Genomic DNA, 57671 nt, shown 5'->3' with positions numbered 1-57671 from the left:
AGAGATAGAGTCAAGTGCATCACTTTGCCGGGCGAGCATTAACTGATTACCTAACAGGCCCATCCGGTCCCGCAGGGCCCTTTCGGCCGATACCCTGGCCAGCTCGGGTAAATTATTGCTCTCTGAGAGATGTGCCAGAATGACATACGTTGCGTGTCCGTCATAGATTTTCTCAAGAAAATCCGCAGCCGCATCATTCGAAAGATGCCCCACCCGCGACAGAACCCGCTGCTTCACACTCCAGGGATACGGCCCATCGCGCAGCATCTCGAGATCATGGTTGGATTCGAGCATCAACACGTCGCAATGCCGTAAGTGCATCTGAACATTGGGCGGAATGTACCCCAGGTCCGTCGCAACCGCTACCCGGATCCCCTCTGCGACAAAGACGAACCCGCAAGGATCGGCAGCATCATGAGGGATCGTGAAGGGGGTAACCGCAATATCCCCAATGCAGAAATCCGCCCCCGCAGTGAAGTACTCCACCCCGGGCAAGGCACACGGATCCGGCGCATCGACAATCTCTTCTTCTGCCGCATTCGCCGCCAGTTCCAGCGGCTCTGGTTCCCCGGAGGCCTCCGTCTTCTCTGCTGCCTCGTCCTTCGCCGCGGCATCGGCTTTGCGCTGTGCCAGCCAGTCCGCGTAGGTCACCCGCTTCTGGGGCGTCATCCAGCGCATCCAGGCGCGATGCGTCGCTTCGGTGAAATATACCGGAATCCCCAGCTTCCGTGCCGTAACAGAGACTCCCTGAACGTGGTCCTGGTGCTCGTGGGTGATGAGAATGGCGTCAAGTTGGCGGGGATCCTCACCCGCGGACTGCATACGCTTGAAGAGTTCTCGGCAGCTCAATCCGGCATCCACCAGAATGCGCGTGCGGCTGGAGGAGACAATTGTGCTGTTGCCTTTGGAACCGCTGGCCAGCACTGTCATCCTCACCATATCGATCAGGATACAGCGAATCGCTGTGCAAGAGAGGACACCGTTCGCTGACCGGGACCAATTCCGTTACTAGTCGATTAACAGAGAACAGGTCCTAAGCGCGCGAGCCCCTGGTACGCAAGCCCTAGTAGAGAAAGAAGCCCCGTCCCGACTTGCGGCCCAGCCATCCCGCGTCCACCATGCGCACCAGCAGCGGGCAGGGCCGGTACTTGGAGTCGCCAAAGCCACTGTGCAGCACGCGCATAATGTCCAGGCAAACGTCGAGCCCGATGAAGTCCGCCAGGGTCAGAGGCCCCATTGGATGCGCCATGCCCAGTTTGAAGACTTCATCGATGGCTTCCGGCGTAGCCACGCCCTCCATGACGGCGAACATGGCCTCATTCAGCAGCGGCATCAGCACGCGGTTGGATACGAAGCCCGGTGCATCCTTCACCTCAATGGGCGTCTTGCCCAGTCGCGTAGCCAGGCTCTTGACCACTTCAAATGTGGCCGGAGTGGTAGCCAATCCGCGGATGATCTCGACCAGCTTCATCACAGGGACCGGGTTGAAGAAGTGCATCCCCACCACCTGCCCCGGCCGCTTGGTCTGCGCAGCCAGCCGCGTAATGGAGATGGAGGAGGTATTGGACGCCAGGACCACCTTCTCAGGCAGCATTTCATCCAGTTGCTGGAAGATCTCTGCCTTCGACTCAAAACGCTCCGTAGCCGCCTCGATCACAAAATCGCAGTCGGCAAGCGCTCTTCGATCCAGAGTGCCCTCGATGCGCTTGAGCGCCGCGATCACGTCCGGCTCCGTCACCTTGCCCTTGATCGCCTCCCGCTCCATGTTGCGCTTGATGGTTTCCAGGCCACGCTCCAGGAAGCGCTGCTCCAATTCGCAGATCCGGACCTCATAGCCGCGCTGGGCAAATACGTGAGCGATACCATTGCCCATCGTTCCGGCGCCCACAACTCCGACCAGCAGGATTTCGCTCATCGCACATCCTTCTCCTCAGGATTCGAAGCGCACAAGTGTCGCTGCGACCACGCTATTCTGCGCCTCGCCCAGTGACCCGCACCAGCAGACAGGTGATATTGTCGTGACCACCGTGACGGTTGGCTGATTGAATCAGCCGTTTACATGCCGCCTCCAGATTGCACTCCTTCAGCAAAATTGTCTGTAATTCTTCTGAGCCCAACTCGCGTGTAAGGCCGTCGCTGCATAGCAAAAACAGGTCCCCGGCCACCAGGGATAGCTCCGCGATATCTGAAGAGATGGTTTTCTGGGAGCCGACTGCCCGGGTAATCACATTGCGAAGCGGAGAATGCGCCGCCTCGTCTGCCGTGATCGCCCCGACGCGCACCTGCTCCTCAACCCAGGAGTGATCGAGCGTCATCTGTTCCAGAGCGCCGCCGCGCAATCTGTAGCAGCGGCTGTCACCAACATTTGCCACCCATGCCGAGTTGCCTGAGAGGACCAGGGCAACCAGCGTCGTCCCCATTCCATAAAGACGCGGATCCTTCGCTCCCTTGCAGAAAATCGTGCGATTCGCGGCGGCGATAGCGTCCCGTAAGATCGCCGCGGGGGAGAGCCACGCTTCCTTGTCCCCCCTCCAGCCCTCAAAACTCTTGAGAATCTCGGCGACGGTCATGCTGCTGGCGACTTCTCCGGCTGCCGCTCCACCCATGCCGTCGCAGACCAGGAAGACACCGTCTTCCCGGCTGAGTCCAAATGCATCTTCATTGCCGCGGCGAACCATCCCGGGATGTGTTGCCGCAGCGACCTCGTACAACGGCTGAGCCAATGGGTTCCTTTCCTTTCGAGGACTCAATACCTCGGCCAACCCCACGAAGAAGATACACTCCCCGGCTACCGAAATGCACCCGCAATTGTGGTCCCCGGAAGCCTATGGCCTGGGTATTTCCTGATCCAGCGGAAGCGGCTTGCCGAACTCCGGCGTTCCATCCGGATTCCACGTAAACGGCTGTGCACGCGGTGCGCGATTTCCTCCGCATCCCTGATTGATCCTGGCGTTGGCGTGATACAGAATCCAGTCAGTCTTGCCATCGGCGGACCGGAAGAAGGAGTTGTGTCCGGTGCCAAAGGCTCCAGCCTGCGGATCCTGTCGAAACACCGGCCGGGAAGACTTTTTCCATGACGCTGGATCCATGAGATTACTGCTCGCGCGGGCGGTAAGCATCCCCAGTTCGTAATAGTTGGCCCAGCAGCCGCTGGCGGAGTACACCAGAAAGATCGAGCCGCCATGCTGCAGGACTTCAGGACCTTCGTTCACATCTACGTGCGGCAGATCAATGACCCGATTCTGCGGATCGAGATCGCCAACCTTCTCCCAAGGGTATTCCGGGGTCGAGATGCGGACCCGCCTTCCTTCAATCGTCCAGGGATTCTTCATCTGCGCCAGGTAGATGCTCTGCACTCCATTGGTATCGCCCTCCCATCCCGACCAGACCATGTAGAGCCTGCCTCCATTCTCAAAAACGGAAGCGTCAATGGCCCACTTGTCCGAGGGATCGGCGACCTTGCCTTTGAACTCCCAGGTGCCCTGCAACGGATCGGCGGAGGCATTTTCAATCGCCCAGATGCGATGCGTGTCGTTGCTCCCACCATCAGCAGCGAAGTAGATGTACCACTTCCCTTGAATGCGGTGCAGCTCGGGAGCCCATATCTCCTTCGAATAAGCCCCGCTTGCAGGCGGAGTCCACACCACCTTCTTCTCTGCCGTCGCAAGGTCGGCGACGTTGCGCGTCTTCCAGATCGTCAGATTGTCGCCGGTAGTGTTCATGTAGTAGTAGAAGCCATCTGCATAGGTGACCCAGGGATCCGCACCCGACGGCAGCAAGGGATTATGAAATGTGGTCGAGGTCGCGCCGGCAGCCTGCGCCCGCGCGGATTCACCCAGCGCTGTTTTATTAGGTACCGCTACCCCCGCCAGCATCACCAACGCAAAAAACGTCAGAAGATTCTTCACAAATTTCCTTTCTGCCATCGACCTCGGCCCATCGCCCTGCCAGTTACTTTGGAAGGAAGCTCGCACCAAGAAAAAGGACTCGCCATCAGGCCAGCCCTTTTTCCATCTCCTGTTGTATCTCTTCCTTGTTCGGGGAGTCCTGTATATTTCCCCTCGGAAGAGGCCCTATCACTTATGTGCGGCGCTCGCCAGGCGTGCCTGCGCCTTGTCGATGACGTCGTTCGCATGTTCATACTTCCCGGGATCGTCGCCCGCTTCAGCCCAAAGCTTATAGCCCTCGTCGAGCTTCTGCTGGGCGCGAACGGTATCGATCTCTTCCGGCTTCAAGGCGCTGTCGGCCAGAATCGTGACCCGTTCCGGAAGCACCTCAACGAATCCCCAGGCCACGTTGAAGCGCAGCTCGCCGGCGACTCCGCCATGGAGTGTCACGTCTCCCGCGCCCAGTTCCGCCAGCAACGGAGCATGACCGTAGAGTACTTCCAGATAGCCCGATCTCGCGGGAAGTTCGACCGCATCCGCCATTAAGTCGGCGAGGATGCGTTCCGGCGTTACCAGCCGGACCCTCAGTTGATTGTCTGTATCTGCCATCGCCGCCTCAGGCCGTCGTCTTCATCTTCTCAGCCGCTTCGAGAACCTCTTCGATTGGGCCCTTCATGTAAAAAGCCTGCTCGGGAATGCTGTCGTGCTTGCCTTCGATAATCTCCTTGAAGCTGCGGACCGTGTCATCCACCTTGACGTATCTGCCGGGAGCGCCGGTGAAGACCTCCGCCACATGGAAGGGCTGCGACAGAAACTTCTGCACCTTGCGGGCACGCGATACCGTCACCTTGTCTTCCTCGGAGAGCTCATCGATACCGAGAATCGCAATGATGTCCTGCAGGTCCTTGTAGCGCTGCAGAATACGCTTCACGCCCTGGGCCACTTCGTAATGCTCCTCACCCACGATGCGGGGCGACAGGATTCGTGAAGTGGAGGCCAGCGGATCGACCGCCGGGTAAATTCCCAGCTCCGAGAGCGGGCGGGAGAGCACTGTGGTTGCATCCAGGTGGGCAAACGTCGTGGCAGGAGCCGGATCGGTCAAATCGTCGGCTGGCACATACACCGCCTGCACCGAGGTGACAGAGCCCTTGTTGGTCGACGTAATGCGCTCCTGCAATTCACCCATCTCAGAGGCCAGATTCGGCTGGTATCCGACGGCGGAAGGCATACGGCCGAGCAGCGCCGATACCTCCGAGCCTGCCTGAGTGAAGCGGAAGATGTTGTCGATAAAGAGCAGCGTATCCGCACCTTCCTCATCGCGGAAGTATTCCGCGACCGTCAGGCCGGTGAGCGCCACGCGCAGACGCGCTCCTGGCGGCTCCGTCATCTGGCCATAGATCAGTGCGGCTTTTGACTTCTGCAGATCCTTGAGGTTGATGACGCCAGCTTCCTGGAACTCACGCCAGAGATCGTTGCCTTCGCGGGTGCGCTCGCCGACGCCGGCAAATACCGAGAAACCGCCATGCTTGGTAGCGACGTTGTTGATGAGCTCTTGAATAACAACCGTCTTGCCCACGCCCGCGCCGCCGAAGAGCCCGATCTTGCCGCCCTTCAAAAATGGCTGGATGAGATCGATGACCTTGATGCCGGTCTCGAACATCTCCTCGCGAGTCGACTGCTCTTCGAAGGTCGGCGCCTGGCGATGAATGGGCCGCGTCTCCTTGTTGTCGATGGGACCGAGCTCGTCTACGGGCTCGCCGATCACATTCATGACCCGGCCAAGCGTTGGCTTTCCCACGGGAACGGAAATAGGGCCGCCAAGATCGATGGCCTGCATGCCGCGCACCATGCCGTCGGTTGCTTCCATGGCGACGCAGCGCACGCGCCCTTCGCCCAGATGCTGCTCGACCTCCAGAACCACGTTCACCGGCGTCGGCACCACGAATCCGTCGCTGACCACTCTCAAGGCCTGGTAGATCGGCGGCATCGTCGCCTCAGCGAACTGGACGTCGACCGCTGGACCGGAGACCTGAATCACTTTGCCAATGTTCTGTGCCATAGACTCTTCTTTCTCTTTACAGTGCGGCGGCGCCGCTCACAATTTCGATAATTTCGTTCGTAATCTTTGCCTGGCGCACGCGGTTCATCAGGAGCGTGTAGGAATCGATCATGTCGGATGCGTTATTCGTCGCCGAATCCATCGCCGTCATGCGGGCCGCATGTTCCCCGGCTACCGACTCAAGCATCGCGTGGAACAGCAGCGTCGTGACGTAGCGTGGCAGCAGGCGGCGAAACAACTCCTCTGGTGGCTGCTCATAGATGTAATCCACTGCCGAAGTGCCGAACTTCCTGGCCTCTTCATCCAGCTCCACCGTATCTGGTTGCAGCGTGCTCACGCCTGCGGTGACGGCGGCCTCTCCCACGCGCTCCAGCTCCTCTATCCCCGGCTCCACTGCCGAGGTAACCTGGGACTTGCCGATCTCGATGATCGGCAGAATCTTTTCAATCACCACCCGCTGCGAGAGAACCGACTTGAACTCGTTATAGACCACATACGCAGCATCGATTTCTTCGTGGACATAACGCTCCGCGATACTGCTCCCCAGCTCATCGATATGTTCGAAGACGAGGTTCTGCAATATTCCCGGATGATCTCCAGTAACTTCGACCGGCGCGGTGCGGCTGCGCTTCGGCTTGTCGATGGAGCTTTCGAACTCGTTTTCGTCCAATTCGAGATAGGTAGCAGCGGGAAACCGCTTCCGAACCAGATCCCTACCCTTACGTCCAATCGCCTCAATGTCGATGCCGACGTCCTTGTGATCGTCGAGAAACTGGAAGGCCGCCTTCACGATATTTGCGTTGAACGCTCCAGCGAAACCCTTGTCCCCCGTCACCACCACCAGCAGGACATTCTTCTCGGGGCGCGTCATCAGCAAGGGGTGCCTGCACTCGCCCGAAGTGGGATCGTAGACCTCCGCACGATTCCGCAGCGATTCCAGAACGCTCGCCAGCATCCTCGCATAGGGGCGTCCCGCAATGGCGCGCTCCTGCGCACGGCGCAGCTTTGCCGCGGAGACCATCTTCATGGCCTTGGTGATCTGGCGCGTGCTCTTAACGCTGCGAATGCGCCGCCGTAAATCCAGGACGTTTGCCATGTGTCGTTCGCCTAGCTTCCTTTAGGCCTTCGCTGCCGTTGTCTTCGCGTCCGCGACTTCCGCCAGGAACTGCTCCTTAAATTCCTTCAACGCAGCGTGGATCCGGGTCTTCAGATCGTCGTCCAGAGTCTTCTTGGTGATGATGTCCTGCAGCAAAGCTGTCTGGGCTCCATCCAGGTACCTGTACAGCCCATTCTCAAAATCGCGAATCTGCCCGACCTGAAGATCGTCCAGATAGCCGTTGGTGCCGGCGAAGATCAGGACAATCTGTTTCTCGGTGGGCAATGGCGAAAATTGGGGCTGCTTCAACAGCTCCGTCAGGCGCTGGCCGCGATTCAGCTGATTCTGCGTAACCTTGTCCAGATCGCTGCCGAATTGCGAGAAGGCTGCAAGCTCACGGTATTGCGCCAGGTCCAGCTTCAACGTACCGGCAACCTGCCGCATCGCCTTGATCTGCGCGCTGCCACCGACTCGGCTTACCGACAGGCCCACGTTCACCGCCGGGCGAACCCCGGAATTGAATAGATCCGTCTCCAGATAAATCTGGCCATCGGTAATCGAAATGACGTTGGTCGGAATATAAGCCGAGACGTCACCCGCCTGTGTCTCGATGATGGGAAGCGCCGTCAGCGATCCGCCGCCATGCTCGTCACTCATCTTCGCGGAGCGCTCCAGCAGACGGGAGTGGAGATAGAATACGTCGCCAGGATAGGCTTCGCGGCCTGGCGGGCGGCGCAGCAGCAGCGAAATTTCGCGGTAGGCGACCGCATGCTTGGAAAGATCGTCATAGATGACCAGCGCATGCCGCTTGCTGTCGCGGAAGTATTCACCCATGGCCGTGGCCGCGTAAGGCGCCAGGTACAACATCGGCGAGGGCTCGGAGGCGGACGCCGCAACCACGATGGTGTACTTCAGCGCGTCGTACTCCGCCAGCGTCTGCACAAACTGCGCAATCGAGGAACGCTTCTGGCCAATAGCGCAGTAGACGCAGATCAGGTCGTTCTTGGCGTTGTTGATGATCGTGTCGAGCGCAACCGCAGTCTTGCCGGTCTGGCGGTCGCCGATGATCAGCTCGCGCTGTCCACGGCCAATCGGGATCATGCTGTCGATGGCCTTCAGTCCGGTGGTCATGGGCTCGCGCACTGGCTGACGCGCAATGACGCCGGGAGCGATCCGCTCGACCGGCAACGTCTCCGTGGTTGCGATGGGGCCCTTGTCGTCAATCGGCACGCCAAGCGCATTCACCACGCGGCCAATCATGGCTTCGCCGACCGGCACGCTTAGAATTTTGCCCGTCCGCTTGACCGTGTCGCCTTCGCTGATCTCGGTATAGTCGCCCAATAGCACGGCGCCGACCTCATCCTCTTCGAGGCTCATCGCCAGCCCGGCAATGCCATGCGGAAACTCAATCAACTCGCCCGCCATGACCTTATCCAGACCATGGATACGGGCGATGCCGTCGCCGAGAGAGATTACCGTGCCGACTTCATCGACCTGGATGCGCGAATCGTAGTTTGTAATCTGCTCCCGCAGGAGCTGCGTGATTTCGTCTGCCTTGATCTGAGCCATGCTTCACTTTCCCAACAGAATCTCAATGATTTGAAAATACGTTTTTCAGCCAGCGATGAGCTGCTCTCTTAGCTTCCGCAAGTTGCCGAGCACGGAGCCGTCGTAAACTGTGCTGCCGATCCGCACGACCGCCCCGCCCAGAATCGTCTTGTCTTCTTCAAACTGCGCTTCCACCCGCGCTCCTGCCAGCCGGGCAACATGCTCTTCCAACTCCCGTCGCTCGTCGTCGTCCAGTTTGCGCGCGGTGGTCACATGCGCCTCGGCGATCCCAAGCCGTCGATGCATCTCCCGGCGGAAATCCGCAAAGATCTCGTTGAAGCCACCCAGGCGGTTATGGTTGATGAGCACCGCGAGAAAGTTGCGCACCAGCGGAGAACATCCCATCCGGGTGTTGATCTTGTCCAGAACCGCAACCCTCTCCTTGCTGGCCACGGCCGGATTGTTCAGAACCTCGCGCAGCTCGGTGCTGCCATTCCAGGTCGCAGCAAAATCGTTGAGCTGACGGTCAACATCCTCAGGATCGAGCTTGGCAGCCTCCACCGCTTCAGCAAAGGCACGGGCATAGCGGGAAGCATAGAGTGACATTAGTTTCGGCCTCCCTGATTCTCTTTCCCCAGACTGCGGGCAAAATTCTGCACCAGCATGCGATCCGTCTCGGGGGTAAGGGAGAGCTCGCTGGTCGCCCTCTGCACGGCCAACTCAGCGGCAAAGCGCTTCAGCTCGCGCTGCGCCGCGGAAGCAGCGGCATCAATCTCGTGTCCGGCCGCCTCGACAATTCTCTTCCGCTCCTCTTCGACGGTCGCTTTGATGCGAGCCTCGTCCTTAAGAGACTCCTGCTCCACTTCCTTCCGAATCGCGGCGATCTCTTCATCCAGACGCGAGAGCCGCGCTTCGACTCCCTTCAGCCTTTCGCTGGCCACCTCGGTGGCGCTGCGCGCGTCCACCAACTGCTTCTGGATGGCGGCGTTGCGATTGCGGAAGGCCTTGGGAACGTACTTGAAGATCACGTACAGGACGGAAAAAGCGAGGATTCCGAAGTTGAGAAATTCAAACAACCGCGCTGCCGTCTCGATAGGGAGATGGAAGGCGTTGGCAAGCTTCTGCACTACGGGCGAATGGCGGAAAGCTTCGGTCTCGCTCTCCGAATCGCTGGCCTTCTTCGCTTCAGCCCCAGCCTCCGGGGCGGCGGCCGAATCTTTCGCAGATGCGGGCTGCGCTGCGGGCTCGCTGATTCCAGACTGTGCCGGCGAAGCCGCTGTCGCAGCCTGAGCAAGGGCAACATTACCGGAAAAAATAGAAAGCGAAAAAATCAGCAGAAAACTACAGGTACCGATTCCAGAACTGCGCTTCAACGGGTACTCTCCGCGGGGGCCACATCCGCCACTAAAACGGCCTTCAAAATCTGCCCCGCAAGTTGTTCCACGGAGCCCTCGATTGTCTTACGAGCCGCAGCAACCTCGGTCTCCAGTTGCGCCCTGGCTGCCTGGGTGCGGGTGTGCGCCTGCAGCCGGATATCTTCGAGCGCCTTGTCGCGTTCGTTATTCCACTGCTGAATCCGCTGCTCGCGTGCCCGCAGGATCTCCCCGCGCGCCGCCCGCAGGCTGGACTCATACTCGAGCGTCTTCGCATCCGCCTCGTTGATGGCGTCCTGAGCCCTCTCGATCGCACCTGTCGTCCGGCTGCGGCGCTCTTCCAGCATCCGCATCAAGGGCTTGTGAATCAGATACTCATACGCCACCACAAGAACAAAAAAAAGCAGAATCGTCGGGACAGAGCCGACTATAAGTTCGCCGAGTTGCTGCAGTATTTCATCCATACGGTCACCGTACTGCGGTGGAGAAGTGCTGAGAAATGTTTGCGGAACATCTAGATGTAACAGAGGAAATTTCTCATGTCAAACATGGCCGAAATAGTCGGCGAAGGCCGGCAAAGGCCAACATTCCATTTGACTTGCAGGCGATTTGCGGGTTCATTTTTTTCTGGGGAAATGCTTACTTTCCCGAGAAAAAATAGAAAAAATAAATTCAGCGCCCAGGTTGACGACGGCCTTGATCGCCATCGCCTTTCCACGAATTCCCTGTTCGCAATCAACTGCTGTTTTTCTTGAGCGGGCCGGGAATTTGCATTGACTTGAAGATTACCCAGCGTAAACTATCAGGTATTACCTAGACCCGGTTCAGGGTCGGACGGGCCGTGATCCTGGGACGTTGCTCCGCTCCCAACATCACGGCCCGTACCTGTGTCTGCGGCCACCCGGAAGCGGCGATATCTGGAGAGCAGTGAAGCCGGCCCAGCCAGCGATAAATGCACGTTGTTGCCTTCAAAACGGCGCTGGTGAAGCACGGTTCCACCTTCCAGTGCGGCCAGCACAGCACCCTCGTCCTGAGGAACGACGAACTCCTGACGGACAATGGGATCGGTCACCAGACTCGCGTCGATGCGGCGCAGCAGGTCCTCGATTCCCTCGCCCTTCCGCGCCGAGAGCAGCAGCCGCCCTTGCGCGCGTAGATTCTCCTGCTGTTCCGGCGGCAGCAGATCCATCTTGTTCAGCACTTCGATCCGCGGCTTGCTGAGAGCATCCAGCTCATCCAGAACCTTCTCGACCTCGGCCTTCTGCTCCTCAAACACCGGGCTGGATACATCGCAGACGTGCAGCAGAACCTCGGCCTTTTGCACCTCCTCCAGCGTCGCGCGAAATGAGGTTACCAGCGTGTGCGGCAGATTCCTCAAAAAGCCAACCGTATCGGAGAGCAGGATCTTCCGCCGCGACGGCAACTGGATCGCCCGCAGCTTGGGATCGAGCGTGGCGAACATCCGCGACGACTCCAGCACCCCGGCATCCGTCAGCGCGTTGAAGAGCGTGCTTTTGCCGGCATTGGTGTAGCCCACCAGCGCCACTGTGGGAACAGGCACGGACTCCCGGCGCTCCCGCTGCAGGCTGCGCACCCGCCGCACGGACTCAAGATCGCGCCGTAACTGGACCAGACGCCGCTGAATCTTGCGGCGATCGGTCTCCAACTGGGTTTCACCGGGGCCGCGGGTGCCAATGCCGCCGCCGGTCTGAGACATGAAGAGGCCGCGACCCGTGAGCCGGGGCAGCATGTACTCCAGTTGCGCCAGCTCCACTTGTAACTGGCCCTCCCGGGTTCGCGCGTGGCGCGCAAAGATGTCGAGAATGAGCTGCGTCCGGTCCACAACCCGGCACGGCAGCGCCTCCTCCAGGTTGCGCTGCTGGGTGGGCGTCAGGTCATGGTCGAAGAGGATCAGGGTAGCGCCGCACGAAGCCGCGACGGCAGCGAGCTCCTCCACCTTGCCGCTACCGATCAGCGTGGCAGGGTCGGCTTTCTGCCGGCGCTGGGCTACCTCCGCCACGACCTCTGCGCCGGCGCTGGTCACCAGCTCGCGAAACTCGTCCAGTGCCGCCTCGGAACCCATCTCCGGCGCAGGCATCTGCATGCCTTCGCCGGGAGAGGCTGCGTTCGCCGCCTCCCGTGCCAAAGCTGCGCTCCGGGGTACACTCTTCCGGTTCTGTCCCAGATCCACGGCAACCAGCAACGCGCGGTCGGGAGAGAGACTCGTATTCTTCAGTCGATGGTCATCCACGCCAACGCCGCCTGGCAGCCATATACCCGGCTGATTAGGAACGAGGGCTTCCGGCAGCGCTCTCGGAAGGAACGCCGGACGGAGTCAACGGGCTTGCCGGGGCTACAGGCCCCGTGCTCGCGACTGGCCTGTGCTCACTATGCAGGACGGCGCGATTGCTGACGACGGTGGATATCGCGTGTTTGAAGATCAGTTGCTCCTGGCTGTTGTTCTCCAACAGAACTGAGTACTTATCAAACGAGCGGATCTTCCCTGTGAGCTTCACGCCACTCACCAGGTAGATCGTGATTGGGGTCTTATCCTTGCGGACGGTATTCAGAAACGTATCCTGAATGTTCTGTGCCGGCTTGCTTTCCATGTGCCGATCTCCTGCTGTTTCGGTTTTTAATTCGTGTGCTCACGCTTCAATGCAATAAAGCTTGTGCCAGCGCCCCTTGCTTCGGGCAGACACTCAAATGTGTTCTAACACCATAACGTTCACCGCAGTCATTATCAACTGCCCCAACCTGGTTTTCCTTCCTGTGCCACAAACGTTGTAGCCAGAAGCAGATAAAACCGCTCAACGTCAGCCTTAGTAAGATGCAGAAAGCCCCCTGTAAGATGCCGCGGGCATTTCGTCACCCTCGGGAGAATCTGGACGGTGCTAGCATCGAAAATGTGCTGCCACCCAAAGAATCCTCCGGCCACTCCTCCACCCCTGTGACTCCTTCCTCAGCCAACCCGGTTCCCGTGCTCGATTTTTCCCGGCAGTATGCCGAGATCGGGCCAGAGATGCTGGCGGCGGTGGAGAGAGTCTTTGCCACCCAGCACTACATCCTGGGCGAGCAGGTCGCCGAATTTGAGAGGCAAGCCGCCGCGACCTGCAATGCTGCGTTCGGAATCGGGTGCGCCTCGGGAACCGATGCGTTATGGCTCGCCATGGCTGCTGCGGGAATCGGCGAAGGGGATGCCGTCATCACCACGCCCTTCACCTTCTTTGCCACCGTGAGCTCGATCCTGCGCGCGGGGGCTGAGCCGGTGCTCGCCGACATCGATCCGGTAAGCTTCAACCTCAATCCTGGCCATGTGGAGACGATTCTGATCGCAGCTCGCCACCCCCGGCTGCGCGCCGTGATGCCGGTTCACCTCTATGGGCAGACGGCGGAGTGGGACCGCTTCGAAGATCTGCGCCGGCGCTTTGGCTTATTGCTGATTGAGGACGCGGCGCAGGCCTTTGGTGCGGCATGGGACGGGCGCCCAGCGGGTTCGCTGGGAGACCTGGCAGCCTTCAGTTTCTATCCCACCAAGAACCTGAGTGCCTGTGGCGACGCCGGCATGGTAACCACCTCTGACGAAAATTTTGCCCAGCGGGCGAAAATGCTGCGGGCACACGGCATGCGCCGCCGGTACTATCACGACGAAATCGGCTGGAACAGCCGTCTGGATACCATTCAGGCCGCCATCCTGCTGGTAAAGCTGGCATATGTAGAGCGATGGAACGAACGCCGCCGGCAACTCGCTGCCAACTACGATCGGCTCTTCCACGCGGCAGGAGTGGTGGACACGGGCAGGGTCTATCCCGAGCATGGCGTTGTTCTGCCCGCCTGCCATCCCCGTGCAACCCACGTCTATCACCAGTACGTCCTGCGCGTTCGCGAGCGGGACACGCTGCGGAAGTTCCTCAGCGACAAGAAAATTGGCTCCGAGATCTACTACCCGGTGCCGCTGCATCAACAGGAATGCCTGAAGTTTCTCGGGTATAAGGCGGGAGACCTGCCGGAGAGCGAGCGCGCCGCCGCCGAGGTTCTGGCCCTGCCTATGTATCCCGAGCTGCGGGAAGAGGAGCAGCAGACGGTCGTCAGCGCCATCGCCGCCTTTCTCGGGTAGAGGGTACGCCGCTACCGTGCGGCTTTGTGACTTTTCCTATGCCCCGATGGATGCCCTGGCGCATGTGCGGCGGATTTCGCCTTCTCCGCTTGCCGGGTCACCACCGGCTGCCCCGGCGGACCCACCCGCTTCACCATCACGCCATCCATCCGGAAGGTCAGCGTCTCGGTCTGGCCTGGCTTCGCGATCCCGGTTGCAGGATCCACCGCAATCTGGTCGCCCGTCGCCTGCCGGAAGCTGAAGTATGGGACGGGGCCTTGATTATCGAAGGCCTTCTTGCCGACCTCTATTGGAAGAAACCCTTGCAGGCTCCGCTGGCGATAGGCCGTCTCATAACGATGCTTCTTCGTGTTCCAGGTAAAGACCCGGACCTGATCGAAGTCGTAGGGCAGGCCGTCCTTGTAGGCGTTCAGAACGGTGACGTACTCCGGCACCATTTTGTCCGGGGTCGAGGCTTCCAGGTCCTGCACCGTGGCCAGCACATAGGAGCCTACGATCTTCTGGCCCTCGGCATATCCGGCGATCGCCTCCGGCACATCGACGTCCACGCGGCGCGCCAGCAGCCACCCGACTTTCCCCTGGCTGCTGCGAACCAGCCACCAGTCTTCCAAGGGGGGAGGAGGAGCCTCGGTAGCCGCTGTCGCTGCCTGTCCTGTCGCTGCCTGTCCTGTCGCTGACTGCCCTGGAGATGCTTGTCCTGGAGATGCTTGTCCTGCGGCCGCCGGATTTGGCGTCTTTTTCACGCCGGCCTTGGCCTCCGGACCAGCGGCTTTGCCACCCTTGTGGGGTAGCGGAGTCGCGACCGGCTTGGGAAGAGCGATCAAAGGCGACTGCGGCTTGGGCACCGAGGCGCGCACCAGCAACTGAAGCTTCTCCCCCTCCGGCAGCAGAAAGAAACGCGCCGTGTCCCGCCCCGGCGTCAAATGGGCATAAAGCTCATCGCGCAGCACTCCGGTCGCAATCACGGGATCCTTCTCATGCGAAGTCCGCAGATCCTGGAATCCCTCATAGACCGTGTCATCGATCACGGCGCGCTCTTCAATCCAGCCGATCTCGTTCTTTTCGGTCTTTACTTTGAGGAAGCGGCGTCCCCGCTCCACGATCTCCAGCCGCTGTCCATTGACCACAGGAGCAACCCGATTGGAGAGCGCTGCCACGCGGTCGCGCAGATAGGTCTGCTTCACCATGACGTAGACAATGTCGTTTTTTGGATGGCGACGGAACTTGCCACACCCTGCCAAACCGGGCAGCAGCAACAGCAGCACCAGGAGGAGGTTCGTGCTTCGAGAGCCTGCTTTGGAAAGCCTTATCTGCACTTCAGAGCCGGGGGAAGAAGAATGCAAATTCAAATCACCGCGTATTCCTTTTGAGCATAGCACCGCGCGGTCTGGAGCCTCATGAAAAGACTCTAATGACTGGCAACGATGGCGAGAGGCGTCGTAGGATCCGTGCCCGTAGTCGCGTGGGCGACCGCATTCAGTTTGCCTGCTGTCGTCTGGTCGAAATTGAATAACTGCAGGTCCGGCGATCCACCGGAGCAGACCACCGCAAGGTACCCTTTCGTGCTGTCGATCGCCATATCGACCGGGGTGCTTCCTGTGGCATACGGAGAGCCTGCAAGTGCCGTCAAGGCGCCCGAGGCCGCGACAGCAAATCCGCTGATCGTGTTGTCGCTGCGGTTCGTTACGTAGACGTTCGCCCCGGCGCTATCGACCACCACCGCGGAGGGCCCCAGGCCAGTCTGGAAGGGCGAACCAGATATCTCGGTCAAGGCTCCATCGGTCGCGATCTTCAACACTCGCAGGCCGCTGCCCACTGTTTCGCCCACGTAGAGATAGGTACCCGCCGGATTCACCGCGAGCGCCGTATCTGCGCCGCGCGAATCCTTGGGCTTCAGCAATCCACTTACAGCCGCCGCACCTGAGTTGGAGTTGAAGCTGAGGATATCCACCCCCCCGGTGCCGAGAGAGACGTAAACAATCTGATTGTTGGGGGTGATGGCAATATGGTTTGGCGAACCGGTGTCCAGCGTGACTGGAGAACTGCTGGCCGCCGTAAGCGCCCCGGTGCTGGAGTTGATCTGGAAAATAGCCAGCGACGAGATCCCCGAGAACGAATTGACAGCCGCCAGCAGCCAATTGCCGGTGGCATCTACCTTCATTGCTACCGGTGCGACGGCTGTAGCCACAGGAGCCCCGCTATTCCCCGTCAGCGATCCATCGCTGTTGACTGTGTAGACAAAGATCGGCCCATCGCTGCAACCCACGTACAGGAACTTGTTGCCCGGCGTAATCGCCAGTGCGCTGGGCAGACAGCCGACAGCATAGGGACTCTGCGGCAGCACAGCCAGCGTGCTGCCCGGAGTGGAAAAACCGGCAATCGCCGGATTCGTGTTCTGGCCGCCGGTGGCAGCGTTGGCGACATAGAGGAATGCCGTGGTGCTGGTCGTCCCGCCTCCGCCTCCGCTCCCTCCTGTGCCTCCTGGAGTGTTGATCTCCGGCACGAAGAACTTTCCGCAGCCGGAGAGCAGCAGCGCTGCTGCAAGAGCCAGCCCGGCAAGGCCCCGCATCGCACGGCCCGCAACCATCCCGTTAGGAAGCATATATTTCCTGTCCACCTCTAGAATCTATACTGCAACGGAATGCACCGACATCTCTCTTTCGCGCTGTTGTTCGTCCTACTGCCCTTGAGCGGTCTGCCGCAGCATCCCGGTCCAGATCAGCACTCAGGTCTCGATGCAAGTCTCGCAGCCCCACGGCCTGTCCTCTGCGATGCCTGCATCCAGGCCGATATGAACTTCCTGGCCTCCGACGAGCTTCACGGCAGGGGCAGCGGTACTCGCGATGAACACATCGCCGCACTCTTCGCCGCTTCGCTCTTCCAAAGCTTCGGGCTGGAGCCAGGCGGAGATGGAGGCAGCTACCTCGAGAAGGCGGCACTACCCTCCCCTTTGCCCGGGGAGGTACAGAAGACTCTGCGCTCCTATGAAAACGTTCCGCGCACAGAAACATGGAACGTCGTCGGAATCCTGCGCGGTTCTGCTGATAAGACGGAGGAGCAGGCCATTCTGCTCACGGCTCACCTCGACCACCTCGGCGTCGGTCCGGCGGTGCGGGGAGATGCCATCTACAACGGAGCGGACGATGACGCTTCCGGCACCACCGCAGTGCTGGAGCTGGCGCGATCCCTTGCCCGGCAACCGCGTCCGCGGAGAACCATCCTGTTTGTCCTCTTCGGCTCCGAGGAGCTTGGCGGCTTTGGCAACCGCTACTTCCTGGCCCATCCGCCGGTCGCTCTCGATCGCATCGTCGCCAACCTTGAGTTTGAGATGATTGGCCGGCCCGACCCGGCGATACCCCATGACAGCGTCTGGCTGACCGGCTACGACCGCAGCAACCTGGGACGTGAGTTAGCCAGGCACGGAGCCCATATTGTGAAGGATCCCCATACCAGGGAAAACTTCTTCCGCCGCTCCGATAACTATGCACTGGCCAGGAGCGGAGTGATCGCGCATACCATTTCCAGCTTCGGGCTGCATCCCGATTACCACCAGCCGAGCGACGACCTGAGCCACATCGACTTCGCGCACATGTCGGGCGTGATCTCCTCGCTGATAAAGCCGATCCAATGGCTCGCGAACACCAACTGGAAGCCCACCTGGAACATCGGCGGCAAACCATAGACTCCAGCCATTGTCATCCCACAACCACTGTCATCCCCCAGCCACTGTCATCCTGAACGAAGTGAAGGACCTGTTTCCCCCCAACCAACATTGTCATCCTGAACGAAGTGAAGGACCTGCTTTCCCCCAACCAACATTGTCATCCTGAACGAAGTGAAGGACCTGCTTTCCCACCGTTGCGTTCTGGATAATAGATGCTTCGCTTCGCTCAGGATGACAACCGTTGGATTCTGGATGACATCTCCCGCAAAACAGAAAGGCCCCGTTCGCCGGGGCCTTTGCGAAAGAGACGCCCCCTACACCGGGGACTTGTCGGTCACACGCTCGGCATCGAGCACGGCTCCGATGGCGTGCACCACGGACGCGACGCGTACCACTGCCATCACGGTCTCCTCAGTTACGCCCTTCTCGCGCACAACCTTCTCGTGGGAATCGATGCACTTGCCGCAGCCATTGATGGCGGAGACAGCCAGGCACCACAACTCGAAATCCTGGCTCTCCACTCCGTGCGTACGGATGCCGTTCATGCGCAAGCGGGCTGGCATCGTGCTGTACTTCTCATTCGAAGCGAGGTGCTGAAAGCGGTAGAAGATGTTGTTCATGCCCATGAGCGCGGCTGCGGTCTGGGCAGCGGTCAGCGCCTGCTCCGAAAGCTGCGCACGGGCCGCTTCTGTCGCCGCCTTGGTGAGCGCATCGCTGCGCGTCGCCATGGCACAGGACAGAACGGTTCCCCATAGTTGCTGCGGAGTCAGTTCCGAGTTCTGGCGTACCAGACTCGAGTAGTTCAGCTTCAGATCCTTCGCGTAATCCGGAAGGCTGTCGATCAATGGATCCAACGACTGAGAATCTAACGACATGGCATCACCTGTCTCTCTATGGAGGGAAAAGGAAAACGGGAGCGCCGTCGCCGGACAGCTCCCGTTTGCCGGATGGTTGCGGATTTAAACGTGGATCGTCTCTTCACCCTTGTGCCAGTTGCAGGGGCACAGTTCATCGGTCTGCAACGCATCGAGGACGCGCAGAACTTCGGAGGGGTTGCGGCCGACAGAACCTTCGGTGACATAGACAAAACGGATAATACCGTCGGGATCGACCAGGAAGGTGGCACGCTGCGCCACGCCGGACTTGGGGTCAAGAATGCCGAGCTGTTCGGTGATCTCGCGCTTCAGATCGGACAGCATGGGGAAGGGCAGTTCCTTCAGGTCTTCGTGGTTATTACGCCACGCCAGGTGAACATACTCGGAGTCGATGCTGCCGCCCAGAATCTGCGCGTCGCGCGCCGCGAACTCGCTGTTCAACTTGCCGAAACCGGCGATCTCCGTAGGGCACACGAACGTGAAATCCTTGGGCCAGAAAAAGTAGAGCTTCCACTTTCCCGGGTACGACTCGCTGGTGATCGTCTCGAACTCCTTACCCTTGGTGCGGCTGACGGTTGCGGTTACTTCAAAGTTAGGAAACTTCTCGCCAATTCCAAGCATGTGTAACTCCTCTTCTTCTTAAATTGAATATGGCAGTGCTGCTTTGCTTCTGCCCCGGCAGGCACTGCGCATGTTGTGACTCGGGAATCAGGACTTCTCCTGACACGCCGGGCAGCGGCCCAGCACATCGACCGCATAGCGTTCTACTAGGAAACCACTGGAGAGCAACTTCGGTTTTTGCGGCAGCCCCAGCTCCTCTTCGTCAATATCGGAGATGGACCTGCAGCCGGTACAGACCAGGTGATGATGAGGACGGCTGTTGACCTCCACCCGCAAAGAGCCGTGGTGGGGGCTGACCTCGCGAAACATACCACTCTCAATGAAGAGATGAATGTTCTTATAAACGGTTGCAAGAGAAACAGACGGGATGCGCCGCTTTACCTTCGCATAGACCTGCTCCGGGCTTGGGTGCCCGGTCATACCCTGTAAAACTTCGAACAAAATCTGCCGCTGATGCGTCGCCGTCAGGCCATGTTCGGCACATAATTCCCGGAAACGGATTGCAGCGGCACTGTTCACAAGATCTATTAAACGATAATTATTATCGTTCGTCAAGATGGCAAGGTCTGCGAAGGGAGCTGCCGCTCTCTTCCCTCACCGGGCTATTTTTTAGTTGGGTTTGGTGCGCTGAAAACGTTCGTCGATGAGCTTTCTGCCGCGGAATCCATCGCTCACGGTATGCCAATGCGTGATGCGCTGCTCCCCTTGTTTCCAGCAGAGCAGCACTACTTCATTCTCCAGCTTGCAGGGGAAATCCAGCAGCCCGTGTTCGAGATCCTTGACCTCCACTCCAATCGAATCGATCTCGGAGACGATCTCCCTGGCGCGTTGCGTTTGCTCCTCATGCGCCAGGCGCTGGCGGTTCACGGCGCGAACATCGATGTGCATGCCACCGGCGAGAAAGATCCGCTGGCTCAATTGCTGCAGTTCCCCTTCAATTTCCAGGGCGGCGCGGTGAGCCTCCATGGCGCGCTCCAGCAGCGACTCCACCACCGGCAACACCGCCTGCGCCTCTTCCAGCGTAAAAATCTTCACTGCTTAGCTCCGAATCTCCAGCATCCTGTCGAGCGCCACGCGAGCCCAGTTCTTTACATCTTCGCGCACTTTGATCTGGTTGACGACGCGCCCCTCGACCAGATTCTCCAGCGCCCATGCCAGGTGCTGCGGTGAGATGCGATACATCGTCGTGCACAGGCACCCGGTGTCGTCCAGCGTGATCACGCGTTTGTTCTGCGCGGCAAAGCGTTGCGCCATGCGGTTGACGAGATGGATCTCGGTACCCACGGCAAACATGGTTCCCTCGGGCGCATCGTTCACCAGCTTGATCAGCCGCTCGGTGGAGCCGAGCGCGTCGGCCTTCTGGCAGACCTCCCAGCGGCACTCGGGATGCACGATCACCTGAATCCCCGGATAGCGGGCACGCACCGCGTCCACATGATCCGGCAGAAAGCGCTGATGCACCGAGCAGTGGCCCTTCCACAGGATCACCTTTGCTGCTCGCAGACGCTCCGGGGTCACTCCGCCGTGAAGCTGGTAGGGATCCCATACGACCATCTCGTCCAGGGGAATCCCCATGGCCCATGCGGTATTGCGGCCAAGGTGCTGGTCGGGCAGAAAGAGAATCTTCTCTCCCCGTGCCAGGGCCCAGCGAAAGGCTCCCTGGGCATTGGAAGAGGTACACACCAGCCCGCCACGCTCGCCACAGAAGGCCTTAATGGAGGCCGCCGAGTTCATGTACGTGAGCGGCACCATCGTCGCAGTCAGCCCAAGGCGCTCGAGCGACTCCCAGCAATCCTCCACCTGGCTGATGTCGGCCATGTCGGCCATGGAGCATCCCGCATTCAGGTCAGGCAGGATAACCTGCTGCCCCTCGCGGCCCAGCACATCGGCGCTCTCCGCCATAAAATGCACGCCGCAGAAGACGATATAGCGCGCATCGGTTTCGGCTGCAATCTTCGAAAGCTTATAGGAGTCGCCGGTAAAGTCCGCGAAACGAATGACCTCATCGCGTTGATAGTGGTGGCCGAGCAGCACAGTGGTCGTGCCAAGGCGTGCCCGTGCGGCCGCGATGCGGTCGTCCATGGAGTGGTCGGGGAGCGTGAGATAGTGTTCGAGCGAGCATTGTTCACCCGCCGTATTCTCGCGCGCTGGTGCGGTTAAAACTTCCGTCAATACGCTCAAAATACCCGCCTTCAGTCCCGCTCAAATCTGCCGCAGGACGGGGATGTTGAAAGCAAATGCAAGGCTGCAGTGGATTCGCTGCGCTGAAACGGAGAGCGCCCAGCCCACGGGGATGTTGCAACCCTGTAACATTAGATGTGCGCCTCATAACGGAGTCGCAGAAATTCCGGCGAATCTGTAAGGAGCAGATCTTTTCCTATTTTAATACAGACGTAACAGGCCCAGAAACGCTATCTCCCCAGCCGCACGGTGTTGCGGTAATTCTGGTCGGGCGAGAGGGTGGGTTCACCCAGTTTGTGGGCATTTACGAATCGCAGGTATCATGGTGACCAATGCATTTCATGGACTCCATTTTTATATTTGGACTGATGCTGGTCCTCTTCGGCCCTAAAAAGCTGCCGGAAATCGCGCGCCAGGCTGGCAAGCTGATGATGGAGTTTCGCCGCGCCAGCAACGAATTCAAGATGCAGATGGAGGACGAGTTACGGGCCGCCGAACAGGCGGATCGGCAGAAGAAGATCGATGCCGAGATCCAGGCCGCCCACGCCGCTTCCGCTGGCTCTCTTACCGACGGAACTACGGCCGCCACCGCAACCCCTGAGCCGGCATCTGCCGCCGGGCAGGCGACAACTGAACCGGCGACAACCGAACCGGATACAGCGCCATCCATTCTGCCGCCCTCGGTGGGAGAAACGGTGAGCAGCGAGCCTCCCAACCGCTACCGGACGGATGCCGCAGCGAACCCCGGAATCGCGAACCCTGAAGTTACGAATCCCGAAGTTGCTCCGGTAGGGCCTTCGGACACAGAAAGCGCCTCCGCAGCAGGCAATTCAGCGGAAGACTTTTACGCGCAACGCGAGGCGGAACTCCGCGCTACTGCGGAGACTACCTCTGTCTCCGTGGCAGAGTCCGTGACGCAACCCGCGGCGCAGGCCGCATCGGCAAATGGATCTGCTGTGACCGAGAAATTGCCGGGCACGGAAATGTATCCCGATACCGCCCCTATGGCAGAGAGCGAACAGGCCCCTATCCATCATGGCTGACATGATCGACCGCGCCCGCACGGCAGTGAATGAACGCGCGGAACTCCCCGGCATGAGCCTCATGGAACATCTTGAGGAGCTTCGCCGCCGCATTATCCGCTCGGCGATTTTCATCGTCCTCGCCTTCTTTATCGCCTACGCTTTTCACCAGAAGATCTTCGAATTCATGCAGAAGCCGATCGTGACCGCGTTGACCGCGCATCACCTCGATCCGCAACTGGTGTACCACAATCCGATCGATCCCTTTAACCTCTACCTCAAGATCAGCTTTGTGGGTGGGGCGATTCTCGCTGCGCCGTTTGTGCTCTACCAGGTGTGGATGTTTATCTCGCCCGGCCTCTACCAGAATGAGAAGCGCTACGTCGTGCCGTTCATGTCCGCCACGGTCGGGCTCTTTCTGGCAGGCGCCTACTTCGGCTATCGATTCGTGTATCCACATGCGCTGGAATTTCTGATTGGATACGCCGGAGACTTCAAGCCGCTCATCGAGATCAACGAATACACCGATCTGTTCATGACCGTAATCCTTGGCCTCGGCCTCACTTTCGAGCTGCCGATCCTGGTCATGTTCCTGGCCCTGTTCGGAATTGTGAGCGCGGGCTTTCTATGGAAGAACGTCCGTTACGCGATCCTCGCAATCTTTATCATCGCGGCCATCATCACACCCACGCCCGACGTGTTGACGATGTGCGTCTTCGCCGCGCCAATGGTGATTCTCTACTTCATCAGCATGGGCGTGGCGTACCTGGTTCATCCCGATCACAGAAAGAAGAAGGCAGAGCAGGCATGATCTCCATGCGCCTGATATCCCTTGCAGGCCTCCTCACATTCTCGGCGGCAACCCTCGGACTCGCGCCATCGGCAAGCGCCGCTTCTGCGCCTGCGGCACATTTCAACGGCGCTCGCGCCCTGGAGACGACGCGCCAGTTTGTCGCCATCGGTCCTCGCTGGCCCGGCAGCGAAGGCCATCGCAAGGCGGAGGCCTTTCTGAAGAAGCAGTTCGCCAAGGATGCGCTCGAGGATGACGCCTTCACCGCGAATACGCCCGTCGGCCCGATGCAGATGCACAACTTTATCGTCCGCTTCCCCGGCAAGAAGGATGGGGTGATCGTGCTGGCGACCCACTACGAAACCAACTACTGGCTGCGGGATACCGGCTTTGTTGGAGCCAACGATGGCGGCGCCACGACCGGCCTGCTGCTTGAGCTGGCCAACTACCTGCGTGGACGAAAGCTGGAAGGCTACAGTGTCTGGCTGGTTTTCTTCGATGGGGAAGAGGCAATCCGCGAGTGGTCCCGGTCGGACTCGACCTATGGCAGCCGGCATCTGGCCGCGCGTTGGCAGAACGACGGCACGCTGAAGCGGATCAAGGGCCTGTTGCTGGCGGACATGATCGGCGATCGCGACCTCAACATCTGGCGAGAATCCAACTCGACGGGGTGGCTGCTCGACCTGGTGAAGCAGGCAGCAACGAAATATCACTACCAGGGCTCTTTCTACGCGAAAGAGGGCGCGGTGGAAGACGATCATCTGCCCTTTATGCAGCGGGGCGTACCTTGCGCGGACGTGATCGATCTGGACTACGGGCCAAACAACTCCTGGCATCACACCACACAGGACACCATGGATAAGCTGAGCGCCAGAAGCCTGACCATCGTGGGCGATACGTTTCTCGAATCCATTCGGCTGCTCGACCAGCGCTAGGTTTGCGGATCGCCGGGCGGCATTCGCCTGTCCAGCTTGGAAGGAGATAGCAACTCTCGATGATCGAAGGCACGCCTGTCTCCTCCTGGATCGGCTTTCATATCGTGGTTCTTCTGCTCCTGCTGGCAGATATGTTCCTGCTTCAGGGCAAGAGCCATAAACTTCCTGCCCGCCTGGCCTGGGGATGGACGATATTTCTGGCGGTTTTCGCCGGAGCTTTTGCGTTTTGGATCCTGCGCACCCAAGGCCACCAACCCGCGCTGGAATTCGTCTCCGGTTACCTGATTGAGACTTCGCTCAGCGTCGATAATCTGTTCGTCTTCCTGCTGCTCTTTCGCAGCTTCTCCCTGCGGCCCGAGGATCAGCACCGCGCCCTGCTGTGGGGCATTGGCGGCGCCATCCTTATGCGGGCGCTCTTTATCGCCGGGGGCGTCTCCCTGCTGCAGCGATTCGACTGGATCCAGTATGTCTTCGGCGGGGTGCTGCTGTTTGCCGCCCTTCGTTTGCTGCGCCACCCGGCAGAGGCCGCCGATCCCTCCAGCCCGGAGGCGCGACCCGCCTGGATCCGCTGGATCGAGTCACGCAGCGCGTCTCAGGGAAGCCGCCCTGGCCTGCGCACCTTTCTGCTGATTGTTCTCGCCGTCGAGATCTCCGACCTGATCTTCGCGCTCGATTCCATTCCAGCCGTGCTTGCGGTGACACGGCGGCCATTCATCGCCTACACCTCGAATATCTTTGCGATCCTGGGCCTGCGCTCGCTCTTCTTCGCGGTCTCCGGCTTCCTCGATCGATTCCGGTTGCTACATTACGGATTGGCGGCGATTCTCGCCTTTGTCGCTCTTAAGATGCTGGCGGCGCATTGGATTTCGATTCCGGTGACCGTCTCGCTCGGCGTGATTCTCGCGATTCTTGCGGTCGCCGCCACACTGTCCCTCGTCATCCCGGCAAAGCGCAAAGCCGTCTCCCGCTGATAGCCTGCGGAAGCCTGCCTCTACACAAATTTCACTGGATCCTTGCCGCGAAGAACCGAGTGCTTTTGGAACCGGGCATCGTCCCGCTGCGGAAAGTCGTTGCGGAAGTGTGCGCCCCGGCTCTCTTCCCGCGCCAGCGCCGAGCGAACAATCAGCGAGCCCACGGTTTGCAGATTGCGCAATTCAATCATGGCCCGGGTATCCACGGACTGGTTGCGCTGCGTATCGAATTGCGGGATTGCGCGCGCGACCTCGCGTAGATTTTCCGCGGCACTCTCCAGTCCCTTGGCATCGCGCAGCAACCCAGCCTTTTCCCACATGGTGTGCTGAATGGTTGTCACCAGATCCGCAGCCGAAGAGGAAGAAGATAGAGCAGACGGCCGCCCAGACGAGGCTGCGGAAGCAGGCTCCGGCAGCGTCGTGATGCTTCCCGAGAGAGAGGTCTCCTCGCGCATCTGCGCCGCAGCGCGAGCGCCAAAGACCAGCCCTTCAAGCAAGGAGTTACTCGCCAGCCGGTTCGCTCCGTGTACTCCTGTGCAGGCCACCTCTCCGGCAGCATAGAGCCGCTTCAGCGAAGTCCTGCCATGCACATCCGTTTTCACGCCGCCCATCAGGTAATGAGCCGCGGGGCGCACAGGGATCAGGTCGCGTCCCAGGTCCAGTCCCTGCTCGCGCAGAAATGCAGTGATCCCAGGAAAGCGTTGCTGCAGATTCAGGCCCGTGACGTGGCGCATATCCAGGTAGACGGGCAGGGTTTCGCCCGGATGCGCTCCCATTCCCTCGCGCGTAATCGCTCGCGCCACAACATCTCGCGGAGCCAGCTCGAGCAGCGGATGATAGCGCTCCATGAAGCGCTCCATTTTGGAGTTGCGCAGCCACGCACCCTCGCCGCGCAGCGCTTCACTCAGCAGGAAGCGCGGTACTCCGGGCAGGCTCAACGCTGTGGGGTGGAATTGGTAGAACTCCATGTCGGCAATCTCGGCGCCGGCACGCCAGGCCATGGCAATTCCATCGCCCGTCGCTACCGGAGGATTCGTCGTATCGCTGTAGACCTGACCGGCGCCGCCGCTGGCCAGCAGCACCGCGCGCGCACGCACCGCCTGGCGTTCCCCCTCACGCGTCACCAGCACCAGACCCACGACAGTATCGCCGTCAACGATCAGATCTTCGCAGGCTCTCCACTCGGCCAAGGTAATGTTGGGAATGGTGCGAGCGTGCTGCAACAGGGAGCGGCCAATCTCCGCGCCGGTCGCATCTCCATTGGCGTGAAGAATTCTCGAGCGGCTGTGCGCGCCTTCGCGAGTCAGCATGAGCTTGCCGCCTTCGCGGTCAAAGCGTGTTCCCCACTGCAGCAGCTCTTCTACCCGCAGAGGACCTTCCTCCACCAGCACGGACGCAGCTTCCTGGTTCACCAGGCCATCCCCGGCCCGGGTCGTGTCGTCCAGATGCAGGTGGATATCCTCTTCCCCACCCAGAGCGACTGCGATTCCACCTTGCGCATAGTTGGTGTTCGACTCTCCCAACTGCTCCTTGGTGACGACCAGCACGCGGCCAACTCCAGCAAGTTCAATAGCCGCGCGCAGCCCTGCGATTCCAGCTCCTACAATAAGAAAATCTGTCTCCAACGTACTGTCCATCCTTCGAGGCTATCAGAATCGCATGGGCCCTCAGCCCGCTTGCGATCAATGAATCAGCAGAACCGACGCGGCGCAAATCACACCTGCCAGTCCACAGATCCAGCCGAAATACATGAAGAGCTGCTTGCGCGTCAGCAAGGTAATGGAAGTAATCACCAGCGCAATCTCCAGCAGCGCCTCGCCCAGGTCGTAGCGGCTGGCGCGTCTCTCGATCAGCCCTACCTCATCCTGAAGTTCCGTGGCTTTCTTCTGCTCTTCGGCCAGATCTTCGTTCCACTTTTCCTGGTGCGCCTTGTAGCTCTCCGCCAGCTTTTTTGCGGCGGCTTCATCGCGCAGCGCCATGGCGGAGAGCAGATCCGTGGCAAGTGCAGTGTCCGTCTGGCGAATCTTCTTCGCCTGGTAAAGGTTCCACTCGTCGGTCGACCGGTTCTGCACCAGCACCGCCTCGGTGTGAGTGCGATGGCCAAGGACCGTGGTCAGCGCAACCAGAATCGCGAGAAAACTCATCGTGAAGGTAGCGGGACGCAGGGAGGCATCGTGGCCCGCATGCTCGCCGTGTTCTTTAAGCTCCATCGCTTCGTTCGCTTCCATGGTGTCGGACCTCCTTTCGAGAAATGCCTGCCGATTGCAGAAAACAGCGCTGCCCCGGCAGATGTTTTACTGGCCGCTGGCTTGCGGATTCTCGCGCCAGCTACTTTCGCTTCCAGCGAACTCCGTCCTTTGAGTCTTCGAGTACGATTCCCTTCTCGCTCAGCTCCTTGCGAATCGCGTCGCCCCGTGCAAAATTGCGGGTGCGCCGCGCCTCGTTCCGCTCTGCGATCAGCGCTTCAATCTCGGAGTCGCTGAGCGATGCCTGCACCAGCACAGACTCTGCAACCTGCTCCATGCGGCCTTCACGCTCTGCCCACTGCAGAGCCCCGCGGGTAAGATTGGCGTCCCGATCCTGCAGTACGGCAAACACCGCGTCAAACTTGTGAAGCGCATCGAGCATCTGCCTGGCATTCTCCGCCAGCAGCGAGCCGGAATCGGCAGCAACGTTGCCAATCCGCACCAGATCGAAGATCGCCGCCAGCGCCTCGGCGGTGTTCAGGTCATTTTCCAGTGCGGCCATAAAGGCGTCGCTCGCCTTGCCCGTCTGCGCCGCCAGTTCGGCGTTCTGTCCCTCGGGGAATTTGCCCGTCGACACACGCTGGTAAAACGTGCGCAGCCGCTCGACGGAGCTGGTCGCATCCTGCAGCCCGTCGAAGGTGAAATTGAGCTGGTGCCGGTAGGGATTGGAGATCAGCAGCAGGCGGATCGCCGACGACTTGTAGCCCTTCAACAACAGGTCGCGCAGGGTATAGAAATTGCCCTCCGACTTCGACATCTTCTTGCCTTCCACCAGCAGGAAGCGAACATGCATCCAGTGGCGGGAAAATGTCTTGTGGGTGGCGCCCTCCGACTGCGCGATCTCGTTCTCGTGGTGGGGAAACATCAGGTCCTCGCCACCCGCATGCAGGTCAAAGCTCTCGCCGAGATACTTCATCGCCATGGCGGAGCACTCAATATGCCAGCCCGGCCTTCCCGGCCCGAGTTCGGTGTTCCAGTGAAATTCTCCTGGCTTGGGCGCCTTCCACAGGGCAAAGTCGCGGGCGGAATCCTTGTCGTACTCGTCCAGATCGACGCGCGCACCGTCGCTGATGCCGCCAAAGTCCTTCTTCGACAGCTTGCCGTATTCCGGATCGCCGGCGATTCGGAAGTACCACGATCCGTCCTCCGCCTTATACGCGAGATCCTGTGCCGCCAGCCGCTGGATAAGGGCGACCATCTCGGGTATGCACTCGGTGGCGTGCGACATCACTTCAGGCCGCTCTACGGCCAGTGCATCGAGATCTTCAAAGAATGCCTTCTCGAAGCGGGGCGTATATTCCGCGATGGACAGATTCGCCGCAGCGGCATTGCGGATAATCTTGTCGTCCACGTCGGTGATGTTCATAACGTGGCGAACCGCAACCCCCTGCAACTTGAGAAAGCGTCGCAGGACGTCAACCTGCACAAAGGTGCGAAAGTTCCCGATATGGCCATAGTCATAGACCGTGGGGCCGCAGGCGTACATGCGGAGCGTCTTGCCATCGCCGGGATACAGCTCTTCGATCTGGCTGGACAGCGTGTTAAAAAGGCGAATCGTCATTGCGGGCAGCGTTCTTTTTAGGAGCGGCTAAGTAGCCACGCCATTGGATTTAAGCCAAACGCGATTTTATCAGCCCAGCGGGGATTGACCGGGAACGACGCCTCTTTCCCCCGCCTTACCGCCCCAGTGCAAGCGACGGATCTGCCGAAAGATTGGCCGGGGCGAGATCGCCCGCGAGCAACTTGGGCCACGCCGCCGCTGCAATCATGGCAGCGTTGTCGGTGGAGAGCGCCAGCGAGGGAAAGGCAATCGGCAAGCCGCGTTTCGCGGCCTCGGCTGTAAACCGGGTGCGCAGCTCACGGTTCGCCGCCACTCCACCCGAGACCAGAATGGAGTGCGCGCCGAGCTCTTCGGCTGCGCGGAACGTCTTCCGCTTCAGATCCCCCACCACGGCCCTCTGGAAAGAAGCGATCAGGTCCAGCGTTGGGGCATCACAGAGGGCAAGAACATCGCTCAGCTTGGGATGCTCGATTGCCGCGAGAGCACGATGCCGCACATCGATCGAAGGCTGCATGCCATGGACCTGAACATAGTGCAGGACGGCGGTTTTGATCCCGCTGAAAGAGAAGAGGAAGCGGGGCAGCGCGGCACGCTGTCCGGGGCGGTGAGCCTTCGCCTTCACCTGCGAGAAAGAGAACGGAACCGCGCTGGAGTTGCCATGCGGCGCCAGACCGTCGATCCACGGACCGCCGGGATAGCCCAGCCCCAGCAGCTTGGCCACCTTGTCAAACGCCTCCCCGGCTGCGTCGTCTACGGTACGGCCAACATTGTGGTAGGTCCAGCCTCCGTCGCGGGAGGAGCCCTGCTGGCGGGTGAGGTAAAGATGCGTGTGCCCACCGGAAACGACCAGCGCCAGCGCCGGCAGCGGCATCGGCTCCTGCGTCGCAGAGAGCTGACGCTGCTCCAGCAATACCGCGTGGATGTGCCCCTCGATATGGTTGACGGCAACCAGCGGCTTGCCCGTGGCATAGGCCAGGGCCTTGGCATAGCTGATGCCCACCAGCAGCGCGCCCGCCAGCCCCGGGCCGGAGGTCACGGCGATGGCATCCAGATCGCTGAACCTGCAGCCTGCTTTTTCCAGGGCCGCGCGAACCACCGGCACAACGTTGCGCAGGTGCTCGCGGGAGGCCAGCTCCGGCACCACTCCGCCATAGGGCGAGTGGATGGGAATCTGCGATGCCACCACGCTCGAGAGCGTGCGCGAGCCGCGTTCCACCACGGCAGCCGCGGTTTCATCGCAGGAGCTTTCTACGGCGAGGATCAAGCCGCCATGGGTAGACCTGTCCTGTGTCGATGGGTCTTCGGCCAAAGCTGACCCGGCATGTGAAGAATGCGTCACACTTCTATAGTAGTGGAGAGGGATCGATGGCAGGCAACGGAGCGGGCAACGGGGCAGGCAAGCGCGCGGAGCAGGCAGCCTACGAGGTTGTGGCCAAGCTGCGCTCCGCGGGCTATCAGGCCTACTATGCCGGCGGGTGTGTCCGGGACCTGCTGCTTGGCCAGGAGCCGGCAGACTTCGACGTTGCCACCGATGCGCAGCCAGAGATTGTGCTGGACATGTTTCCCCGAACCTTCGCCGTGGGAGCGCACTTCGGCGTGGTGCTGGTTGCGGCAGAAGAGAGCGGGCGCGAAATCGTAACCGAAGTAGCTACATTTCGCAGCGACGGCGCCTACTCCGACGGCCGGCGCCCGGATCAAGTAAGTTTTTCCGCCAGCGCGGAGGCCGATGTCCAGCGGCGCGACTTCACCATCAACGGCATGCTGCTGGATCCGCTGCGGCTGGCCCACCCGCTGGATACGGTAAAGCCGGGTGAGATGGCCAGTGCCGTGCTCGACTTCGTTGGCGGCCGAGAGGACCTGGCCCTCCGCCTGGTGCGCGCCATCGGCAATCCGCACACGCGCTTTACCGAGGACAAGCTGCGCATGCTGCGTGCCGTGCGCTTTGCCGCGCGCTTCGGTTTTGACATCGAAGCCGGCACCATGGCAGCCATCCGCGAACAGGCTGCCGAAATTGTGCAGGTCAGCCGGGAGAGAATCCGCGACGAGTTGACGCGCATGCTGACCGAGGGCCATGCTCGCCGGGCCTTTGAACTGCTCAACAGTACCGCCCTGCTGCAGTGGGTTCTGCCGGAGATCGTCCGCATGCATGGAGTGGAGCAGCCACCGCAATTCCACCCCGAGGGCGACGTCTGGATCCATACTCTACTGCTGCTGGAGAAGCTGGAGGCCGGATGCACGCCAACCCTGGCCTGGGGAGCGCTGCTGCACGACGTGGGTAAGCCGGCCACCTTCCGGCGCGCTCCGGATCGCATCCGCTTCGATGGTCATGTCGAGGTGGGAGTGAAGATCGCCGAGGACATCTGCCGGCGGCTTCGCTTCTCCAACGAAGACACGGCGCAGATTGTCGCACTGGTGGCGAATCACATGCGCTTTGGCGATGTGGAGAAAATGAAGGACTCCACCCTGAAGCGCTTCTTCCGGCTGCCGCGATTCGAAGAGCACCTTGCGCTCCATCGCCTCGATTGCCTATCGAGCCACGGTGGCCTGCAACTCTACGACTATGCCCGGCAACGCTATGCGTCGATGCCCTCCGAGGCCGTGCGCCCCAGGCTGCTGGTGACAGGACGCGAACTGATCGCCGCAGGCTATCGCCCCGGAGAGTCCTTCAAAGAGATGCTGCGCATGGCGGAGGATGCCCAGCTCGAAGGCCGCATCCACACCCCGGAAGAGGGGCTGGAACTGGTGCGGCAGCACTTTCCGCAGAGTCCTACCGCGGGGAGATCACCTTCCTTGCCGCGCCAGTCTTCGTGATCCACGCCACGATCGTGTCGGCTACCTCCGGCGACATGTGCGCGGGCTGGGCATACTCGGCTCCCGTCGATTCTCCGCTCACAGAAAAGAACAGATGGTTCAATCCCGCCAGCTCCCGGGATTCACTGCCGGGTGCCATAGCCGCGGCAGAGAGTAGCTTGTAATCCTCCTGCGTGATCTGAATGTCCTTTTCTCCGCGCAGAACAAGCGTTGGCAGCCCTAGACGGGCGAGGAGAGGCGCTGGATTGCGCGCCATCCAGTCGCGCCAGTAACTCACCGGCATGGAGCCTCCAATCACGCGAATCGTTTCCTTGTCTGGGGTCTTGGGGTCGCGAATCTTGTCGAACGCAGCCTGCACGGTCGCCAGATCCGCGTCTGTCTTCGCCTGAGTCTGCCCGGCCCGATGCTCCTGGAATGCGATCTGGCGCAGAATTGTCGTATCCACCGGAGTTCCCTCGGCCGCCAGCAGCACGATTCCACGAACCGAACCCGGCTGAGCCGCCAGCCTCTGCTCCACGATGTAGGGAGCCATCTGGCCACCCAGAGAATGTCCGGCCAGGAAGATTTGCGCCGGGTCCACCCCAGGCTGGCTGGAGGCATAGGCCAGCGCCGCAACCGCGTCGAGCGTCACCTCATGATCCAGGTCAGGATGCTTCATCCAATCCGCAGCGTTGAAGTAGGTGCGCTTGTCGAAGCGCAGGCTGGCAACTCCGCGCTGCGCCAGGTCCCATGCAAGATCGCGCATCGGCTTGTTCGGCCCGAGCGTTTCGTCCCGATCCCGCGGGCCGGATCCGCCCACCAGCACCACCATTGGGACCGGCTTCCCTGCCGTTGCAGGTAGGGTCACGGTGCCCGGAATGCTGAGCTCCCCGCTGGGAAAGTTGACCGGGTGCTCGGCAACTCCGGCGGGAGGCTTTGCCTCGCTGGGCGGAGCCGGAATTCCGCCTTCCATCGCGAATCCATCCCGCAGCATTGCAAAGCCCTGCGTGGGAACCACCTGCGCAAAGAACTGGCCATCCGCGGAGAAATAGAGATCTGATGAAATCGAGCCAATCGTGAGCACATCGTGCTTGACCATGGCCGGTGAGCCACCGATCGCCGCCTTGGAGTCAGGCTTTGCCTCCAGGTGCGCCGGGGCCAGCAGTCCGGCCTGACGCGGGATCAAAACCCATAGCGCCCCCACCGGCATACGCACCAGGACTGCGAGTGTAGAAGGATCGAAATCCGGCATAAACACGGTGTGCGGATGACGGTCCAGCGTGTTCGGCGTCAGTTGCCGGTCCGCCGAGACGGAGAGAGAGAACTTATCCCCATCGGGCTTCACGCTGACTGCGATCTTGCTCTCGCCTACATTTCCGCTGAACTCCGTGGAGGCAATCTCCAGCGAGGCGTCGAGCGCCTGCCGGTCGTCCAGCGACAGCGCGGTGTTGTTGATCTTCACATCCGCGTGCGACGCCAGAGAAACGCCTCCGGCCGCAAGGCTCTGCACCGTATAGCCGGCCTTGCCAATTACCTTTCCCTGGAAGTACAGGGTGTAATTCGATGAGCCCGGAGGAAGCGCCTGCTGGGAGTAAAGCGGTATTGTGCAAAAAAGTGCAGCCGTCGCCAGGCCGCAAATGGCAGATTGCGAGAGTCGCATTTCAATCCTCTATTTCCCTGTCCTCGATGGAACCTGCCAGTTTACACACAAAAAGAAGCAGCTCCAGGATTGGACGCCCTGGAGCTGCTTTGTCTTTGCGGGTACCGAACGCGCGATCTATAAGCGCGGTCTACGATTGCGCCTTTTGGAGACGCTTGTTGATCTCGTCCCAGTTCACCGTGTTCCACCAGGCGGCGAGGTAATCGGCGCGGCGGTTCTGATACTTCAAATAGTAGGCATGCTCCCACACGTCGTTGCCCAGAACCGGGTAGAGACCGTTCGAAAGCGGGCTGTCCTGGTTTGGCGTGGTAACGATCTTCAGCTTTCCGCCCTCAAATACCAGCCAGCCCCATCCGGAACCGAACTGCTTGGCGGTCGTCTCATTGAACTGCTTCTTGAAGTCTTCAAAAGCGCCAAAGTCCTTCTTGATCTGGTCGGCAATCTTGCCGGTCGGGTCACCGCCGCCCTTCGGCTTCATCAGCGCCCAGAACATGGTGTGGTTCACATGGCCGCCACCATTGTTGCGGACTGCGGTCCGAATGTCCTCCGGTATGGCGGAAAGATTCTTCAATAGGTCTTCAGCAGTCTTGCTCGCCAGTTCGGGATGCTTTTCGATGGCCGCATTCAGGTTGGTCACATACGTCTGGTGATGCTTGTCGTGGTGCAACTTCATGGTTGCTTCGTCAATGTAGGGCTCAAGAGCGGCGTAGTCGTAGGGAAGGGGTGCTAGTTCGTAGGCCAAATCAATCCTCCTGGCAGCGTTTCCGTTTGCCTGTTGTGCTGAGTAAATTGCGCAGAGGTGACTGAGGGCATAGCCCTTTTGACACTCCACATACGATGGTATGGATGCAGAAGCGGGCTCCGGGGTGCAGTTTTCTTATCAAGCCCGCGATGAAAGTCTGGATAAATAAAATTTGGTTAGAATCGTACGCGGCAGCCGGAGAGCGAAATCGAGTTTTTCCCTTACACTGGGAGAGAGACGCCCTTCCGGGTATCCGTTCGAATTGTGCTTGTGAGAGTTACTGAGCTTGGCTCGTTCCCGTTCGATAACTGAAATCACGAGAAGGCAGCTTCTCAGACGGGCCGGCGCCACGGGTATGCTCGCGCTCGGCAGTCCAGCCCTTAGCTTTGCCGATGGCCTGCAGAACCAGCAGAAGGCCCCGCCTGTCGCGCCCGCGCAGGAGCCGAAGCCCGAGAGCCAGACGGCCACGAAATACGAGCATCCTCCGGGCGTCTTCATCAACCGGCCGCTCACCCAGATCTCCAAGCAGGCCGAGGCCTTGCTCGACGAAATGGAGGCGCGCGCCTGCGACTACTTCTATAACGAGGCCAGCCCCAAGACCGGCCTGGTGCGGGATCATGCGCCCGTCATTGGACGATCTCTCAGCCGCATCTGCAGTGCAGCCGCCACCGGCTTTGGCCTGAGCGCGCTCTGCATCGCCGCCAAACGGCACTATCTGCTGCCCTCGCAGTGCGAGGAGCGTGTAGAAAAGACCCTCGCCTTTCTGCTGGAGTCCTGCCCGCACGAGCATGGATTTCTCTACCACTTTGTCGATATTGAGACCGGAGAACGGCGCTTCGAATCCGAGCTCTCTTCCATCGATACCTCCATCCTGCTGGCCGGAGTGCTGCTCTGCCGGCAATATTTCGCCGGCAACACCCGCATCGCGGCCCTTGCCACCACCTTTTATCGCCGCGTGGATTGGGAGTGGATGCTCAACGGCGGCACCACTCTCTCCATGGGCTGGCTGCCCGACCAGGGTTTTCTGCAGGCGCGGTGGGATGTCTATGCCGAGCTGATGACGATGTACCTCATGGCGATCGGCTCACCGTCTCACCCCATTCCTCCCGCCCGATGGGACGATCTGCAACGCCCGCTCATCAATTTCGGTGGAATCGAATACATCAGCGGGCTGGCGCCACTCTTCATTCACCAATATGCCCATGCCTGGTGCGACTATCGCGACCAGCGGGACCGCCACGCCAACTACTTCAGCAACTCCATTGCCGCTACGCGGGCGCACCAGCTCTTCTGTATGGTTCTGGGGCAGAAATTTCCCTGGCTCGATCAGGATCTCTGGGGGATCACTGCCTCGGATTCGCGGCAGGGCTATCGCGTATGGGGAGGTCCGCCTGCGATGGGAGAACTGGACGGCACAGTAGCTCCCTGCGCTGTGGCCGGGTCGCTTCCCTTTCTGCCGGCAGAAACCTCCCATGTGCTGTTGAACCTGCGCGGATTGATGGGCGGCAGAACCTGGACTCGCTATGGATTCGTGGATGCGCTCCACCCCAGGAGCGGCTGGTTGTCCAGCGATATCCTCGGAATCAACCAGGGAATCAGCATGTTGATGGCGGAAAATTTGCGCACCGGCTTTGTCTGGGAATACTTCATGAAAAATCGCGAAATTACGCATGCCATGCGCGAAGTAGCGTTCCACTCAGACCCGGACAGTAACTCCCAGGTGCTCTGAAATTTCTATGCTTCCGGCCGTGACTGGCGACGCTCCGCACCGCAACTCATTTTATTTATTCCCGACCTTTCATTTATTCTCGAATTGTCCAAAGCAATCGGACGCAACTTCCCGGTCATACATCAAATTGGGGAAAATGGCATACGGGTTGGTTCTTCCTGGCATTTCCTGACATCCAACTCAGAGTAGAGTTTCATTTCATCCTGAAGAGGGTCGCCGCACGATGTGCAGCCCCGGGGGAAACACTGACAAACGGAAGAAATTCGAGAGAAGGAAGAGGACGATGAGCGATCTGGACCAACTATCCATCAATGCATTACGTTTTTTAGCTGTAGACGCAGTAGAAAAAGCAAAAAGTGGGCACCCTGGAGCACCGCTGGGAGATGCCCCTATGGCCTACCTCCTCTTCCACAAGTTCATGCGCCACAACCCCGCTAATTCCAAGTGGTCCAACCGCGACCGCTTTGTTTTGTCCAACGGGCACGCCTCGGCGCTCCTGTATTCGGTCCTGCACCTCACCGGATACAAAGTCTCCATCGATGACCTGAAGCAGTTCCGCCAATGGGGATCGAACACTCCGGGACACCCGGAATATGGCGATACCGATGGTGTCGAGGTCACCACTGGACCGCTGGGACAGGGCTTTGCGATGGCCGTAGGCATGGCCGTGGCGGAAAAGCATCTGGCCGCGGTGTACAACAAGCCGGACTTTGACATTGTCGATCACTACACCTACGTAATGTGCGGCGATGGCGACCTGATGGAAGGCGTCTCGCACGAGGCTGCTTCGCTGGCCGGCACGCTTGGCCTGGGCAAACTGATCTGTCTCTACGACGACAACCTGATCTCGCTGGATGGCCCCACAGAGCTGTCCTTTACCGAAAATGTGGAGAAGCGCTTTGATGCCTACCACTGGCATGTGCAGCAGGTAGCCGACGGCAATGATCTGGCTGCCATCTCTGCCGCCATCGAGGCTGCAAAGGCAGTGAAGGACAAGCCCTCCATCATCGCCGTGCGCACCGTCATCGGGTATGGCAGCCCCAAGGCAGGCACCAACAAAGCCCACGGAGAGGCGCTCGGAACTGAGGCCGTCGCCCAAACGAAAAAGAATCTCAATTGGCCGGTGGATAAGAGCTTTTACGTGCCCGAGGAAGCCGGCAAGAATTGGCTTGAGTCGGTAGAGAAGGGCGCGAAAGAAGAGGCCGAGTGGAAGCAGCTCTTCGCCGCATACAAGAAGGCGAATCCCGAGCTGGCCGCAGAGTTCGAGCGCGTCATGGCAGGCAAGCTGAGCGAAGGCTGGCAGAAGGCTCTGCCCATCCTCCCTGCTGACGCCAAGCCGATAGCGACCCGTGTCGCGGGCGGCAACACAATGAATGCGCTGGCGAAGGCGGTGCCTGAGCTGTTTGGCGGCGCGGCCGACCTCACTACATCCACCAAGACCCTTTTCAAGGATGGGGGCAACTTCCACCTGGACCCGACCGGCCGCAACCTCTACTTTGGGGTTCGCGAGTTTGGCATGTGCGCCATGGTGAACGGCATGGCGGTTCACGGTGGCCTGATCCCCTACGGCTCCACCTTCTTTGTCTTCACCGATTACTGCAAGCCGGCACTTCGTCTCGCCGCGCTGATGAAGGCTCACTCCCTCTTCGTCTTTACGCATGATTCCATCGCACTCGGCGAAGATGGCCCAACCCATCAGCCAATCGAGCACCTGATGGCGTTGCGCGCCGTGCCTCGCCTGACGGACTTCCGTCCAGCCGATGCGAACGAAACCTCGGCAGCCTGGGGACTGGCGTTAGAGCGGAAGGGTGCCTCCTTTATGGCGCTTTCCCGGCAGGATCTGCCGATTCTCGATGCGGAAAAGTACAGGGTATTCGACGGAGTTCGCAAGGGCGCGTATGTGATCGAGCAGGGAGGAGCCTCCCCGGCCTTGCAGATCGTCGCTACCGGCGCTGAACTATGGCTCGCGCTGAAGACGGCACAGCAACTGGCCACGGAAGGCATCGCAACCCGCGTCGTCTCCATGCCAAGCTGGCGCATCTTCGAAGAACAGAGCGAAGAGTATAAGGCGCAGATCTTCCCCGAAGACCTGCCGAAGCTTGCCGTGGAAGCTGGAGCTACCCTTGGCTGGTGGAAGTACGTGGGACGCGATGGAGATGTCGTCGGGATCGATCGTTTTGGAGCCTCCGCACCTGGCCCGCAGGCGCTCGAGCATCTCGGATTCAGTGTGGAGAACGTTGCGGATCGCGCACGGAAGCTGGTTGCAAAGTCAAAAGAAAAAGTAGCCGTCACCAGGTAGTCATTCCTACGAGGAGTCCATTATGAAGCTTGTCGTTGCCGCAGATCATGCCGGCTTCGCATTGAAAGAAGAGGTACGCGCCTTTCTCGAACACCTGGGTCATGAGGTGGTCGATCTTGGCGCGTACAAAGCCGATCCGTCGGATGATTACCCGGATTTCGCTGAAGCCGTCGGCAAGGCAATACAGGCAGGGCAGGCAGAGCGCGGAGTTCTGATCTGCGGAAGCGGCGTGGGAGTCTGTGTCGCGGCAAATAAGATGCCCGGGATTCGGGCCTCCATGTGCCATGACACCTACTCCGCACATCAGGGAGTGGAGCACGACGACATGAACGTGCTCGTCGTGGGCGCAAGAATTATCGGCCCTTCCCTCGCAGAGGAGCTCGTCACCACCTTTTTGAACGCGAAGTTCCAGGGTGGAGAAGAGCGGTTTGTGCGGCGCCTGAACAAGGTAAAAGCAATTGAAGCGCGCTACATGGTTGCTCCTCCGGCTACAAGCCGGAGGTAGCAACCCCACCTCGAGTCGCACCGCCGCGAAGCTTGAAATCACAAGGCTTGAATCACCAGGACCCAGCCACCAATGAACGAGATCAGTACAATCCTGTGGGATGTCGGCGGCGTCCTGCTCACAAATGGCTGGGATCACTGCGAACGCGATGCGCTGCTACAGAAGTTTGGTTTGGAAAAACAAGCCTTCGAGCAGCGCCACGCGAAGCTCAACGACCCTTGGGAAAAGGGTCTGATTCCGCTCGACGAATATCTGCAACAAGTCGTCTTCTACCAGCCCCGCTCCTTCACTCCGCAAGAGTTCCTTGAGGCGATGAAGGCGGAGTCCAGGATTCTCCCCGACTCTGCCCTGCGAATCCTCGCCGAGCTATCTGCATCTGAAGAATTCAAGATGGCTGCGGTCAACAACGAATCGCGCGAACTCAACGACTATCGCATCGCGCACTTCGATTTGTGGGACTATATCGATTGCTTTCTGAGTTCCTGCTATGTGGGCTTGAGAAAACCCGATCCAAAAATCTATCGCCTCGCGCTCGACGTACTGCAGCGTCAGCCCGAAGAAGTCGTCTTTATCGATGACCGCGAGGAAAACATCAACGCAGCTGCGGCGATTGGGATTCACGGGATTCGCTACACAGGCTCCAAAGCTCTCGCGATGGGGTTGCAGCAGCTGGGCATTGAGATCAACGCGGCAGGCTAGATTCTCTACTCCCCGGGTCTGGCACGTCGCAACGATGTGGAGGTTAGCTGAATGGCAACTATAAAAATTTCTCCTGAAGATCTTGAGAGCGCGTCCCACGGCAAAGAGCGTATTCCTGAGCCGGGTATCGTGGTCATCTTTGGTGCCTCGGGCGACCTGACGAAGCGCAAGCTGCTGCCGGCGCTCTTTCATCTGGAGCAGGCTGGACTGCTGCCGAAAGAGTTCGCCATGGTCGGCGTTGCGCGGCGCTCGCTGGAGGATGTCTTCGTCAAGGAGATGCGCGAAGGCATCGCGGAATTTGGCGGCGTAGCTCAGGACGATCCAAAGCTGGATGCCTTTCTGGCCAAGCTCACCTATCACGCGCTGAACTTCGACGACGTTGCAGGGTATGCCAATCTGAAGTCTATGCTGGAGAAGATCGACCAGGAGAAGGGCACGCAAGGCAACCGGCTCTTCTATCTGGCAACCGCTCCCGAGCATTTCTCCGACATCACCGGGCACCTTGGCGACCAGGGAATGGCAAAGCCGGAGAAAGGCACGGTCCGCATCATCATTGAAAAGCCCTTCGGCCACGATCTGGAATCCGCCCGCAAGCTGAATGACGAAGTCAACGCCATCTTCGACGAGGCGCAGGTCTTCCGGATCGATCACTACCTCGGCAAGGAGACGGTCCAGAACATCCTCGTCTTCCGCTTCGCGAATGGCGTCTTCGAGCCCATCTGGAACCGTAACTATATCGACCATGTCCAGATCACGGCAGCGGAAAGCATCGGCATCGAAGGCCGCGGGCCGTTCTACGAGAAAGCCGGAGCGCTGCGCGACGTGGTTCAGAACCACGTCATGGAACTCTTGTCCTTCATCGCCATGGAGCCGCCCATCTCGTTTGAGGCGGAGTCCGTGCGCACGGAAAAGCTGAAGGTCTGGAGGGCCATTCTACCGATTCCGATCTCCAACGCCGTGCGTGGCCAGTATGGTCCAGGTAAGGAGGGCGATGAGACGGTAAAGGGCTATCGCCAGGAAGACCGCGTGAATCCTGAATCGAACACCGAGACCTTTGCCGCGCTCCGCCTGGAACTGGATAACTGGCGGTGGGCCGGAGTTCCGTTCTATCTCCGCGCCGGCAAGCGGCTGGCCAAGCGCTACACCGAGATCTCCGTGCAATTCAAGCAACCGCCACAATTACTCTTCCACCTCGGGCCCAATGCACACTGCAACGAGCTTCAGCCAAACCTCATCACCATACGCATTCAGCCGGATGAGGGCATCTCCTTGCGCTTTGGAGCCAAGGTGCCTAGCCCCGACATGTCTGTGTGCCCGGTGGTGATGGACTTCAACTATGCGGCAGCCTTCGGAACATCCTCGGCGAACGGATATGAGCGTCTGCTGCTCGATGCCATGCTGGGAGATGCCACGCTGTTCGCGCACCGTCTCGGAGTGGAGACAACGTGGGCCCTCTACACGCCAATTCTGCAGAAGTGGGCAGCCGAGAAACCGGACTTCCCCAACTACGCAGCCGGTACCTGGGGCCCGAAGGAAGCCGATCAACTGCTGGCGCGCGATGGACGCAGATGGCATAAGGTGTAACGCCGAGCGCCGCGCTCCAGACTTAGTGCTTTACAGAACGGATGGGAATGTCACGAACGACCGAAGTACTCTATTTTGTTTACCCGGATGCCGACTCGCTCGCCCGCCACGCTGCTCTGCGCCTGGTCGAGCAGATTGAGCAGGCTGTCAGCGCGCGCGGTATGGCACGCATCGCGATCTCCGGTGGAAACACACCGCGGCGGATGCTGGAGCTACTCGCCGACCCCAAAGCGGAATATCGCGCTCGCGTGCCATGGCAAAGCTTGGAACTGTATTTTGTCGATGAGCGCACGGTGCCTCCCGACCACGCCGAGAGCAACTATCGGATGGTCCGCGAAGCTCTGCTGGACCAGGTTCCGCTCAAGCCGGAACAGGTGGTTCGCATGCAGGGCGAACTCGACACTGAAGAAGCCGCAGCGAAATACGAATCGCAGATCCGCATGCGCTTCCGGCTGGAAGGGGCCGAATTGCCCCGGTTCGACGTCGTTACGCTGGGCATGGGCGACGACGGCCACACCGCTTCCCTCTTTCCCCACACCGAGGCCATCGATGCCCTGGGCCGCATTGCCGTAGCAAACCATGTTCCGCAGAAAGACACCTGGAGAATCACCCTCACCTGGCCGGTAATCAACCAGGCGCGCGATGTCTTTTTTCTGATCCAGGGAGCGGACAAAGCGGCGGTGCTGGCGCGCGTTCTGCAGGGGCCATTCGATCCGGAGTCTCTGCCAACTCAGCTGATCCGGCCGGTGAGCGGTAAACTGACCATGCTGCTGGACAGCACCGCGGCGGCACAACTGCCTCCGCCGGGAGCGGAAGGTTTCGGCAGGTTGGAGAAGACTCGATGATTTTAGCTGGCGATGTAGGCGGCACCAAGGTTCACCTTGCGCTCTATGACTTTGACGAAGGCAGGCTGGAGCACGTGCGCGACGAGAAGTATCAAGCGCGGGAGTACTCCGGCCTGGAGGATATCGTCAGAAAGTTCCTTGCCAAGGGCACAAATTCTGGCGAGGAAATTACCGCTGCGTGCTTCGGTGTCCCCGGACCAGTCCGCGACGGCAGGTTGAAGCTGACCAATCTGCCATGGACGCTCGACAGCCGTACGCTCGCACAGAACCTGAAGATTGAGCAGCTGTTCCTGATCAACGATCTCGAGGCGAATGGTTACGGAGTCCCCGAACTCTCGCCGGAACAGATTTACGTTCTAAGCGAGGGCGACACCAGCCAGGTCGGCAACCGCGGGCTCATCTCCGCCGGCACCGGCCTGGGGCAGGCCATCCTGGTGTGGAATGGCAAGGTGCATGTTCCCATGCCTTCGGAGGGCGGCCACTGCGACTTTGCGGCCCGCGATGACGAGGAGATTGAGCTGTTCCGCTATCTGCGAGCCAGGTACAAGGGCCGCGTCAGCTTTGAGCGCGTCGTCTCCGGCATGGGCATCACGAACATCTACGAATTTCTGCGCGACGCCAAAGGAATGCAAGAGCCCACATGGCTGCGCGACCGCATGAAGGTGGAAGATCCCAATGCCGTGATCGGCGAGCTGGGCGTGGCCGGAAGCAACGAGCTCTGCTCGCGCGCCCTCGATATGTTTGTCTCCGCCTATGGCGCGGAGGCAGGCAACCTGGCCCTGAAGGCTCTTTCCGTTGGAGGCGTCTACCTCGGCGGCGGCGTCGCTCCGCGCATCCTTCCCAAGATGGAGTCGGGCCTCTTCATGAAAGCCTTTCTGGATAAGGGACGGCTCAGCGGACTACTGAAGCAGATGCCGGTGCGCATTATCCTCGAGAGCCGCGCCGCGCTGATGGGTGCGGCAGCGTATGCCGAGGCGCGTGCCGCTGAAATCTCCGGACGTTCGGCCAGGGCCGCCTCCATCCACGCGTCCTAGTGCCTTTGAACCCTACCCAGTCAGGTGGCGGCAGTCCCCGACAGCTGCCGCCCGTGTAATCGGCGCGCATTTGCGTTATCGTGGTCGATGCTGGTCGCCCGCCTCAGGTTGTGACTGCCAGGACTTCTGGGATCAAGGAACTCTTCTTCATGCGCTTTTTTTCATCCCCTCTTCAGCGCGGCCTGCTGGCCGGTTTTGCAGGCTTTTCGCTCCTCGCCGCGGGTCAACCGCTATCGCATGCGCAAAGGTTGTCGCCGGATGTGGTGCCGCAGCATTACTCGCTCGCGCTCACGCCCAACCTTAAGACGGCCACCTTTGCCGGACAGGAAAAAATTGACGTCGAGCTGGCCCGGCCTCTCGATGCCATTACCCTGAACGCGCTGGAGATTCACTTTCTCGACGCCTCGACCCAGGTGGATGGCAAAACCCTGAAGGCCGCAGTCACTCTGGATGAGAAGAAACAGCAGGCCACGCTGAAGTTTCCTCATACTCTTCCCGCGGGGCGGCACACGCTGGAGATACGCTACACCGGCATCCTGAACGGCCAATTGCGCGGCTTCTACCTTTCAAAGACCAAAAAGCGCAACTACGCGGTGACGCAATTTGAGTCGACCGACGCGCGGCGGGCCTTCCCCTGCTTCGACGAGCCTGCCGACAAAGCTACCTTCGACATCACGCTGGTAGTGGATAAGGGCGACACGGCGATCTCGAACACGAATCTCCTAAGCGACACGCCCGGACCCGCTGCCAGCCAGCATACCCTGCACTTTGCCACCACTCCGAAAATGTCGACGTACCTGGTGGCCTTCCTTGTGGGGGATTTTCAGTGCGTCTCCGGCCAAAGTGACGGAGTTCCTATCCGCGCCTGCGCCACTCCTGACAAGGTGGAACTGGGGAAATTCGCAGTCACCTCCGCCGAATACATCCTCCACTACTACAACGAATATTTCGGAATCAAGTATCCGATGCCCAAGCTCGATATGATCGCGCTGCCCGACTTTGAGGCCGGCGCAATGGAGAACTTCGGAGCCATCACCTATCGCGAAACGGACCTGCTGCTCGACGAAAAGACAGCCTCCGTAGACGCCAGGAGAAATGTCGCCCTGGTGGTTGCGCATGAGATGGCGCACCAGTGGTTCGGCGACATGGTAACCATGCAGTGGTGGGACAACCTGTGGCTCAATGAAGGCTTTGCTACCTGGATGGAAAACAAGCCCCTGGAACAATGGAAGCCGGAGTGGAAGATCTCCGAGATGGTTGCCGCCGAACTGGATGGCACGCTCAATCTGGATGCACAACGCACCACCCGCACCATCCGCGCCAAAGCCGATACACCCGACGATATCAACCAGATGTTCGACGGAATCACCTATGGCAAGGCCGGAGCGGTCCTGCTCATGGTAGAGAACTACATCGGCGAGGAGACCTTCAGGCAGGGCGTCCACAACTACCTTGCGGCGCACCTCTATGGCAATGCCACCGCGGAAGATTTCTGGAATGCGCAGACGGCTGTCAGCCATAAACCTGTAGATAAAATCATGAGCAGCCTCGTGGCACAGCCGGGCGAGCCCATCCTGACCTTTGGAGAGCCTCAGGGCAACAAGGTCGAGGTCAGCCAGCAGCGCTTCTTCCTCAGCCCCAAGGTCGATGCAAAGACATCGCAAACGTGGACCTTGCCTGTATGTCTGAAGGCGGGCGATGGCTCCGGCGCGCCGGTCTGCACCGTTCTCTCGAACGCACAGCAAAGTCTGACTCTGCCGCAGGCCCCGTTCCTTTACGCGAATGCAGGAGGCAAGGGATACTATCGAGCCAGCTATCCCGACGACGCCTACCAGAAGCTCGTGAGCAACGTAACCTCCCTCCACCCGGAGGAGCGCATCAGCCTGCTGGGCGACCAATGGGCCAAGGTGCGTGCGGAGAAGGCAACCGTAGGCTCGTATCTTGACCTGGTCTCCGCCATAAGGGATGACGACAGCGCAACGGTTCTGGGGAGCGCCGCTGGCGGAATCGCCGCCATCGATACGCGCATCGCAACGGAGAGCGAGCGCGAGGCGCTTTCTGCATGGGTTCGCAAGATCTTCAGTCCTGCGCTGCAAAGGCTGGGCGCCCCTTCCACCTCCGATACCCCCGAGCGGAGAGAGTTGCGCGCAGTTCTCTTCACTCTTCTGGGCTCCGTCGGCAAGGATCCGCAGGTAATCGCCGAGGCAAAGAAGATGACCGGGCAATACCTCGAGAACTCCTCATCGGTGGATGCCACGCTGGCGCATGCGGCCCTGCGCATCGCCGCAACCAATGGCGACGACGCGCTCTACCAGCAACTGCAGACGGTGAGCGCCACCTCCATCAACCCGGAGATTGCCACCGGCGCGCTCTACGCTCTGGCTCGCTTCCGAAATCCCTCGATCGAAAAGCAAACCCTGGATTACGCCGTATCCGGCAAGGTCAGGAATCAGGACTCCATTGCGCTGATTGGGTCCATGCTCAGCAACCGCGAGACCCAGGAACTGGCCTGGCAGTATGTCCAGCAAAACTGGGACAAGGTAAAGGCGCAGACCACGATCGGCTCGGGTGCACGCCTGATCGGGGCTACCGGGAGCTTCTGTACAGCGGAACGGCGCGACCAGGTCCTCGGGTTTTTCGCGTCGCACCCGCTCCCGGCAACCGAACGATCTATCGATCGCACCCGGAACCAGATCAACGACTGTATCGACCTGCAAGCCGGACAACAGAAAAATCTGCGGGATTGGCTGGCAAAGCAATAACAAACGCTTTTCGAATCTAGAGGCTGCCTTTGCACCAGACGAGAATCAGCCTCCCCCGCTACAACTCAAGCGGCGGGGGAGGAATCTCACTCTCGAGCCACATTCTCACACCGCGACTATGAGGAAATCATGATTCGAAATCGCTTTGCTTCCGTCGTTCTGGCTGGATCGCTCCTGCTGGGAGCCACGCTTGCCGCTACGGCACAAACCACCGCCACGCAGGATATGAAGGCTGCCGGCTCAGAGACGAAGAGCGCAGCGCAGGACACCGGACACGCGGTCAGCAAGGGCACCCGCCATGCCGCGCACAAGACCAAACGCGCCGCACGTAAAGCCGCGCACAAGACTGCCGGGGCCACCAGACGCGGGGCGGAAAAGGTAGAACAGAGCACCACGCCCCAACCCGAACCCGCACCCCAACCCTAACCTCAGCCAAGGCATACAACCGGCGCGGCTGCATACACCAGCCGCGCCGTTCCCTTCCATCTGGCTTTTCTGTATACCTCCCCACCGATCAACGATCCCACGAGAGAGTAACGCCTAATCACTTATTTGAGTGATCCAGATCACACCGCGAGATGTCGTATAGTCCGTAACATCTGTAGAATGTACAGCCGTACCCAGAATGAAAATGGCACCTATAATACCCGCTGCCTGTACTGCTTTATGACAGTAGGTTCCGCGGTTCCGACCGAGGCCGAGTTAGCCGAAATCGAATCGGAGCACAATTGTCCGGAAAAAGTGCTGGCGCTGTGGAATCAGGATGTTAGAGAAAAACACGCGAGCGGAAAACCCTCTTAATCTGACCGCTTAGCTTTTTTGATACCCCAAACTCTGCCGTACAACTTTTTTAGTGCGCTTTCGTCAAAATCAGTGCATTCTTCCACAATGCAGCGTGGCATTTGGAAGGAAGAATGCCTTGTTTTGGAAGCGAAATCTTTCTGACGGTTCTCGAGTGCCGAGTTGGGGGGAATATGTTCCTATCGATATTGGATTGGGCAGCGATAATCGTGGCGATCGTTGCGCCGTTTCTCGTGGGGGTCCTTCTGGAGCATCGTCTCTATCCGGTCGAACGCCAGTGGGCCGCGCGCCTGGGCCGCGGATAGCCGAAAGCTTCGGATCAACAGTCTTCGGATCTATCTGATTCGGTTAGGCTTGCTGCTTGACCGCAGGTTTGCCAGCCCTCGCGAGCCGTACCCCTCCCGACAGCATCCTGACATCTCAGGAATCGCCCCGCTCCGGCTCCCACCTATCTACGTCGTCACGGTTGATTCGATCCTCGCGGTTCTCGCGCTTTTCCAGCTCGCGGCGCTTCTCCCGCTCTTCGCGCTCCTCGCGGCCATCGCTCATAAGCCTCTCCTTTATCTCCAGTGTAAAGAGATCGAGCCCGTCTGCCGTAGCCGGGCAGAAACCCCCACTGTTGATCACTCGAAATCTGATTGGGGAAGCTGGATGGATGGGATGGGTGGTTTTGTGTGGGAGATCCGACTGGTCGGGGCGGAGGGATTCGAACCCCCGACCCTCTGCTCCCAAAGCAGATGCGCTACCAGACTGCGCTACGCCCCGACTTCCAAGATTGTATCGCAGGCCGGGCCTATCCTGGACCCTATCCTGGAGATGGGAACGCAAGTCCACCTCATCCTGCGGTCTTTGCCGCTCAAGTGCCTTCGCAGTTCTCGAATCCGGCTAGTGCCGCAGCCAGAGCACAAGCAGCAGAATCACTACCAGAGGCGCCAGGAAGATTGCGGCCAGAAGCACTCCGATGAATCCCAGGAATACCCAGTCGCGCCAGGTGTGGCGTCGCGGCTCCTGCAGATGCCGGATCAGTAGCGCATAGTTTCTGCGGTTCGCCTTCCAGGCAATATCAAAGGCGTCTCCCAGAAACGGGATGGCGCCGAGGATCACATCCAGCCCAAGATTGACCACCATCCGCAACAGTCCTATGTAAGGAATACCGCGGAACCAGGCGGCGACGATGATGATGCAGGATGCCAGACCGGCGATGACGTCTCCCAGCCCCGGGACCAGGCCGATGATTCCGTCGAGTCCAAAGCGAATGGACGTGCCGGGAATCCGAAACCAGTCATCCAGCACATGCGCCAGCAGGTCGAGGTTTTCATCCGCAAAGATGCCGCTGCCCCGCTTCACGCGTGGAGCGATTTCCTTGGGGCCTGGAGGAAGAATTTCGGGTTGTTGCGGTCTGGGCATGAAATTCACCACGAGTATCCTGCCGCCAGCACTGGCATGCCGGGCGGGGATGCTGTAATCTAAGTCTATATGTGGCGGCTATAGTTCAGTGGCAGAACGCCGGTCTGTGGCACCGGATGTCGTGGGTTCGACCCCCACTAGCCGCCCCAAAACGCAACAGCTTAGAAACTGCGCGTGTCAGCTTTGTCTCAGTTAAGCGCGGAGCGCCATGCAATCCTCCTTGCTGCCCGCCTCGGTTGAGGTGTTTCGCGTGACACGGAGCCTCTCCCTCAGATGCAATCCACTCCTTCCGGCTCAAGCCACCCGATGAAAAGTACCCCCGACGAAAACCAGAGCGAAGACGCGGCATTGCCTGTAACGCCTGCGCTGACGTGGCTGCAGGAGTTTGTGCCCCGCCGCTTCCTGTCGAATGGGCATCTGCAGACGATTGCCGGAAATTTTCTCCCCCGTGAATTCAATCTGCCGCCTGCGGAGAGCCTCTACGTCGAGGTAGATGCAGCCACCCGCAGCCAGGTATTGTGCCATTGCCACTGGCAGCCGGAGGAGGTCCGCTCGCGGCGGCTGACGGTGGTGCTGGTGCATGGGCTGGAGGGCTCTTCCAGTTCGCAGTACGTCATCGGCAACGCGGGCCGTGCCTGGGCTGCGGGATGCAACATCGTCCGCATGAACATGCGCAACTGCGGCGGCAACGATCACCTCTCGCCAACCCTCTACCACTCCGGTCTTTCCGGCGACGTAGGTGCGGTCGTGGAGCACGTCGTCGCTCAGCATGGGCTCAGCGCGGTGGCGATTATCGGCTATTCCATGGGCGGAAATCTAGTGCTGAAGCTGGCCGGAGAGCGCGGCCTCGGCATTCCTCAGTTAAAAGCCGTCGTCGGCGTCTCGCCAGCCATGGATCTGGCAGCCTCCGCCGCTGCGATGCACCTGCCGCCCAATCGTGTGTACGAATGGAGATTTCTGCTCGCCCTGCTGAAACGCTTTCGCCACAAGGCCAGCCTCTTTCCGCAGATCTACTCCCTCGACAGGCTCAGCGGGGTTCGATCTCTGTGGGATTTCGACGAGCGCGTCACGGCATATTATTCCGGCTTTGAAAGTGCCGCGGACTACTACTACCGTGCCGCCAGTTCGCGCGTTGTGGAGGGCATCGCCGTGCCGACCCTGGTGCTGCACTCCCTCGACGATCCCTTCATCCGCATGCTGCCGGAGACGCGCGCCGCCCTGCTGGCCAACCCGAACGTCACCCTGGTGGAAACGGAGCATGGCGGTCATTGCGCTTTTCTTGCGCCCGCCGAGGGCTACGATGGCTACTGGGCCGAGAAAACCCTGCTCGGCTTCCTGCTGGAAACCTGCGATATTCAAAACGAGGCTCTCTGAATGGAAGCAGACTGGTCCGTCGAAATCGGTGAGGATCTGCCCCGCATCGTTGTTCCCTGGGCAGCGGAAGGGCGCCGCTTCTGCGATCTTCGCAGCCACCCCGAAGACGCTGCCACGCTGCCGGAGGCGCAGTCTTATCCGGTGCTGTGCCAGGCCCTGATGGATTTGAATGCGCCATCCTCCCGGATCTTCACCTCGAAGTGCGACGTGTGGCAGGTCGGCGAAGGAGATCTCGACTGGATGGAGATGGAATCGACCGTCGAGGATACAAAGATCGGCCTCACCTGCTACATCGACCTGGTGCGGAGAAACGAGCTGGCCTTCGCTCCCTTCTCCCAGCAGGAGGAGTGGTTGCGCAACGTCACAGCGGCCTTGCAGGCCGTTCCCACCCGCTTTGCCCGCGCAGACCTTATCCTGCGGCAACTCATCTCCCACGGAGATGATGGCAAAGACCGCGATGGCTTTGCGGCCACGTTCTACTTGACCGGCTGCGGCCGGGACGAGAAAGCCGCCCTGCACAACTGGGAGATGGCACTTGCCGCAGGAGTTCCGGTGCTGATCCGCGCAGCCTGAGGACTGGCTGTGGATGGGAAGAGCATTGGCAACCAACTCTTGGTTACAATAGCCTCACCGAGCATCACACGGGCGAGTAGCTCAATTGGATAGAGCACCGGCCTTCTAAGCCGGGGGTTGTGGGTTCGATCCCCGCCTCGCCTACCACTTCAAATCAATCCGCTAAACAATTCCCTGCTTTGGGAGTGCCGCATCGCCTACTCCAGACCCACTCCAGCCGCTCTAATTGGCTGGTGGAGGCGCGTCGGAGGTTAGGGGAGCCTGGGTCTGCTGTATATGGCTGACCCGCTTTACGGAACGATGGCGAGCCCCTTGCGCGCTGGTTCGCCTGGAACCATGAGTGTGCCGTTTCACCGGGATAGCTGGGGGCGGCGCTACTGGCGCAGCTACCGCCGCCGGTGGCGTGGCTGGCGGAGCAGTGGGCCTGGGAGAAAAGATGTGGGTGAGCAGCAGCACCAGCAGACCGCCGGCAACAAACATCAGAAACAGCATCCCGCCATTCCCTGAGCGCGGCTGGGAATCCGCGCCAGAGCCCGCATCCACGTTGGCGGCGCTGTTCTCCCGCGGTGGCTTGCCCTTGCCGGAATATTGCCTGCTGTAGAGGCCCGTACCGGGAATGGAGGCCGACGTGTACGACCTGCCCCGCGCATCCTGGCCCACGCGAAAGCCACGGCCACCAACCGAGTACCCTATGCCGGACTTCGAGAAGTTCAGCTTGAGCGGTCCGAATTTCAAACTGCGACGGAATCCCCAACCCATGTGCTGCCCAGTCTACTGCACTCACGCCCGGAGCGGGCGAGAGACGTTAAGTGTATTTAGCAGCAAGAGTATTTAGACCGGGCAATCCCGCAGCCTCCCCTTTCCACGGTCCTTATTTTTTCGTGCGCGGCGGCAAGTCTATGCATCCAACCGGTCATGCAAAAACTATGCACTCATCTGGATGAAATTCGTGATGTCTCCCCCAGGACGAATGGCTGTGAAGAATGCCTCAAGATGGGGGACACGTGGGTTCATTTGCGGATGTGCCTGATCTGCGGGCATGTCGGCTGCTGCGATTCTTCAAAGAACCGGCACGCCACCAAACACTTTGCCAAGACCAGCCACCCGCTGATGCGCTCGATTGAACCGGGCGAGGATTGGGGCTGGTGCTACGTAGATGAAATGGAGATCGAGCTCTAACCCTTCCGCGCGTGCCCCTTCCGCTACCCGGCAGGGGCACGCGAAAACCTGCTAGCTCTGCCCTTCCGTCAACACCAGCTTGGCGATTGTGGCGAGTTGCATGTTTGACGTGCCTTCATAGATCTTGCCGATCTTGGCGTCACGGTAGTACTTCTCCACCGGGTAATCTTTGACGAAGCCATATCCGCCGAAGATCTCCACGGATTGGCTGGCCACGCGCTCGGCCACCATCGAGGCGAAATACTTCGCCATGGCTGCCTCTTTCAAAAAGGGCAGTTGCGCATCCTTCAGTCGAGCCGCGTTGTAGACCAGCAGCCGGGCGGCTTCGATCTCGGTGGCCATCTCCGCAATGGCGAACTGCACTGCCTGAAATTCGCCGATCGCCCTGCCGAACTGTTTGCGTTCCTTGGAATACTCCTTTGCGTGACTCCATGCGCCGCTTGCCAGGCCCAGCATTTGCGCGCCAATACCGATGCGCCCTTCGTTCAGCGTCTCAATCGCTATCTTGTAGCCCTTACCGGGTTCGCCGAGAAGCCGGTTCGCGGGCACCCGGCAATCCTCCAGAATCAGCTCGCAGGTAGAAGACGCGCGGATGCCGAGCTTGTTCTCCTTCTTGCCCACGGAGAATCCAGGAGAGTTCCTATCCACCAGGAACGCGGTAATTCCCTTGTAGCCGGCTGCCGCATCCAGCGTGGCAAAGATGATGAAGACGCCTGCCTCCCGGGCATTGGTGATCCATAGCTTCTGGCCGTTGAGCAGGTAAAAATCCCCGCGTTTTTCGGCGCGCGTCTGCAGGGCGAATGCGTCCGAGCCAGACGCAGCTTCACTGAGCGCGTAGGCCCCGATCATATCGGCGGCCAGCCGCGGCAGGTAGAGCTTCTTCTGCTCCTCCGTGCCCCAGCGCAACAGCGCATTGATGCAGAGGGTGTTCTGCACGTCCACCAGCACGCCGACCGACGGATCGACGGTGGAGATCTGCTCCACCGCCAGAATTGCCTCAAAAAAACTCCCCCCGGAGCCTCCATAGCCGACCGGAATCTCGATCCCCATCAGCCCCAGGTTGAAGAGCTGCGGAATCAGGCCCTCGGCAAAATGCTGTTCTTCATCCATCTGCGAAACCAGTGGAGCGATGCTCTGCTGGGCAAACTGACGCACCGTATCGCGGAAGAGTTCCTCATCCTCGGTCAGCCTGGTAAGAGGCGCCGGCATCGGCACTGACTCGGTCTCTGCATTCGACATACTGAAATCCTCGCGGGCTGCAAGAGCGCGCCTACAAAACGGTCAGAGTTTAGCACCGTAAGAGAGCCCCTGCCAGTTGCAGGATCAGGGCTGCGCCCGGCGCAAGGAAGGTGCGTTTCCGAAGGAGGAATCAAGGAGGAATCGGGGGAGGAAACCTGGAAGAGAGGGTCGGGGAGAAATAGCCGGACCGTTTTCGATTGCAAATGCATCGAAAAGAGGCAGTATCTTGTATGGTTCGGATGCAGAGGGAAAAATTTCGGGATAACTTTTTCCCGGAAAAGCTGTGGATTTATCAGTATAAGTTACTTATCATCTGCAACTTACGATAAGGCAGCCGGGTTCCGCTGTGGAAAACCGCTTCCTGTTTTCGATGAAAAAAGGGTTGACCCATGGCGCAAACCTATTTACCTTCGATCCTGCCGAATGCAAAGCGCGGCTTTACGCGGAGTCGGCAGCTGCCGCTCCGAATGCGCCGTTCTAGTCCCACTCCAGTTGAACTCCATCAAGGAAATCCCGGATGAAAGTCTGTGTTTTCCATAGTTCTGTGGAGCGTGGATCAATACCCTGCTATCGCTTACTGTGAGGCATATACGCAAGCGCGAGGAAACCGCGCATGAATAGAAGCGCGATATCAGGTGCTCAGGCTCAGAAATATTGAAAAAAAGTTTGAACAAGATGCCATCTTCGAGCGTCTAAAAACAAACGACACCGACCGAACTTGCAACGTATGGCTTCTGTGCCCCGGTTGTCTCCCGAAAAAAACGGGACGGTCAAGCATGAAGGAGATTCCAGATGCGTTCTGATCTGATTTTTGGGGCTCTTGCCCATGTAACAAATCGCTATCAGCTGTGCCAGCTTGCTTCCAAAGCAACGCGCAAGCTGCACAAGCCCAACACCCGGGTGCAGGACACGACCAATGATGTTCTGATCCGCTTCCACCACGACAGCCCTGCCTCTTCTCTCGGAGAAATGCAGGATGCTTCTCAGATTCAGCAGCGCCGCGCAGCTTAAGCGCGGCCCTGCTTCACCCTTTCACTTCTAACCTTACGAAGTCCTGCTCATAACGGCTCGATTCCTTCCCGGCAACCCCCTCCAAAGCTACCCACCGCAGGTGACAATGACCATCTCTGAACTCAAAGAAAAGAACATCACGGAACTGAGCCGCATCGCGCGCACGCTGGAGATTCCCGGCGCCAGCGGCCTCCGGAAGCAAGACCTCATCTTCAAGATCCTTCAGGCGCAAAGCGAAAAAGAAGGACACATTTTCGCCGAGGGTGTACTGGAAATCCTGCCGGATGGATACGGTTTTCTCCGCTCGCCGGACTACAACTATCTGCCCGGACCCGACGATATTTACGTCTCGCCCTCGCAGATTCGCAAATTCGATCTCAAGACCGGTGATACCGTCAGCGGCAACGTCCGCCCGCCGCATGAGGGTGAAAAATACTTCGCGCTCGTCAAGATCGAGGCTATCAACTTCGAGTCTCCCGAGGAGACCCGCAACAAGATCCTCTTCGACAATCTCACCCCGCTGTACCCCGAAGAGCGGATCAAGATGGAGACCGTCCGCGAAGGCATCAGCGGCCGGGTCATGGACCTGCTTACCCCGGTAGGCAAGGGCCAGCGCGGCCTGATTGTAGCCCCTCCCCGCACCGGTAAAACGATGCTGCTGCAATCCATCGCCAACTCCGTCACATCGAATCACCCGGAAGTAGCGCTGATCGTTCTGCTGATCGATGAGCGTCCTGAAGAAGTGACCGACATGCAGCGTTCGGTAAAGGGTGAGGTCATCAGCTCCACCTTTGACGAACCAGCGGCACGCCACGTACAGGTGGCCGAAATGGTGATCGAAAAGGCGAAACGGCTGGTCGAGCACAAGCGCGATGTCGTCATCCTGCTGGACTCCATCACCCGTCTGGCCCGTGCCTACAACACGATCGTTCCGCCCTCGGGCAAGGTGCTCTCAGGCGGCGTCGACTCCAATGCGCTGCAGCGGCCGAAGCGCTTCTTCGGTGCGGCGCGCAACATTGAGGAGGGCGGCTCGCTTACCATCATCGCCACTGCGCTCGTCGATACCGGATCGCGCATGGATGAGGTCATCTTCGAAGAGTTCAAGGGCACCGGCAACATGGAAGTCATTCTGGACCGCAAGCTTGTGGACAAGCGTGTCTTCCCTGCCATCGATATTCAGCGCTCCGGAACCCGTAAGGAGGAGTTGCTGATTCCCAAGGAAGACCTGCAGCGCATCTGGGTTCTGCGCAAGGTTCTCAATCCGCTGTCTCCCGTCGAGGCAATGGAGCTGCTCGTCGACAAGCTGGCAAAGACCCGCAACAACGCGGAGTTTTTGCTGAATATGAGCTCCATCTAGCTAAAAATTACCGGCAGTTTGAAAAACAGCAAAGAGCGGTCCGCGGAGTCGTAGCTCCTCCGCGGGCCGCTTTTTTGCTTGCGGCTTATTCGCTGACAGCGCTTCCCTGCGCTCCTGCCCGTCAGTATTCGGCGTGAACGCTGTCCAGAGCGGGCAAAAACGTTGGATAGATCTCGACCGCCAGCCGTCCAGCCTTCACGGCAGGATCGAGACTGGCAAGCGCAAGGGCGTCCTGCGCAGTCTTTGCGTCGATGATCATCATTCCGGCCAGCCGCCCCTCGTCCAGCACCGGGCCAGCGACGAGGTACCGCTGCGCCTCCAACTGCTGGCGGAGAAAAGCCAGATGTTGCGGCATCAACTCCGCTGCCTGCTCTCCCTGGGTGTCATTCCATCGCTCGCCCTTGACCAGCAATCCCAGAAAATACTGCTTCAGATTGCGCGGCACGTCTTTGATGCGGGGTATTTCGTCTGCTTGAGACAGCTCTTCCGGCATGGGAAACCATTCCTCGGTACAGAAAATAGACACATGAATCGATATAGAAAGTCTCTATAGGAAATCGCTACTGTTACAAATCGTAAGAGACCAGATCTGCCGCCCGCCTGAAAACATACCGGCAGGAAGCAGAACTACTGGCCTTAGAATAATAGGCAGCATGGTTGAGCGTCTCTACTATACGGATTCTTTTCTCTCGCGGTTTCCCGCCCGCGTGACCGATGTGCGCGAGGTATCCCGCACGGCAGGTCAGTCCCTCTGGCAACTGGCCCTGGATCGCACCGCCTTTTACCCCACCAGCGGCGGCCAGCCCAATGACACCGGCACCCTGCTCGCAGCCTCGCGCAGCGGAGCGACCCTCGAGGTGCCCGTCCTCGATGTTCAGGAGGATGAAAGCGGCGAAGTGTGGCACTTTACCGAGAAGCCACTGGCATCCGGCACGCAGGTAGAAGCTGTGATTGACTGGCCCCGGCGGCTGGACCATATGCAGCAGCACTCCGGCCAGCACCTGCTCTCCGCCGTCTTTGCAGCGGAGTTCGAGGCCCGGACCGTCTCCTTTCACCTTGGCGAGGAGAGCTCGACCATCGATCTGGCTGCGGAAAACATCTCCTCGACAGGATTGGAGAAGGTCGAGCAGATAGCCAACGCGATGATTGCCGAGGATCGGAGGATCTCCGCCACAACCGTCAGCCGGGATCAGGCGGAGGCGCTGCTCGCCGCCGGACGTCTGCCCAAGCTGCCCGAACGCTCGGGAACCATGCGGCTGATCGAGATCGATCACTATGACCTGAACGCCTGTGGCGGCACGCATTTGCGGTCCACCGGACAGATCGGCGGCATTCATCTGCGATCCACCGAGCGGGTCCGCCAGGGCGTACGCGTGGAGTTCGTATGTGGCCAGCGGGCAGCCAGAGCGGCACGCCACGATTACTCCCTGCTCATGAAGACCTCCGCGCTGCTGTCGGTCGGTGCGGCGGAGTTGCCGCCAGCGGTAGAACGGCTGCTCGGCGAAGCAAAATCCTCTGCCAAGGAGCGCCAGAAGCTGCGCGAGGAACTCTCCGAGTACCATGCAGCGAGGCTCATTGTGGAAGATCCCATGCAGGATGGGCTGCGTGTGGTGCAGCGCGTCTTTGCCGATCGCGATGCAGCCTATTGCAAGCTGCTGGCCTCGCGTGTGGCCGCTGCCGCTCCGCGAACCGTGGCCCTGATCGGCTCCGCACAGCAGGAGCCTGCCACGGTCGTCATGGCCGCGAGCAAGGGACTGCACTTCTCCTGCGCCGACCTGCTCCGGGATCAGCTTGCCCAACTCGGGCTTCGCGGCGGTGGCTCGCCGGAGATGGCGCAGGGACAGGTTCCTCGCAAGCAACTGGAATCGCTGCTCCACACGCTGGCCGCGGAGGCGCGGACCGGGCAATAGATGGGCAGGGATGGTTCCAGAGGTGCCAGGATTCGTCCGGTAGCGGAATCCCCTGGCAACCGGCTTTGCTTAATTGCGCTGCGCTGCTAAAATCACTGGAGTGTTTCCGCCCGCTCGTGGGGCTATAGCTCAGCTGGGAGAGCGCCTCGTTCGCAACGAGGAGGTCAGCGGTTCGATCCCGCTTAGCTCCACCAAATTTGGATTTTCGATATAGATAGAACTTAATATATAGAAAATAGAAGATTTAGACCGGTTCAAAAAGCCAGATTTCTTCGAGTACTCCAAGCCGCCTTCGAAAAGCAAATTTTGAACCACTTGCAAATGTTCGGGCTTGGCAGCCTTCCACACCTGGACCAAATCCGTCTTAACCAGCTGAACAGCTTTCGCGATCACCTCGGATGCCGATTCAGACCGATTAAGACGGCGGATGTCCTCCTCAGTTGTATGGATCTCATTTGCGTTCAGTTTTTTTGCCTCGTCGAATTCCTCAAGTGACAGTTCCTTTCGACTGCGCATCTTGACCAATTCGGCCTTCTCCAGTTTCTGCTCCTCCAGAACTCTGGAAAGCCGGCTCATCTCGCTCCGGAGTTCATCCTGTTTAGCCATGGAGATATTCTTCGCAATTGTGGGTAAGTCCGCCAGGGTGTCCTGGGCGGGACGCAGGCGGCGAAGGTGCGCCATGAAGGCCGTCTCGAGGTCCGCCTTTGTCTCAGAGACCCGGCAGGTGCACTTTGAATTGGCGCACCAGTAGCGGGGATACAGCTTAGTCCGTCCCTTGCAAAAGGCGCCAGTGATCGGACGACCACAGTTCGCGCAGTGTGTGATGTGCCGCAAGGGAAAGTCTGGATTGAACGCTTTATTCTTCTTCGGCGGCTGTGGCTTTCTGCCTGTCAAAATTGCCTGAACGCGATCGAACAGATCCTGGGGAACTATCGCTTGGTACTGGCCCTTGACCGGCTCGAGTTCCGGATTGCTGGGCAATGTAACCCATCCTGCATAGAGAGAGTTGACCAGAATATGGTCGAATGTCTGCGCGCTCAACTCTGCCCCACCGACAGTTCTGAGCCCCTTATCGGTGATGATTTTTAGCGCAGTTGCCTTGCTCTGGCCTGCATCGATCAGCTGGAACCCTTCGAGGATCAGAGGAGCGCGCACCGGATCCGGCTCTATGTTGGCTCCGGCCTTGCTCTGAACGTTGAGGTAACCGAGCGGCGCCCGCCACGGG

53 protein-coding genes and 4 tRNA genes (1 of these 57 running past the window's edge) are annotated in these 57671 nt (G+C 59.7%); 25 read left to right on the top strand and 32 right to left on the bottom strand.

The window, feature by feature from the left end:
* The 13 genes from VM554_02085 to hfq form a co-directional block, all read right to left on the bottom strand.
* Window positions 1–930 carry the 5' portion of an MBL fold metallo-hydrolase gene (locus VM554_02085; protein ID HVJ07148.1) on the bottom strand. Its footprint begins 6 nt before the window's first position, so 930 of the gene's 936 nt are visible here — the first part of the coding sequence; the start codon lies at window positions 928–930; its stop codon lies off the left edge, out of view.
* Window positions 931–1063: 133 nt separating this feature from the next.
* Complete coding sequence (locus VM554_02080) at window positions 1064–1915, bottom strand: 3-hydroxybutyryl-CoA dehydrogenase (GenBank protein HVJ07147.1); 852 nt, start codon at window positions 1913–1915, stop codon at window positions 1064–1066.
* A 52-nt stretch (window positions 1916–1967) separates the two neighbouring features.
* The gene (locus tag VM554_02075; protein HVJ07146.1) at window positions 1968–2723 is read right to left on the bottom strand and encodes a Stp1/IreP family PP2C-type Ser/Thr phosphatase; all 756 of its coding nucleotides are present in this window, start codon (window positions 2721–2723) and stop codon (window positions 1968–1970) included.
* Between the two features lie 102 nt (window positions 2724–2825).
* Window positions 2826–3908, bottom strand: a complete 1083-nt coding sequence (locus VM554_02070) for a glycoside hydrolase family 43 protein (GenBank protein HVJ07145.1) — start codon at window positions 3906–3908, stop codon at window positions 2826–2828.
* Window positions 3909–4076: 168 nt separating this feature from the next.
* A complete protein-coding gene (atpC, locus tag VM554_02065; GenBank protein ID HVJ07144.1) occupies window positions 4077–4496 on the bottom strand; it encodes an ATP synthase F1 subunit epsilon in 420 nt (139 codons plus the stop codon).
* A gap of 7 nt (window positions 4497–4503) precedes the next feature.
* On the bottom strand, window positions 4504–5946 hold the full coding sequence (gene atpD / locus VM554_02060) for a F0F1 ATP synthase subunit beta (GenBank protein HVJ07143.1): 1443 nt from the start codon (window positions 5944–5946) through the stop codon (window positions 4504–4506).
* Window positions 5947–5962: 16 nt separating this feature from the next.
* On the bottom strand, window positions 5963–7042 hold the full coding sequence (locus VM554_02055; protein ID HVJ07142.1) for a FoF1 ATP synthase subunit gamma: 1080 nt from the start codon (window positions 7040–7042) through the stop codon (window positions 5963–5965).
* 21 nt (window positions 7043–7063) lie between these two features.
* Window positions 7064–8611: a F0F1 ATP synthase subunit alpha gene (gene atpA / locus VM554_02050; protein ID HVJ07141.1), complete on the bottom strand. Its 1548-nt coding sequence runs from the start codon at window positions 8609–8611 to the stop codon at window positions 7064–7066.
* A 45-nt stretch (window positions 8612–8656) separates the two neighbouring features.
* Window positions 8657–9196, bottom strand: coding sequence for an ATP synthase F1 subunit delta (atpH, locus tag VM554_02045; GenBank protein HVJ07140.1), 540 nt, complete (start codon window positions 9194–9196; stop codon window positions 8657–8659).
* Complete coding sequence (locus tag VM554_02040) at window positions 9196–9963, bottom strand: ATP synthase F0 subunit B (GenBank protein HVJ07139.1); 768 nt, start codon at window positions 9961–9963, stop codon at window positions 9196–9198. Before VM554_02040 ends, atpH begins: the two co-directional genes overlap by 1 nt.
* Window positions 9960–10427, bottom strand: a complete 468-nt coding sequence (locus tag VM554_02035) for an ATP synthase F0 subunit B (protein HVJ07138.1) — start codon at window positions 10425–10427, stop codon at window positions 9960–9962. Before VM554_02035 ends, VM554_02040 begins: the two co-directional genes overlap by 4 nt.
* Window positions 10428–10765: 338 nt before the next feature.
* Window positions 10766–12214: a GTPase HflX gene (gene hflX, locus VM554_02030; protein ID HVJ07137.1), complete on the bottom strand. Its 1449-nt coding sequence runs from the start codon at window positions 12212–12214 to the stop codon at window positions 10766–10768.
* Between the two features lie 34 nt (window positions 12215–12248).
* Window positions 12249–12572, bottom strand: a complete 324-nt coding sequence (gene hfq / locus VM554_02025; GenBank protein ID HVJ07136.1) for an RNA chaperone Hfq — start codon at window positions 12570–12572, stop codon at window positions 12249–12251.
* 242 nt (window positions 12573–12814) lie between these two features.
* Between hfq and VM554_02020 the strand changes: the two genes are divergently transcribed.
* Window positions 12815–14080, top strand: coding sequence for a DegT/DnrJ/EryC1/StrS family aminotransferase (locus VM554_02020; GenBank protein HVJ07135.1), 1266 nt, complete (start codon window positions 12815–12817; stop codon window positions 14078–14080).
* A gap of 11 nt (window positions 14081–14091) precedes the next feature.
* On the opposite strand, the gene VM554_02015 is transcribed toward VM554_02020, so the two are convergent.
* Window positions 14092–15429 carry a hypothetical protein gene (locus VM554_02015; GenBank protein HVJ07134.1) on the bottom strand — a complete coding sequence of 446 codons (1338 nt, stop codon included), beginning with the start codon at window positions 15427–15429 and terminating at the stop codon, window positions 14092–14094.
* A gap of 59 nt (window positions 15430–15488) precedes the next feature.
* Window positions 15489–16682, bottom strand: coding sequence for a beta-propeller fold lactonase family protein (locus VM554_02010; protein ID HVJ07133.1), 1194 nt, complete (start codon window positions 16680–16682; stop codon window positions 15489–15491).
* 39 nt (window positions 16683–16721) lie between these two features.
* Between VM554_02010 and VM554_02005 the strand changes: the two genes are divergently transcribed.
* Entirely contained in the window at window positions 16722–17762 is a 1041-nt protein-coding gene (locus VM554_02005; GenBank protein HVJ07132.1) for a M20/M25/M40 family metallo-hydrolase, read from the top strand.
* 296 nt (window positions 17763–18058) lie between these two features.
* Here the strand turns inward: VM554_02005 and VM554_02000 are convergent, their stop codons facing one another.
* The 5 genes from VM554_02000 to nadA form a co-directional block, all read right to left on the bottom strand.
* Window positions 18059–18619, bottom strand: a complete 561-nt coding sequence (locus VM554_02000; protein ID HVJ07131.1) for a carboxymuconolactone decarboxylase family protein — start codon at window positions 18617–18619, stop codon at window positions 18059–18061.
* 84 nt (window positions 18620–18703) lie between these two features.
* Window positions 18704–19240 (bottom strand): peroxiredoxin, encoded by a 537-nt coding sequence (locus VM554_01995; GenBank protein ID HVJ07130.1) that lies wholly within the window; start codon window positions 19238–19240, stop codon window positions 18704–18706.
* 87 nt (window positions 19241–19327) lie between these two features.
* Complete coding sequence (locus VM554_01990) at window positions 19328–19795, bottom strand: transcriptional repressor (protein ID HVJ07129.1); 468 nt, start codon at window positions 19793–19795, stop codon at window positions 19328–19330.
* Window positions 19796–19849: 54 nt separating this feature from the next.
* Window positions 19850–20275 carry a DUF2203 domain-containing protein gene (locus VM554_01985; GenBank protein HVJ07128.1) on the bottom strand — a complete coding sequence of 142 codons (426 nt, stop codon included), beginning with the start codon at window positions 20273–20275 and terminating at the stop codon, window positions 19850–19852.
* 3 nt (window positions 20276–20278) lie between these two features.
* Window positions 20279–21421 carry a quinolinate synthase NadA gene (nadA, locus tag VM554_01980; GenBank protein ID HVJ07127.1) on the bottom strand — a complete coding sequence of 381 codons (1143 nt, stop codon included), beginning with the start codon at window positions 21419–21421 and terminating at the stop codon, window positions 20279–20281.
* A gap of 341 nt (window positions 21422–21762) precedes the next feature.
* Here nadA and VM554_01975 point away from each other — a divergent pair, with 341 nt between their 5' ends.
* From VM554_01975 to VM554_01960, 4 genes are read left to right on the top strand one after another with little or no spacing between them, the layout of a single operon-like run.
* On the top strand, window positions 21763–22464 hold the full coding sequence (locus VM554_01975) for a twin-arginine translocase TatA/TatE family subunit (GenBank protein ID HVJ07126.1): 702 nt from the start codon (window positions 21763–21765) through the stop codon (window positions 22462–22464).
* Window positions 22457–23254, top strand: coding sequence for a twin-arginine translocase subunit TatC (tatC, locus tag VM554_01970; GenBank protein ID HVJ07125.1), 798 nt, complete (start codon window positions 22457–22459; stop codon window positions 23252–23254). Before VM554_01975 ends, tatC begins: the two co-directional genes overlap by 8 nt.
* A gap of 5 nt (window positions 23255–23259) precedes the next feature.
* Window positions 23260–24168, top strand: a complete 909-nt coding sequence (locus tag VM554_01965) for a M28 family peptidase (protein ID HVJ07124.1) — start codon at window positions 23260–23262, stop codon at window positions 24166–24168.
* Window positions 24169–24227: 59 nt separating this feature from the next.
* A complete protein-coding gene (locus tag VM554_01960; protein HVJ07123.1) occupies window positions 24228–25139 on the top strand; it encodes a TerC/Alx family metal homeostasis membrane protein in 912 nt (303 codons plus the stop codon).
* Between the two features lie 20 nt (window positions 25140–25159).
* Here the strand turns inward: VM554_01960 and nadB are convergent, their stop codons facing one another.
* From nadB to tsaD, 4 genes are all read right to left on the bottom strand, one after another.
* Window positions 25160–26764: an L-aspartate oxidase gene (nadB, locus tag VM554_01955; protein HVJ07122.1), complete on the bottom strand. Its 1605-nt coding sequence runs from the start codon at window positions 26762–26764 to the stop codon at window positions 25160–25162.
* 57 nt (window positions 26765–26821) lie between these two features.
* Window positions 26822–27367, bottom strand: a complete 546-nt coding sequence (locus VM554_01950) for a DUF4337 domain-containing protein (GenBank protein ID HVJ07121.1) — start codon at window positions 27365–27367, stop codon at window positions 26822–26824.
* A 100-nt stretch (window positions 27368–27467) separates the two neighbouring features.
* Window positions 27468–28946 carry a cysteine--tRNA ligase gene (cysS, locus tag VM554_01945; protein HVJ07120.1) on the bottom strand — a complete coding sequence of 493 codons (1479 nt, stop codon included), beginning with the start codon at window positions 28944–28946 and terminating at the stop codon, window positions 27468–27470.
* Between the two features lie 115 nt (window positions 28947–29061).
* Window positions 29062–30285, bottom strand: coding sequence for a tRNA (adenosine(37)-N6)-threonylcarbamoyltransferase complex transferase subunit TsaD (tsaD, locus tag VM554_01940; protein ID HVJ07119.1), 1224 nt, complete (start codon window positions 30283–30285; stop codon window positions 29062–29064).
* 26 nt (window positions 30286–30311) lie between these two features.
* On the opposite strand from tsaD, the gene VM554_01935 reads away from it, so the two are divergent.
* Complete coding sequence (locus VM554_01935; GenBank protein HVJ07118.1) at window positions 30312–31757, top strand: CCA tRNA nucleotidyltransferase; 1446 nt, start codon at window positions 30312–30314, stop codon at window positions 31755–31757.
* On the opposite strand, the gene VM554_01930 is transcribed toward VM554_01935, so the two are convergent.
* Both VM554_01930 and VM554_01925 read right to left on the bottom strand, forming a co-directional pair.
* On the bottom strand, window positions 31714–33396 hold the full coding sequence (locus VM554_01930) for an alpha/beta hydrolase (protein HVJ07117.1): 1683 nt from the start codon (window positions 33394–33396) through the stop codon (window positions 31714–31716). The genes VM554_01935 and VM554_01930 overlap by 44 nt on opposite strands.
* Before the next feature lie 130 nt (window positions 33397–33526).
* Window positions 33527–34138 carry a superoxide dismutase gene (locus VM554_01925; GenBank protein HVJ07116.1) on the bottom strand — a complete coding sequence of 204 codons (612 nt, stop codon included), beginning with the start codon at window positions 34136–34138 and terminating at the stop codon, window positions 33527–33529.
* Between the two features lie 355 nt (window positions 34139–34493).
* Between VM554_01925 and VM554_01920 the strand changes: the two genes are divergently transcribed.
* The 9 genes from VM554_01920 to VM554_01880 all read left to right on the top strand — a co-directional run bounded on the left by VM554_01920 (window position 34494) and on the right by VM554_01880 (window position 46021).
* On the top strand, window positions 34494–35867 hold the full coding sequence (locus tag VM554_01920; GenBank protein ID HVJ07115.1) for a glucoamylase family protein: 1374 nt from the start codon (window positions 34494–34496) through the stop codon (window positions 35865–35867).
* Between the two features lie 223 nt (window positions 35868–36090).
* Window positions 36091–38166, top strand: coding sequence for a transketolase (gene tkt / locus VM554_01915; protein ID HVJ07114.1), 2076 nt, complete (start codon window positions 36091–36093; stop codon window positions 38164–38166).
* A gap of 22 nt (window positions 38167–38188) precedes the next feature.
* On the top strand, window positions 38189–38671 hold the full coding sequence (rpiB, locus tag VM554_01910; protein HVJ07113.1) for a ribose 5-phosphate isomerase B: 483 nt from the start codon (window positions 38189–38191) through the stop codon (window positions 38669–38671).
* Window positions 38672–38743: 72 nt separating this feature from the next.
* Window positions 38744–39370, top strand: a complete 627-nt coding sequence (locus VM554_01905) for an HAD family phosphatase (protein HVJ07112.1) — start codon at window positions 38744–38746, stop codon at window positions 39368–39370.
* 51 nt (window positions 39371–39421) lie between these two features.
* Window positions 39422–40954, top strand: a complete 1533-nt coding sequence (gene zwf, locus VM554_01900; GenBank protein HVJ07111.1) for a glucose-6-phosphate dehydrogenase — start codon at window positions 39422–39424, stop codon at window positions 40952–40954.
* A 47-nt stretch (window positions 40955–41001) separates the two neighbouring features.
* Entirely contained in the window at window positions 41002–41799 is a 798-nt protein-coding gene (gene pgl / locus VM554_01895) for a 6-phosphogluconolactonase (GenBank protein HVJ07110.1), read from the top strand.
* Window positions 41796–42833 carry a glucokinase gene (locus tag VM554_01890; protein ID HVJ07109.1) on the top strand — a complete coding sequence of 346 codons (1038 nt, stop codon included), beginning with the start codon at window positions 41796–41798 and terminating at the stop codon, window positions 42831–42833. Before pgl ends, VM554_01890 begins: the two co-directional genes overlap by 4 nt.
* A gap of 149 nt (window positions 42834–42982) precedes the next feature.
* Window positions 42983–45595 (top strand): M1 family metallopeptidase, encoded by a 2613-nt coding sequence (locus VM554_01885; GenBank protein ID HVJ07108.1) that lies wholly within the window; start codon window positions 42983–42985, stop codon window positions 45593–45595.
* Between the two features lie 129 nt (window positions 45596–45724).
* A complete protein-coding gene (locus tag VM554_01880; protein ID HVJ07107.1) occupies window positions 45725–46021 on the top strand; it encodes a hypothetical protein in 297 nt (98 codons plus the stop codon).
* Window positions 46022–46816: 795 nt separating this feature from the next.
* Here VM554_01880 and VM554_01875 read toward each other — a convergent pair.
* The 3 genes from VM554_01875 to VM554_01865 form a co-directional block, all read right to left on the bottom strand.
* Entirely contained in the window at window positions 46817–46945 is a 129-nt protein-coding gene (locus VM554_01875) for a hypothetical protein (protein ID HVJ07106.1), read from the bottom strand.
* A 139-nt stretch (window positions 46946–47084) separates the two neighbouring features.
* Window positions 47085–47161, bottom strand: a tRNA-Pro gene (locus VM554_01870).
* Between the two features lie 120 nt (window positions 47162–47281).
* Window positions 47282–47803 carry a DUF4112 domain-containing protein gene (locus VM554_01865; protein ID HVJ07105.1) on the bottom strand — a complete coding sequence of 174 codons (522 nt, stop codon included), beginning with the start codon at window positions 47801–47803 and terminating at the stop codon, window positions 47282–47284.
* Window positions 47804–47877: 74 nt separating this feature from the next.
* On the opposite strand from VM554_01865, the gene VM554_01860 reads away from it, so the two are divergent.
* The 4 genes from VM554_01860 to VM554_01845 all read left to right on the top strand — a co-directional run bounded on the left by VM554_01860 (window position 47878) and on the right by VM554_01845 (window position 49897).
* Window positions 47878–47952 (top strand) — tRNA-His (locus VM554_01860).
* A 157-nt stretch (window positions 47953–48109) separates the two neighbouring features.
* Window positions 48110–49177 (top strand): alpha/beta fold hydrolase, encoded by a 1068-nt coding sequence (locus VM554_01855; GenBank protein HVJ07104.1) that lies wholly within the window; start codon window positions 48110–48112, stop codon window positions 49175–49177.
* Entirely contained in the window at window positions 49178–49750 is a 573-nt protein-coding gene (locus tag VM554_01850; protein HVJ07103.1) for a hypothetical protein, read from the top strand.
* A gap of 70 nt (window positions 49751–49820) precedes the next feature.
* Window positions 49821–49897: transfer RNA gene (locus VM554_01845), tRNA-Arg, on the top strand.
* Between the two features lie 75 nt (window positions 49898–49972).
* Here VM554_01845 and VM554_01840 read toward each other — a convergent pair.
* The gene (locus VM554_01840; GenBank protein HVJ07102.1) at window positions 49973–50509 is read right to left on the bottom strand and encodes a DUF4236 domain-containing protein; all 537 of its coding nucleotides are present in this window, start codon (window positions 50507–50509) and stop codon (window positions 49973–49975) included.
* A 156-nt stretch (window positions 50510–50665) separates the two neighbouring features.
* Between VM554_01840 and VM554_01835 the strand changes: the two genes are divergently transcribed.
* Window positions 50666–50929 (top strand): UBP-type zinc finger domain-containing protein, encoded by a 264-nt coding sequence (locus VM554_01835; protein HVJ07101.1) that lies wholly within the window; start codon window positions 50666–50668, stop codon window positions 50927–50929.
* A gap of 51 nt (window positions 50930–50980) precedes the next feature.
* Here the strand turns inward: VM554_01835 and VM554_01830 are convergent, their stop codons facing one another.
* On the bottom strand, window positions 50981–52168 hold the full coding sequence (locus VM554_01830) for an acyl-CoA dehydrogenase (protein HVJ07100.1): 1188 nt from the start codon (window positions 52166–52168) through the stop codon (window positions 50981–50983).
* Window positions 52169–52960: 792 nt separating this feature from the next.
* Here VM554_01830 and VM554_01825 point away from each other — a divergent pair.
* The gene (locus VM554_01825) at window positions 52961–53179 is read left to right on the top strand and encodes a hypothetical protein (protein HVJ07099.1); all 219 of its coding nucleotides are present in this window, start codon (window positions 52961–52963) and stop codon (window positions 53177–53179) included.
* A gap of 106 nt (window positions 53180–53285) precedes the next feature.
* Window positions 53286–54536, top strand: a complete 1251-nt coding sequence (rho, locus tag VM554_01820) for a transcription termination factor Rho (GenBank protein ID HVJ07098.1) — start codon at window positions 53286–53288, stop codon at window positions 54534–54536.
* A gap of 121 nt (window positions 54537–54657) precedes the next feature.
* On the opposite strand, the gene VM554_01815 is transcribed toward rho, so the two are convergent.
* Window positions 54658–55029, bottom strand: coding sequence for a YciI family protein (locus tag VM554_01815; protein ID HVJ07097.1), 372 nt, complete (start codon window positions 55027–55029; stop codon window positions 54658–54660).
* Window positions 55030–55189: 160 nt separating this feature from the next.
* On the opposite strand from VM554_01815, the gene VM554_01810 reads away from it, so the two are divergent.
* Both VM554_01810 and VM554_01805 read left to right on the top strand, forming a co-directional pair.
* Entirely contained in the window at window positions 55190–56446 is a 1257-nt protein-coding gene (locus tag VM554_01810; GenBank protein HVJ07096.1) for an alanine--tRNA ligase-related protein, read from the top strand.
* 118 nt (window positions 56447–56564) lie between these two features.
* Window positions 56565–56640, top strand: a tRNA-Ala gene (locus VM554_01805).
* The last annotated feature ends 1031 nt before the right edge of the window (window positions 56641–57671 follow it).

This window comes from Acidisarcina sp. (assembly GCA_035539175.1).
In the GTDB taxonomy this organism is placed as follows: domain Bacteria; phylum Acidobacteriota; class Terriglobia; order Terriglobales; family Acidobacteriaceae; genus JANXZS01.
This window is presented reverse-complemented; position numbering and strand designations above follow the sequence as displayed.

Coding starts and splice junctions, on each gene's coding strand:
- VM554_02080 (HVJ07147.1), bottom strand. CDS start 1,915: ATGAGCGAAATCCTGCTGGTCGGAGTTGTGGGCGCCGGAACGATGGGC.
- atpC (HVJ07144.1), bottom strand. CDS start 4,496: ATGGCAGATACAGACAATCAACTGAGGGTCCGGCTGGTAACGCCGGAA.
- atpD (HVJ07143.1), bottom strand. CDS start 5,946: ATGGCACAGAACATTGGCAAAGTGATTCAGGTCTCCGGTCCAGCGGTC.
- VM554_02055 (HVJ07142.1), bottom strand. CDS start 7,042: ATGGCAAACGTCCTGGATTTACGGCGGCGCATTCGCAGCGTTAAGAGC.
- atpA (HVJ07141.1), bottom strand. CDS start 8,611: ATGGCTCAGATCAAGGCAGACGAAATCACGCAGCTCCTGCGGGAGCAG.
- atpH (HVJ07140.1), bottom strand. CDS start 9,196: ATGTCACTCTATGCTTCCCGCTATGCCCGTGCCTTTGCTGAAGCGGTG.
- VM554_02035 (HVJ07138.1), bottom strand. CDS start 10,427: ATGGATGAAATACTGCAGCAACTCGGCGAACTTATAGTCGGCTCTGTC.
- hfq (HVJ07136.1), bottom strand. CDS start 12,572: ATGGAAAGCAAGCCGGCACAGAACATTCAGGATACGTTTCTGAATACC.
- VM554_02020 (HVJ07135.1), top strand. CDS start 12,815: ATGCCGCGGGCATTTCGTCACCCTCGGGAGAATCTGGACGGTGCTAGC.
- VM554_02010 (HVJ07133.1), bottom strand. CDS start 16,682: ATGCTTCCTAACGGGATGGTTGCGGGCCGTGCGATGCGGGGCCTTGCC.
- VM554_02005 (HVJ07132.1), top strand. CDS start 16,722: ATGCACCGACATCTCTCTTTCGCGCTGTTGTTCGTCCTACTGCCCTTG.
- VM554_02000 (HVJ07131.1), bottom strand. CDS start 18,619: ATGTCGTTAGATTCTCAGTCGTTGGATCCATTGATCGACAGCCTTCCG.
- VM554_01995 (HVJ07130.1), bottom strand. CDS start 19,240: ATGCTTGGAATTGGCGAGAAGTTTCCTAACTTTGAAGTAACCGCAACC.
- VM554_01975 (HVJ07126.1), top strand. CDS start 21,763: ATGGACTCCATTTTTATATTTGGACTGATGCTGGTCCTCTTCGGCCCT.
- tatC (HVJ07125.1), top strand. CDS start 22,457: ATGGCTGACATGATCGACCGCGCCCGCACGGCAGTGAATGAACGCGCG.
- VM554_01965 (HVJ07124.1), top strand. CDS start 23,260: ATGCGCCTGATATCCCTTGCAGGCCTCCTCACATTCTCGGCGGCAACC.
- VM554_01960 (HVJ07123.1), top strand. CDS start 24,228: ATGATCGAAGGCACGCCTGTCTCCTCCTGGATCGGCTTTCATATCGTG.
- VM554_01950 (HVJ07121.1), bottom strand. CDS start 27,367: ATGGAAGCGAACGAAGCGATGGAGCTTAAAGAACACGGCGAGCATGCG.
- cysS (HVJ07120.1), bottom strand. CDS start 28,946: ATGACGATTCGCCTTTTTAACACGCTGTCCAGCCAGATCGAAGAGCTG.
- VM554_01935 (HVJ07118.1), top strand. CDS start 30,312: ATGGCAGGCAACGGAGCGGGCAACGGGGCAGGCAAGCGCGCGGAGCAG.
- VM554_01930 (HVJ07117.1), bottom strand. CDS start 33,396: ATGCGACTCTCGCAATCTGCCATTTGCGGCCTGGCGACGGCTGCACTT.
- VM554_01920 (HVJ07115.1), top strand. CDS start 34,494: ATGCTCGCGCTCGGCAGTCCAGCCCTTAGCTTTGCCGATGGCCTGCAG.
- tkt (HVJ07114.1), top strand. CDS start 36,091: ATGTGCAGCCCCGGGGGAAACACTGACAAACGGAAGAAATTCGAGAGA.
- rpiB (HVJ07113.1), top strand. CDS start 38,189: ATGAAGCTTGTCGTTGCCGCAGATCATGCCGGCTTCGCATTGAAAGAA.
- VM554_01905 (HVJ07112.1), top strand. CDS start 38,744: ATGAACGAGATCAGTACAATCCTGTGGGATGTCGGCGGCGTCCTGCTC.
- zwf (HVJ07111.1), top strand. CDS start 39,422: ATGGCAACTATAAAAATTTCTCCTGAAGATCTTGAGAGCGCGTCCCAC.
- pgl (HVJ07110.1), top strand. CDS start 41,002: ATGTCACGAACGACCGAAGTACTCTATTTTGTTTACCCGGATGCCGAC.
- VM554_01890 (HVJ07109.1), top strand. CDS start 41,796: ATGATTTTAGCTGGCGATGTAGGCGGCACCAAGGTTCACCTTGCGCTC.
- VM554_01885 (HVJ07108.1), top strand. CDS start 42,983: ATGCGCTTTTTTTCATCCCCTCTTCAGCGCGGCCTGCTGGCCGGTTTT.
- VM554_01880 (HVJ07107.1), top strand. CDS start 45,725: ATGATTCGAAATCGCTTTGCTTCCGTCGTTCTGGCTGGATCGCTCCTG.
- VM554_01875 (HVJ07106.1), bottom strand. CDS start 46,945: ATGAGCGATGGCCGCGAGGAGCGCGAAGAGCGGGAGAAGCGCCGCGAG.
- VM554_01865 (HVJ07105.1), bottom strand. CDS start 47,803: ATGCCCAGACCGCAACAACCCGAAATTCTTCCTCCAGGCCCCAAGGAA.
- VM554_01855 (HVJ07104.1), top strand. CDS start 48,110: ATGAAAAGTACCCCCGACGAAAACCAGAGCGAAGACGCGGCATTGCCT.
- VM554_01850 (HVJ07103.1), top strand. CDS start 49,178: ATGGAAGCAGACTGGTCCGTCGAAATCGGTGAGGATCTGCCCCGCATC.
- VM554_01840 (HVJ07102.1), bottom strand. CDS start 50,509: ATGGGTTGGGGATTCCGTCGCAGTTTGAAATTCGGACCGCTCAAGCTG.
- VM554_01835 (HVJ07101.1), top strand. CDS start 50,666: ATGCAAAAACTATGCACTCATCTGGATGAAATTCGTGATGTCTCCCCC.
- VM554_01830 (HVJ07100.1), bottom strand. CDS start 52,168: ATGTCGAATGCAGAGACCGAGTCAGTGCCGATGCCGGCGCCTCTTACC.
- VM554_01825 (HVJ07099.1), top strand. CDS start 52,961: ATGCGTTCTGATCTGATTTTTGGGGCTCTTGCCCATGTAACAAATCGC.
- rho (HVJ07098.1), top strand. CDS start 53,286: ATGACCATCTCTGAACTCAAAGAAAAGAACATCACGGAACTGAGCCGC.
- VM554_01815 (HVJ07097.1), bottom strand. CDS start 55,029: ATGCCGGAAGAGCTGTCTCAAGCAGACGAAATACCCCGCATCAAAGAC.
- VM554_01810 (HVJ07096.1), top strand. CDS start 55,190: ATGGTTGAGCGTCTCTACTATACGGATTCTTTTCTCTCGCGGTTTCCC.